Annotated in this window: 39 protein-coding genes and 1 tRNA gene (2 of these 40 running past the window's edge); 19 read left to right on the top strand and 21 right to left on the bottom strand. The window is 31.8% G+C overall.

Features of this window, described 5'->3' with window-relative positions:
- The 3 genes in view from D6T69_RS04775 to D6T69_RS04765 are tightly spaced (at most 15 nt apart) and all read left to right on the top strand, a layout consistent with a single transcriptional unit that may run on beyond the window.
- On the top strand, nucleotides 1-2,786 hold the end of the coding sequence (locus tag D6T69_RS04775; RefSeq protein ID WP_164506686.1) for a DUF7507 domain-containing protein. 3,781 nt of this gene lie to the left of the window's left edge; only the last 2,786 of its 6,567 coding nucleotides appear in the window; the start codon falls outside the window, past its left edge; it ends in the stop codon at nucleotides 2,784-2,786.
- A gap of 15 nt (nucleotides 2,787-2,801) precedes the next feature.
- Nucleotides 2,802-3,737 (top strand): PorP/SprF family type IX secretion system membrane protein, encoded by a 936-nt coding sequence (locus D6T69_RS04770; protein WP_125066688.1) that lies wholly within the window; start codon nucleotides 2,802-2,804, stop codon nucleotides 3,735-3,737.
- A 12-nt stretch (nucleotides 3,738-3,749) separates the two neighbouring features.
- On the top strand, nucleotides 3,750-5,699 hold the full coding sequence (locus D6T69_RS04765; protein WP_125066687.1) for an OmpA family protein: 1,950 nt from the start codon (nucleotides 3,750-3,752) through the stop codon (nucleotides 5,697-5,699).
- Nucleotides 5,700-5,782: 83 nt separating this feature from the next.
- Here D6T69_RS04765 and cls read toward each other — a convergent pair whose 3' ends face one another.
- Nucleotides 5,783-7,225 (bottom strand): cardiolipin synthase, encoded by a 1,443-nt coding sequence (gene cls, locus D6T69_RS04760; RefSeq protein ID WP_240628366.1) that lies wholly within the window; start codon nucleotides 7,223-7,225, stop codon nucleotides 5,783-5,785.
- 326 nt (nucleotides 7,226-7,551) lie between these two features.
- On the opposite strand from cls, the gene D6T69_RS04755 reads away from it, so the two are divergent.
- A complete protein-coding gene (locus D6T69_RS04755) occupies nucleotides 7,552-8,874 on the top strand; it encodes a hypothetical protein (RefSeq protein WP_125066686.1) in 1,323 nt (440 codons plus the stop codon).
- Nucleotides 8,867-9,457 carry a hypothetical protein gene (locus D6T69_RS04750; RefSeq protein ID WP_125066685.1) on the top strand — a complete coding sequence of 197 codons (591 nt, stop codon included), beginning with the start codon at nucleotides 8,867-8,869 and terminating at the stop codon, nucleotides 9,455-9,457. The genes D6T69_RS04755 and D6T69_RS04750 overlap by 8 nt, the downstream gene beginning before the upstream one ends.
- Before the next feature lie 439 nt (nucleotides 9,458-9,896).
- On the opposite strand, the gene D6T69_RS04745 is transcribed toward D6T69_RS04750, so the two are convergent.
- Nucleotides 9,897-9,978: transfer RNA gene (locus tag D6T69_RS04745), tRNA-Leu, on the bottom strand.
- A gap of 101 nt (nucleotides 9,979-10,079) precedes the next feature.
- On the opposite strand from D6T69_RS04745, the gene D6T69_RS04740 reads away from it, so the two are divergent.
- The 6 genes from D6T69_RS04740 to D6T69_RS04715 all read left to right on the top strand — a co-directional run bounded on the left by D6T69_RS04740 (nucleotide 10,080) and on the right by D6T69_RS04715 (nucleotide 18,583).
- Complete coding sequence (locus D6T69_RS04740; protein WP_125066684.1) at nucleotides 10,080-11,468, top strand: dipeptidase; 1,389 nt, start codon at nucleotides 10,080-10,082, stop codon at nucleotides 11,466-11,468.
- A gap of 137 nt (nucleotides 11,469-11,605) precedes the next feature.
- A complete protein-coding gene (locus tag D6T69_RS04735) occupies nucleotides 11,606-11,974 on the top strand; it encodes a BlaI/MecI/CopY family transcriptional regulator (protein WP_047790279.1) in 369 nt (122 codons plus the stop codon).
- Nucleotides 11,974-13,389: a M56 family metallopeptidase gene (locus D6T69_RS04730; protein WP_125066683.1), complete on the top strand. Its 1,416-nt coding sequence runs from the start codon at nucleotides 11,974-11,976 to the stop codon at nucleotides 13,387-13,389. The genes D6T69_RS04735 and D6T69_RS04730 overlap by 1 nt, the downstream gene beginning before the upstream one ends.
- Before the next feature lie 81 nt (nucleotides 13,390-13,470).
- The gene (locus D6T69_RS04725) at nucleotides 13,471-14,571 is read left to right on the top strand and encodes a DUF4407 domain-containing protein (protein ID WP_125066682.1); all 1,101 of its coding nucleotides are present in this window, start codon (nucleotides 13,471-13,473) and stop codon (nucleotides 14,569-14,571) included.
- 72 nt (nucleotides 14,572-14,643) lie between these two features.
- Nucleotides 14,644-16,560 (top strand): DUF3857 domain-containing protein, encoded by a 1,917-nt coding sequence (locus D6T69_RS04720; protein ID WP_240628362.1) that lies wholly within the window; start codon nucleotides 14,644-14,646, stop codon nucleotides 16,558-16,560.
- A gap of 7 nt (nucleotides 16,561-16,567) precedes the next feature.
- Entirely contained in the window at nucleotides 16,568-18,583 is a 2,016-nt protein-coding gene (locus D6T69_RS04715) for a DUF3857 and transglutaminase domain-containing protein (RefSeq protein WP_125066681.1), read from the top strand.
- Nucleotides 18,584-18,645: 62 nt separating this feature from the next.
- Here the strand turns inward: D6T69_RS04715 and D6T69_RS04710 are convergent, their stop codons facing one another.
- A complete protein-coding gene (locus tag D6T69_RS04710; RefSeq protein ID WP_125066680.1) occupies nucleotides 18,646-19,104 on the bottom strand; it encodes an Lrp/AsnC family transcriptional regulator in 459 nt (152 codons plus the stop codon).
- Nucleotides 19,105-19,268: 164 nt separating this feature from the next.
- Here D6T69_RS04710 and D6T69_RS04705 point away from each other — a divergent pair, with 164 nt between their 5' ends.
- The 3 genes from D6T69_RS04705 (at nucleotide 19,269) to D6T69_RS04695 (ending at nucleotide 22,647) form a co-directional block, all read left to right on the top strand.
- Complete coding sequence (locus tag D6T69_RS04705; RefSeq protein ID WP_125066679.1) at nucleotides 19,269-20,468, top strand: aminotransferase class I/II-fold pyridoxal phosphate-dependent enzyme; 1,200 nt, start codon at nucleotides 19,269-19,271, stop codon at nucleotides 20,466-20,468.
- Between the two features lie 195 nt (nucleotides 20,469-20,663).
- The gene (gene nhaC / locus D6T69_RS04700) at nucleotides 20,664-22,148 is read left to right on the top strand and encodes a Na+/H+ antiporter NhaC (protein ID WP_125066678.1); all 1,485 of its coding nucleotides are present in this window, start codon (nucleotides 20,664-20,666) and stop codon (nucleotides 22,146-22,148) included.
- A gap of 40 nt (nucleotides 22,149-22,188) precedes the next feature.
- Nucleotides 22,189-22,647: a GNAT family N-acetyltransferase gene (locus D6T69_RS04695; protein ID WP_125066677.1), complete on the top strand. Its 459-nt coding sequence runs from the start codon at nucleotides 22,189-22,191 to the stop codon at nucleotides 22,645-22,647.
- Here D6T69_RS04695 and D6T69_RS04690 read toward each other — a convergent pair.
- Nucleotides 22,624-22,860, bottom strand: a complete 237-nt coding sequence (locus D6T69_RS04690; protein WP_125066676.1) for a hypothetical protein — start codon at nucleotides 22,858-22,860, stop codon at nucleotides 22,624-22,626. The two genes, D6T69_RS04695 and D6T69_RS04690, sit on opposite strands and share 24 nt — an antisense overlap.
- Before the next feature lies 1 nt (nucleotide 22,861).
- Nucleotides 22,862-24,820 carry a putative porin gene (locus tag D6T69_RS04685; protein ID WP_125066675.1) on the bottom strand — a complete coding sequence of 653 codons (1,959 nt, stop codon included), beginning with the start codon at nucleotides 24,818-24,820 and terminating at the stop codon, nucleotides 22,862-22,864.
- A gap of 70 nt (nucleotides 24,821-24,890) precedes the next feature.
- On the opposite strand from D6T69_RS04685, the gene D6T69_RS04680 reads away from it, so the two are divergent.
- Together D6T69_RS04680 and D6T69_RS04675 are read left to right on the top strand one after the other, a co-directional pair.
- Nucleotides 24,891-25,490, top strand: a complete 600-nt coding sequence (locus tag D6T69_RS04680; protein ID WP_125066674.1) for a ribonuclease HII — start codon at nucleotides 24,891-24,893, stop codon at nucleotides 25,488-25,490.
- A gap of 33 nt (nucleotides 25,491-25,523) precedes the next feature.
- Nucleotides 25,524-26,579 (top strand): nucleoid-associated protein, encoded by a 1,056-nt coding sequence (locus D6T69_RS04675; protein ID WP_125066673.1) that lies wholly within the window; start codon nucleotides 25,524-25,526, stop codon nucleotides 26,577-26,579.
- Nucleotides 26,580-26,646: 67 nt separating this feature from the next.
- On the opposite strand, the gene D6T69_RS04670 is transcribed toward D6T69_RS04675, so the two are convergent.
- Nucleotides 26,647-27,237, bottom strand: coding sequence for a PhnA domain-containing protein (locus tag D6T69_RS04670; protein WP_125066672.1), 591 nt, complete (start codon nucleotides 27,235-27,237; stop codon nucleotides 26,647-26,649).
- A 51-nt stretch (nucleotides 27,238-27,288) separates the two neighbouring features.
- Here D6T69_RS04670 and D6T69_RS04665 point away from each other — a divergent pair, with 51 nt between their 5' ends.
- Nucleotides 27,289-27,792, top strand: a complete 504-nt coding sequence (locus D6T69_RS04665) for a GNAT family N-acetyltransferase (protein ID WP_125066671.1) — start codon at nucleotides 27,289-27,291, stop codon at nucleotides 27,790-27,792.
- 440 nt (nucleotides 27,793-28,232) lie between these two features.
- Here D6T69_RS04665 and rimM read toward each other — a convergent pair whose 3' ends face one another.
- From rimM to D6T69_RS04650, 3 genes are all read right to left on the bottom strand, one after another.
- A complete protein-coding gene (gene rimM, locus D6T69_RS04660; protein WP_125069178.1) occupies nucleotides 28,233-28,760 on the bottom strand; it encodes a ribosome maturation factor RimM in 528 nt (175 codons plus the stop codon).
- 16 nt (nucleotides 28,761-28,776) lie between these two features.
- The gene (locus tag D6T69_RS04655; protein ID WP_047790292.1) at nucleotides 28,777-29,280 is read right to left on the bottom strand and encodes a 30S ribosomal protein S16; all 504 of its coding nucleotides are present in this window, start codon (nucleotides 29,278-29,280) and stop codon (nucleotides 28,777-28,779) included.
- A gap of 171 nt (nucleotides 29,281-29,451) precedes the next feature.
- Nucleotides 29,452-29,643, bottom strand: a complete 192-nt coding sequence (locus D6T69_RS04650) for a cold-shock protein (RefSeq protein WP_028891302.1) — start codon at nucleotides 29,641-29,643, stop codon at nucleotides 29,452-29,454.
- 241 nt (nucleotides 29,644-29,884) lie between these two features.
- Between D6T69_RS04650 and dnaE the strand changes: the two genes are divergently transcribed.
- Complete coding sequence (dnaE, locus tag D6T69_RS04645; RefSeq protein WP_125066670.1) at nucleotides 29,885-34,258, top strand: DNA polymerase III subunit alpha; 4,374 nt, start codon at nucleotides 29,885-29,887, stop codon at nucleotides 34,256-34,258.
- A gap of 8 nt (nucleotides 34,259-34,266) precedes the next feature.
- Nucleotides 34,267-34,623 carry a hypothetical protein gene (locus D6T69_RS04640; RefSeq protein WP_125066669.1) on the top strand — a complete coding sequence of 119 codons (357 nt, stop codon included), beginning with the start codon at nucleotides 34,267-34,269 and terminating at the stop codon, nucleotides 34,621-34,623.
- A gap of 4 nt (nucleotides 34,624-34,627) precedes the next feature.
- On the opposite strand, the gene D6T69_RS04635 is transcribed toward D6T69_RS04640, so the two are convergent.
- The 12 genes in view from D6T69_RS04635 to D6T69_RS04580 are tightly spaced (at most 45 nt apart) and all read right to left on the bottom strand, a layout consistent with a single transcriptional unit that may run on beyond the window.
- Nucleotides 34,628-35,449: a hypothetical protein gene (locus D6T69_RS04635; protein WP_125066668.1), complete on the bottom strand. Its 822-nt coding sequence runs from the start codon at nucleotides 35,447-35,449 to the stop codon at nucleotides 34,628-34,630.
- 11 nt (nucleotides 35,450-35,460) lie between these two features.
- Entirely contained in the window at nucleotides 35,461-36,801 is a 1,341-nt protein-coding gene (locus D6T69_RS04630) for an ATP-binding protein (protein WP_125066667.1), read from the bottom strand.
- Nucleotides 36,802-36,813: 12 nt separating this feature from the next.
- Complete coding sequence (locus D6T69_RS04625) at nucleotides 36,814-41,100, bottom strand: DNA/RNA non-specific endonuclease (RefSeq protein WP_125066666.1); 4,287 nt, start codon at nucleotides 41,098-41,100, stop codon at nucleotides 36,814-36,816.
- Between the two features lie 12 nt (nucleotides 41,101-41,112).
- Nucleotides 41,113-42,204 carry an eCIS core domain-containing protein gene (locus D6T69_RS04620; RefSeq protein ID WP_125066665.1) on the bottom strand — a complete coding sequence of 364 codons (1,092 nt, stop codon included), beginning with the start codon at nucleotides 42,202-42,204 and terminating at the stop codon, nucleotides 41,113-41,115.
- 24 nt (nucleotides 42,205-42,228) lie between these two features.
- Nucleotides 42,229-44,004, bottom strand: coding sequence for a contractile injection system tape measure protein (locus tag D6T69_RS04615; RefSeq protein ID WP_125066664.1), 1,776 nt, complete (start codon nucleotides 44,002-44,004; stop codon nucleotides 42,229-42,231).
- Nucleotides 44,004-49,118: a hypothetical protein gene (locus D6T69_RS04610; RefSeq protein WP_125066663.1), complete on the bottom strand. Its 5,115-nt coding sequence runs from the start codon at nucleotides 49,116-49,118 to the stop codon at nucleotides 44,004-44,006. The genes D6T69_RS04615 and D6T69_RS04610 overlap by 1 nt, the downstream gene beginning before the upstream one ends.
- 45 nt (nucleotides 49,119-49,163) lie before the next feature.
- Entirely contained in the window at nucleotides 49,164-51,902 is a 2,739-nt protein-coding gene (locus tag D6T69_RS04605; protein ID WP_125066662.1) for a hypothetical protein, read from the bottom strand.
- Complete coding sequence (locus tag D6T69_RS04600) at nucleotides 51,890-55,066, bottom strand: baseplate J/gp47 family protein (RefSeq protein WP_125066661.1); 3,177 nt, start codon at nucleotides 55,064-55,066, stop codon at nucleotides 51,890-51,892. Before D6T69_RS04600 ends, D6T69_RS04605 begins: the two co-directional genes overlap by 13 nt.
- Before the next feature lie 8 nt (nucleotides 55,067-55,074).
- The gene (locus D6T69_RS04595) at nucleotides 55,075-55,488 is read right to left on the bottom strand and encodes a GPW/gp25 family protein (protein WP_125066660.1); all 414 of its coding nucleotides are present in this window, start codon (nucleotides 55,486-55,488) and stop codon (nucleotides 55,075-55,077) included.
- Between the two features lie 2 nt (nucleotides 55,489-55,490).
- The gene (locus tag D6T69_RS04590) at nucleotides 55,491-55,781 is read right to left on the bottom strand and encodes a PAAR domain-containing protein (protein ID WP_073182583.1); all 291 of its coding nucleotides are present in this window, start codon (nucleotides 55,779-55,781) and stop codon (nucleotides 55,491-55,493) included.
- Nucleotides 55,782-55,784: 3 nt separating this feature from the next.
- Nucleotides 55,785-57,530 carry a type VI secretion system tip protein VgrG gene (gene vgrG, locus D6T69_RS04585; RefSeq protein WP_125066659.1) on the bottom strand — a complete coding sequence of 582 codons (1,746 nt, stop codon included), beginning with the start codon at nucleotides 57,528-57,530 and terminating at the stop codon, nucleotides 55,785-55,787.
- A protein-coding gene (locus tag D6T69_RS04580; protein WP_125066658.1) for a CIS tube protein crosses the window boundary here: on the bottom strand, nucleotides 57,531-57,671 show its final stretch. The gene runs 546 nt beyond the window's last position; only the last 141 of its 687 coding nucleotides appear in the window; the start codon falls outside the window, past its right edge; its stop codon occupies nucleotides 57,531-57,533. It abuts the gene before it with no gap.

Raw genomic sequence — 57,671 nt, 5'->3', positions numbered from 1 at the left:
ATATTGACAATAGCTCTGTTACTGGTCAAGCCACTGTAACAGGAGTAAGTACAGGAGGAACTAACGTAAGCGACTTGTCTGATGACAACAGTACTCTAGAAGACGACCCTACAGTAACCAATTTATGTCAAACTGAAGGTATTGCACTCATTAAGCAAGGAACCATTAATGATGAAAATGGTGATGGTTGTAGCGATAACGGAGAAACAATAACTTTTACCCTTTCTGTTATAAATACAGGAAACACAACACTAAACTCAATAGTTGTAACCGATCCTTTACTTACAGTTTCTTACAGCTCAGGAGATACTGACTCAGACAATGAGTTAGATGTTGATGAAATTTGGATATATACAGGTTCTTATATTGTTACTCCGCTAGATATTACAAACACTTTTGTGCAAAATCAAGCTACAGTGCAAGCTAGTACTGTTTCTGGAGGTACAGTTAGTGATCAATCTGATGACAATAGTATTCTGGAAGATGATATCACCACAATTGATTTATGTCAAGCACCAGACATTGCTATTGTTAAAACAGCCACTTTTAATGATGAAAACTCAGATGGTTGTAGCAATACTGGAGAAACAATAACCTACACAATGACGGTTACAAATCAAGGTAATACTGGTTTAATTAATGTAACTGTAAATGATCCTTTATTAGGCGGACCTGTTACATTAGATTCAGGAGACCTGAACACAAATAACACACTTGATGTAGGTGAAATATGGATTTATACAGCTGATTATGCCATAACTCAAACCAATATTGATAACGGGTCAATTACTAATCAAGCTACCGCAAGCGGAGAGTCATCGCAAGCTGTCGTTGTTACAGACTTATCTGATAATGATAGTGTGCTTGAAGACGACCCAACACAAACTACAGTGTGTCAATCCGATAGTATTGCACTTGTAAAAACGGCTATTTTCAATGATGAAGACACTGATGGTTGTAGCGATGTAGGAGAAACGATAACCTACAACTTCACGCTTACAAACACAGGAAACACTACTATTATCAACGTAGTTCTTACTGATCCAATGCTTGGTGGTACAATTACTCTTGCCTCAGGCGATACCGATAGTGACAACCAACTTGACATTAATGAAACTTGGAGTTATACTGCCAATTACACAATTACTCAAGCAAATATTGATAATGGTTCAGTGACCAATCAAGCAACAGTTACAGGCACGAGTATCAGTGGTAATAATGTAAGTGATTTATCTGATGACAATAGTATTCTTGAAAATGATCAAACTCAAACCAACTTATGTCAGTCTGATGGAATTGCCCTAATTAAAACTGCCACTTTCAATGATGAAGATACCGATGGATGTAGTGATGTAGGAGAAACAATAACCTATAATTTCACTCTTACAAACACAGGAAATACTACCATTACCAACGTAGTTCTTACTGATCCAATGCTTGGTGGTACAATTACTCTTGCCTCAGGTGATACCGATAGTGACAACCAACTTGACATTAATGAAACTTGGAGTTATTCTGCTAATTACACCATTACTCAAACCAATATTGATAATGGTTCTGTAAGTAATCAAGCAACAGTTACAGGTACAAGTATTAGTGGTAATAATGTAAGTGATTTATCTGATGATAATAGTACTCTTGAAGATGATCAAACACAAACCAATCTATGTCAGTCTGATGGAATTGCCTTAATTAAAACTGCTACTCTCAACGATGAAGATAATGATAATTGTAGTGATGTAGGAGAAACAATAACTTATAATTTCACTCTTACAAACACAGGAAACACTACTATTACAAATGTGATCCTAACTGACCCAATGCTAAGTGGGACAATTACCCTTGCCTCAGGTGATATCAATAGTAACAACCAACTTGACATAAATGAAACATGGAGTTATTCTGCTAGTTACACTATTACACAATCTGATATTGATAATGGTTCAGTTAATAATCAAGCAACTGTTACAGGCACAAGTATTAGTGGTAACAATGTAAGTGATTTATCTGATGACAATAGTATTCTTGAAGACGATCAAACCCAAACTACATTGTGTCAACCTAATAACAGTATTTCTCTTGAAAAAGTAAGCACCTTTAATGATGCTAATGGAAATGGATATGCTAATGTTGGAGAAACTATTACATATAGTTTTATCATATACAATACTGGAGATTCAGCTTTATATAATATTACTTTACAAGATAACCTACCTGGAATTACAATTAACGGTAGCACCATTCCTCAACTATTACCTGGCGAAGTTGATAGTACAACCTTTACTGCTATTTATGTTATAACTGAACAAGACTTAACAAACGAGTCTGTTACCAATCAAGCGTTGGTTACAGCTGAAGACTCTTCAGGAGGTTCTGTAACTGATACTTCTGACGATCCAAACAACTTAGACGATATTGATATTGATAATGATGGTGATCCAGATGACCCTACAATAACAGACCTACCGATCGAAGAAATTCCTTTTGAAATTTTTAATGCTGTTTCTCCAGATGAAGATGGAGCTAATGATTTCTTCCGCATTAACGGTATTGAAAATTACCCTAATAATAATTTAAAGGTTTTTAATAGATGGGGTGTTTTAGTTTATCAAACTGATGCTTATGGAATTAACGGAAATTTATTTAGAGGAATATCTGAAGGACGTGCAACAGTTAGTAAAGATCAAAAACTACCTACAGGTACGTATTTCTACATACTCACTCGATGGAATTCTAACCAAGAAGCTATGACTAACAAAGGATATTTATATCTAAAAAGAAACTAAAAAGCGCTAAACCTAATGAAACATTATTCTATATTACTATTAATAATTATTAGTGTAAATGTGTGTTTTTCTCAACAAGACCCACAATACACTCAATACATGTATAATACTCAAGTTATAAACCCAGGTTATATTGGTTCAAAAAATGCTATTGGTTTAGGTTTACTATACAGAACACAATGGGCTGGATTTGATGGAGCTCCAAATACTGGAACTTTTACTTTTAATATGCCTTTGGGTACCTTAAAACGAAACGCAATAGGACTTTCTATTATTAATGATGAAATAGGTCCTTCTAACGAAACAGGTATTACAATAGATTATGCATACTCATTACTTTTATCAGGGCGTTCAAGAATATCCTTTGGTATTAAAGGGGGACTGAGTATACTAGATGTAGATTATTCTAAACTAAACATATATGATGAAAACGATTGGCAATTTGCAGAAAACATTGACAAAAAAGTACAACCCCAAATAGGTGCAGGTATTTACTATAATAATGATAGACTTTACCTTGGGTTATCAGTGCCTAATTTTTTCAATTCAAAACATTATAATTCAGACAGTGCTAATAACAGTAATGAAGATGCCATAGCTATAGAGCGTTTACACTACTTCTTAATAGCTGGTTATGTTTTTGATATTAGCGAAAATATAAAACTTAAACCTGCAACTATGTTTAAGTGGGTTAACGGATCTCCTTTACAAGCTGATTTATCTGCAAATTTTCTATTCAACAATAAATTTACCCTTGGGGCCTCTTATCGATGGGACGCTGCAATTAGTGCCATGGCAGGATTTCAAATAACTAATCAGTTATTCTTAGGAATGGGATATGATTTTCAAACTACAGATATCGAAGACCACAGTAATGGTTCTTACGAATTCTTCTTAACGTTTGATATCTTCAATAATCCTGAACGTATACTAACACCAAGATTCTTCTAAAATTTTAATATCATGAAAAAGCATTATTTAATTTTTTACTTTTTATTTGCCTTTATAAGTTCTGCTGCTTTTGCTCAAATAGCACTGGTTGAAAAGGCAAACACTAAGTATAACACCTACGACTTTATAGACGCTCGAAAAATCTATTTAAAAGTTGTTGAAAAGAACTACGGATCAGCCGAAATATATAGAAAGCTAGGAAACACATACTATTTTAACAGTGATTATTCGAAAGCTGCAAAATGGTATTACAATTTAATAGACAGGTTTCCAAATGAAGCCCTTACAATTGATTATTTTAGAGCAGCACAATGTTTAAAAAGTATCAACCAACCTGAAGAAGCTGAGAAACTCATGGAAATATATAGATTCAAAGGAGGTAAAATTACTTCTTTAGATTCTTATAAAAATGTCGCTGACACTTTATTTAAAAAAGGGGTACATGACAAACTTTTTGAAATAGAAAAAATTCCTGTTAATACAGAATATTCTGATTTTGGACCAGCTTTTTATGGTGATAATATTGTCTTTGCTTCAAGTAGAAAAAATCCAACTTTATCAAAAGAACAGACTGATGATCTTGCTGGGTGGGATGAACAACCTTTCTTAAACTTATATCAAGTTCCTATAGATAAAGACATGAATTTTGGAAAAGTAAAAGCTTTTAATGGAAACGTTAATTCTCCTTATCATGAATCTACCGCTGTTTTTACAAAAGACGGAAATACCATGTATTTTACCAGAAACAACTACTTAAATGGTAAAAAGAAAAGAGATAGAGACCATGTCGTTAGGCTCAAAATATATAAAGCCACCAGAAATGGAAACTCTTGGGAGAACATACAAGAACTTCCTTTTAATAATGATAACTACTCCGTTGGACACCCAACTCTAAGTCCTGAAGAAGATAAACTATACTTTTCTTCAGACATGCCTGGTAGCTTGGGAATGTCTGATATTTGGTATGTAAAAATCTTAGGTGAAGATATTTACACAAAACCTATAAATCTTGGTAATAAAATAAACACCTCTGAAAGAGAAACTTTTCCGTTTGTTAGTGATGAAAACAACCTCTATTTCTCAAGCGATGGACATGCAGGTATGGGGGGCTTAGATATTTTTGTAACAAAACTAGAAGAAAACTCTCATGGAGAAATTTCTACTTTTGGAAAACCCATAAACAGTCCAAAAGACGATTTTGGCTTCATTATAAAAGAAGATAGAATAGGTTACTTTACATCTAATCGTGATGGTAAAGAAGGTAGTAAAAGTGATGATATTTATCAAATTTGGGAACGTTGTGAAATTACAATTCAAGGACCTGTAATGGATAAAAATACTGGTGAATTAATTCCAAATGCAGAAGTTACTTTGATTGATAGTAACAATAAAGAAGTAAAAACAGTTACTGTTGGTAACGATGCTACTTTTACTTTTCTATTAAACTGTCAAGAACAGTATACTTTGAGGGCTAAGAAAGAAAAATACCACCCGAAAGAAAAAGTTATAGAAACCCCAAATAACCCGAAAACTATAAAAATGCCTATTAAGCTAAACATGCCTTTAGCTTTAGATCCCTCTGACCCATGCCCTCCAAATGATTTAGGATGTAGATTAACGTTACAACCTATTTACTTTGATTATGATAAATTTAATATTCGTCCAGATGCTGAAATTGAATTAGCTAAAATTTTAGTTGCTTTAAAAGAATATCCTACTTTAAAAATTCATATTGAATCACATACCGATTCGAGAGGAAATGATTCTTACAATTCAAGATTATCTGAAAATAGAGCACAAGCTACATTAGATTGGTTTCTTAAAAAAGGAATTGATATAACAAGGCTAAGTGCGAAAGGATATGGAGAATCAAAACTTATTAACAAATGTAATAACCAAACTACGTGTAGTGAAGACGAACATCAACTGAATCGTAGATCCATGTTTATAATTAAAGAATAACTCAAAAAGCTCTTTTTGAGGAATAAATAACGATAAGACTTCTTTTACTTAAGAAGTTTTATCGTTACTCTTTCGTAACTTAACTACAAAATAGGAGCTAACAATCTAGCCAATCTCTCTGTAAAACGTATTAAAACAGGTCTATTATTCCATTTATGTAAGTCTATTTTCTCACTGTTTTTTAAATCTTCCATAAAAGCATTTTTCAACTGACTTGCAAAATCTTTATCATAAACTAATGCGTTAATTTCAAAATTTAAATCAAAACTACGTTCATCTAAATTTGCTGTTCCTACAGAACAAACCAACTCGTCAAACACCATCGTCTTTGCATGTACAAACCCTTTCTTATATCTATATACCTCTACTCCTATTTCTAATACTTCTTTGTAAAAAGAATTTGACACCCCATTAACTAATTTCGAATCTGAAATACTTGGCACCAATAATTTTATCGTAACTCCACTCAAACTAGCTATTTTAAGAGCATCTAAAAAAGACGCTCTGGGCACAAAATAAGGAGTAGTTATTAGTATTTCTTTTTTTGATAACAGTATTGCTTGAATAAGTGCATACATAATATCTGGATGATCAGAATCTGGCCCGCTAGAAATTACCTGTACTAACTGCTTATGCTCACTTGAATTTTCTTGACTCTCTACAGGAAAAAGCTCTTCTTCAACAATAACATTTTGATCAGCACAAAAGTTCCAATCCGCTAAAAAAACACGTTGTAAATTTAAAACAGCAAGCCCTTCAATTTTAATATGTGTATCTCTCCAATAACAATTAAATTTATTAGGATTAATATACCTTTCAGAAACATTCACACCACCTACAAAACCTACTTTACCATCAATAACAATAATTTTTCTATGGTTTCGGTAGTTAATTCTATTGGCTAACAATAACCATTTAATTTTATAAAAAGGGTACGCCTCTACTCCACTATCAATTAAAGACTTCACAAACGACTTACGAATATCCTTACTTCCAAAATCATCATAAATAAAACGTACTTTAACTCCTTCTTTAGCCTTTTCTTTTAAAACATCACCTATTTGCTTACCAATAGTATCATTTTGAAAAATATAATACTCTATATGTATATGATTTTTAGCAGCTTTTAAAGCCTTAATAACCTCTGGAAATTTACATTCTCCATTTAAAAGTAAACTAACTTTATTATTATTGGTTAAAACATTTTCTTTATGTATAAACTTCGTAAGGTTGTAAAAATGTCCTAAATGACTTTTAGAAGTTGACAACGTTTTTTCAGTATAATTTTTAAGTTTTTCTTTAAGCTCAAAGAAAATACTCTTATCTACTTCTAGCTTTTTATTGTACAGTTTATATGTTCTATGATTTATTCCTACTGTTAAATAGATAATTATACCTCCTATAGGAAACAGAATCAACAAAAATAGATAAGCTATTGCTTTTGGTGGTGTTGAGGTATTAATAATAATAACAGCAACTGTAGCAATAATAGCTATGTATAAAATTATAAGTAGTGTAGTTATCAAAATAAAAGTATCTTTTTCTGCTAAAGATATTTAAAATATTAACACCTAATACTCAGCTATAAAAAACTCGACTAATACAACTGCATAACTAAAGGTTATTAATAAAACCGAAATAGTTAGTTTTTACAGTATTAAAAACAAAAAAATCAATACTTTATTTTTTTTAATTTTCTTTAATTATTACTTATTCCGGGTTCTTTTACGGGTTCCAAAATACAAAAAAAACATAGTCTAAACCAATTAAAATTTCTTAATTAACCTCATAAAATATACCTATCTTTGACTAACTGATTTTTTATAAATTTGCTAATATAAGATTCATTTAAATGCCAAAAACACTAACAATAAAAAACATTGGTCCTATAAAAAACATTTCATTTGAAATCAAAAAAATTAATGTTTTTATGGGGCAACAAAGTAGTGGTAAAAGTACTATTGCTAAAATATTAAGCTATTGTAGTTGGATTGAAAAAGATGTTTCATTACATCAAACTTATGATAATTATGTTCAAAGCAACAATTTTTTTATAGAGAAACTTGAAACTTTTCATAAAATAAAAGGGTATTTTAATTCAAAAAGTTTCCTTGAATATACTGGAGATGCAATTAAAATTACGTTTTCAAATTCTCAAATTGATATAAAATGGCTAGATGATCGATTTTACAACTATAAAAGAACAAAAATTTCATATATACCATCGGAAAGAAGTGTAGTTATTCTTCCTGAAATGGAAAAAGTTGAACTACCTAATAACTATTTAAAAAGTTACTTATACGACTGGTTTGATACTCGAAAAAACTTTACTTCAGAGCAAAAATTACCTATACTAGACACAGGTGTAGATTATTATTACTCTGAAGAAAATAAAGAAAGTCACATAGGTAATAAAAATTTCGACATTCTTTTATCTCAAGCCTCAAGTGGTATCCAATCTGTTACTCCTTTATTAACAATGGTTCACAACTTAATAATTAACCTATATGAACAAGAAGAAAAATCATCTTATGAATTTGACGAAATAAAAGCTAAGTCTAGTCAAAAAATTATCGATCAATTTTTACTAGAACCTTATTTCAATATTAATTTTACATACAAAAATAATGAGCTATCAAGCAAAAGCCTCTCTGAAAAACTAAAGTACAGACACAAAAAGGTAAATGACTTAATGAATGAAATTACGTCAAATGAACCTCAAGCTAACAAATTATTTTCTAATTATATTAATATTAGAAATAGTCTATTTAAAACACAAAGGACTAACTTAATAATTGAAGAACCTGAACAAAACTTGTTTCCAGCTACTCAAAAACAGTTATGCTATAAGTTATTTGAATATCTAAACCTAAGTGATTATGATCATTCTTTAACACTTACAACTCATAGTCCTTATGTACTTTATGCTATAAATAATTGTATTTTAACTTTTTTAACCAAGGAGAAAATACCTGAGTTACTTAAAGAGAGAATCTCTACCCTCAATTCTTATATAGATCCTAAAAACATTAATATTTATGAAATAAATGAAGGTTCTATAAAAAACATAAAACAAGACAATGGTTTAATAGGAGGTAATTACTTTGACCAACAAATGAAAGAGGTAATGGATGATTTTTATTTACTACTAAATTTTTTAAATCAGAATGATTAAAACAAAAATTACCTCAAATTTCCCTCATCATATTATCACAACCAAAGATGATGATATTCATATAGCTGACTATACCGAGTCAACAAAAAATCTTCCAGCTCATCTAAGGCGTTCAGTTGAAATATTTTCTCCTACTCCACCTACCGACAATAATTATTTTACTATAAAAAACTCTAGTAAACTAGATTTAGATAATATCATTTTTGATCATTCGAGTTTTGTAAGAAGCAATGGTAGTACTCTATCACAATGTGAATCTTGCTCTTTCCCATCAGTAAGCAATTCAGATAGTTGGATTCTTTTTTTAGAATTAAAATATAGTAACAACCCCAACCGAAATAAACAAAACTTAAAAAAAGCTATTAAACAATTAGTAAAAACTAGAGGATATTATTCTACAAATAGCACATTCTTAACTAGCAACAATTGCTATTTAATAGCTTCACTCCCATTACAAACTGAGCCGTTTGCCAATTTTGCTTTAACTCAAGATTTGATATCTAGAATTAAGATTAAGTACAATTTTATACTCAGACTTAAGAACTCAGTTGAAGTTTTAGATAAAAGTATTTTATTAGTCTAAAAAAGCACCTACTATTTAGTATAAAATCAATGCTTTAATAAGAAAACTTCCTTGCTTAATTTATTAATAATTTATAAAAATTCTACACGGGCGTGTGTAATGTAGGTGCTCACCTCAAAAATATAACTTTTTACTTAGATTCTTACTACTTGTTTTTGATATTACGGGTTCTTTTAGAGCTAAAATCAGCACTCTTAAAAAAAATCCTGCAACATATTGATTACCAGTAAATTAAATCTTAAAAATGCTAGATTTTGAATCTAGCGCGTGCTCAAAGCTAGCCAAAACAACATAAAGAACTAGTAAACAAGCAGTTAAACAACAATAAAAACTAAGAGAAACTTACCTTTTTATTTGTTTTCGGGTTCTTTTACGGATTCTTTGACGCTAGACCAAAAAAAAACACCTTAACTATAAGTTAAGATGTTGATTATCAATGTACGGGCGGAGAGACTCGAACTCTCACACCTCACGGCACTAGATCCTAAGTCTAGCGTGTCTACCAATTCCACCACGCCCGCGTACTTTTGAAATTGTGGATGCAAATATAAACAATACTTGTAAACTACAAAGAAGAAGTATACTATTTTTCTTATTTTTGATGCTAATTAATATACAACACATGCAAAACGTAAAAGATTATATAGCTCAACATAAAGATCGTTTTATTAATGAGCTTATCGATTTATTAAAAATTCCATCAGTAAGTGCTGATCCAGCCTTTAATCAAGACGTATTAAATACTGCTGATACTGTAAAAGAAAGTTTAGAAAAAGCAGGCTGTGATAAAGTAGAAATTTGTGAAACTCCTGGATATCCTATCGTTTATGGAGAAAAAATAATAGATCCTAATTTACCAACAGTATTGGTATATGGTCATTACGATGTACAGCCGGCAGACCCTATCGATTTATGGACTTCTCCTCCATTTGATCCTGTTATCAAAAAAACAGATATTCACCCTGAAGGAGCAATTTTTGCACGTGGTGCATGTGACGATAAAGGGCAAATGTATATGCATGTAAAGGCATTAGAATACATGACTCATACTGGCAACCTACCTTGTAACGTAAAATTTATGATTGAAGGTGAAGAAGAAGTAGGTTCAGAAAGTTTAGCTTGGTTTGTTCCTAGAAATAAAGAAAAGTTAGCTAATGACGTAATTTTAATTTCCGATACAGGAATGATTGCCAACGACATCCCTTCTATTACTACTGGTTTACGTGGTTTAAGTTATGTAGAAGTTGAAGTTACTGGACCTAATAGAGACTTACATTCTGGTTTATATGGAGGTGCGGTAGCAAACCCTATCAACATTTTAACACAAATGATTGCTTCATTACACGATGAAAACAATCATATTACCATCCCTGGATTTTATGATAAAGTAGAAGAATTGTCTCGTGAAGAGCGTGATGAAATGGCGAAAGCACCTTTCTCATTAGAAGAATACAAGGCTGCTTTAGATATTGATGATGTTCATGGAGAAGCTGGTTATACTACTAACGAGCGTAACTCTATCCGTCCTACTTTAGATGTAAACGGAATTTGGGGAGGATATACAGGTGAAGGAGCAAAAACTGTTATTGCTTCAAAAGCCTACGCTAAAATTTCAATGCGTTTAGTACCAGGGCAAGAATGGGAAGAAATTACTGAATTATTCAAAAAACATTTTGAAAGTATTGCTCCAAAATCAGTAAAAGTAGAGGTAAAACCTCATCATGGAGGTCAAGGATATGTAACTCCTATTGATAATATTGGCTACCAAGCTGCAAGTAAAGCATACCAAGAAACCTTTGGAGTAACTCCTATTCCGCAACGAAGCGGAGGAAGCATTCCAATTGTTGCTTTGTTTGAGCAAGAATTAAAGAGTAAGACTATTTTAATGGGATTCGGATTAAATTCTGATGCCATTCACTCACCAAACGAGCATTTTGGAGTGTGGAATTACTTGAAAGGAATTGAAACAATTCCATATTTTTATCAGTATTTTACGGAATTATCAAAATAATTCATCCTTAATAACATCAATAAGATAGCCTTGAAACTCATTCAAGGTTATTTTTTTGCTTTATTTTTCTAACTCTACACTTGTAGAATTAAAATTTATTTCTACATTTGTAGAATACAAATTCAAATTTTATCGAAATGCAATTATCGAAAACTGAAGAACAAGTGATGCAATATTTATGGAAACTAAAAAAAGCTTTTATGAAAGATATTTTAGCAGAGTTTCCTGAACCAAAACCTGCCACAACTACAGTTGCTACACTATTAAAAAGAATGAAAGATAAAGGATTTGTAGATTACACATTGGATGGAAAATCAAGAGAATATTTTCCTTTGGTAAAAAAGTCAGACTACTTTTCAAAGCATGTAAACGGATTGATTAAAAACTTTTTTAACAATTCCGCTAGTCAATTCGCTTCTTTCTTTACCGAAAAAACAGACTTATCGGTTTCTGAATTGGAAGATTTGAAAAAAATTATCGATCAGCAAATTAAAAAGCAACAATAATGATAACGTATTTTATCAAATCAGGAATTTGTTTAGCATTGCTGCTTCTCTTTTATCATTTGATATTAGAACGAGAAAAAATGCACCAATTCAATCGGTTTTATTTATTAGGTAGCGTATTGTTTTCGTTTATAGCTCCTTTTTATAAAATCTATATAGAAACTATTCCGAATACTTTAAAGGCTGTGCCTTCCTTGATTACAGATTCAAATTTGGATGTAAATCCTGTTAAGGAAATTAGCTATACCCAATATTTATTTCTTGGATATACAATTGTAGCAATCATTTTATTAATCCGCTTTACAAAAAACCTATTTAATATCTTCTTAAAGATAAAACAGTATAAAAAAATAAAAAAAGACAAAGCTACCCTTGTTTTAGTTGACGATTTAATTAGTCCACACACCTTTTGGAACTACATTTTTATCAACAAAGAGGAATACAATTCAAACAAGATTGAAACTGAACTCTATACACACGAGTTAACACATGCTCTACAAAAACACACGTTTGACATATTATTTATTGAATTTTTACAAATCGTTTTTTGGATCAATCCAACATTTATATTCCTTAAAAAAGCAATAAAGTTAAATCATGAGTTTTTAGCAGACAATGAAGTAATTATTACACATAAAAACACTACCGAGTATCAATATTTACTATTAAATAGAGCTGCTTGGAACAACGAATATTACTTGGCCAGTAATTTGAATTATTTATTAACTAAAAAAAGATTATTAATGATGACAAAACAAAGTTCTCGTACCAAAATTTTGCTTAAAAAACTGGCAGTAATACCAGTAATAGCAGGATTCACTTTTCTCTTTGCTGAAAGAGTTGAAGCGCAAAAAAAAGATACTGACAAAGCACCTGTATCTATACAAGTAAAAAATAGTGCCAAAAATTTAAAAGGAGAATCTTCTAAAGAAATATTAGTGGTGTACACTTATGAAGATGGAAGTACAATACAAAAAAAATACGATGATCTTACCTTAGAAGAAAAGCAACAACTTCCCCCACCTCCTCCGACTAAGAAAAGAGTTTATAGGATAACTCCACCAACTCCAAATTCTCCAGTAGTAAGGGTGAGAGAAGAATCAAACATACCACCGCCTCCTACTAGAGTAAAAAAAGGTGATGTTTCACGTATTCCCCCTCCACCTCCGACTGTTAGAGTAAAAAAAGGAATGAGAACAGATATTCCTGCTCCTCCAAAACCAATGGCTCCTTTGGAATATATCAAAAAACATAAAAGTAAAAACACGGAGTATTTTTATAATGATAAAAAAATAAGTTACAAAAAAGCTTTAAAACTTTTAGAAACTGACGATTCTATTAATTTACAAATCTGGAATAAAAATGGTAAAACCACATTTAAACTTTCAGAAAAACCTATAGTTATAAAAAACTAATTATGTTAAAAGCCTCTTAAATGAGGCTTTTTTTGTAACAATTACTTAAAACACTCGTTATTAACTCATAAGCTTATTTTTATGTTAAAACGATTTTTCCTTCTTTGTTCAGGAGCAGATTTAGTATTGCTTGAAAAATGTGCTAACGGAGAACAAAATAAATATGCGGGTATTGGAGCCACTGTTTTCTTTACCGCACTAATGGCAACCATTGCTGCTGCTTATGCTTTATACACTGTTTTTGACAACATATACACTGCTATTTTCTTCGGAATTATTTGGGGACTCCTAATTTTTAATTTGGATAGATTCATCGTTTCTACCATTAAAAAAAGTGAGTCTAAACGAAAAGAACTCGTTCAAGTGCTTCCTAGATTGTTACTTGCCATGATAATTGCTGTAGTAATTTCTAAACCTTTAGAATTAAAAATTTTTGAAAAGGAAATTAACCAAGTGTTGTTGACTGAGAAAAATCAGATGACTTTGGATAACAAAACTCAAATTGCACAACAATTCACTCCTGAAATAACAAAAATCAATTCAGAGATTACTTCTTTAAAAGATGAAATCACTACGAAAGAAAACGAGGTAAATACCTTATATGAAACCTATATAGCTGAAGCCGAAGGAAGAAAAGGCACCAAACTCATTGGTAAAGGCCCTGTTTATAAAGAAAAGAGAGACAAGCATGATACTGCTTTACAAGAATTAACTCAATTAAAAGCTGAGAATACCGAAAAAATAAAACAGAAAGAAGCTGCTATTACTAATTTGATTGAAAGTCAAAAATTAAAAGAAACACAAACAGAACCTATTATTTCTAATTTCGATGGTTTAATGGCTCGGGTGAATGCACTAAACAAATTACCTTGGCTACCTTCTTTTTTTATTTTTCTATTATTTTTAGCAATAGAAACTGCTCCTATTTTTGCCAAACTTATCAGTTCAAAAAGTGAGTATGATTATAAATTAGAAAACCATGAATCTTTAGTTAAAACTTGGATTCAACAACAAGTACATCAACGAAAAGCTATTTTACAGACTGACATAGACCTCAACAACAAAGTATATTCTGATTTAAAAACAGAAGAAGAACTCTACAACTACAAACAAAAAATGGCTCGTAACCTTATGAAGCTACAAACCGATTCTTTTTATAAGAATCAACAAGATATTTTATAAACAAATGTAATTTTTACAATTATATTTATTTTTATATTTTCGTTCCCTACGAAAACAAAATAAATTAATTGCATGAAAATCAATACACTCGCTATTTTTTTAATAGCGTTTATGCTATGCAGCAATATCTTTTCTCAAGAAAAACAAAATCTTTCCTCTATTTCTATTCCAAAAGAGCTAAAAGAAAGTGCAAATGCTATAATTAGACTAAACAAAACAATAATAGATGTAGAAACTATAGACCACCTTGTTGTTAAGCAACAAAGAATAGTCACTGTTCTTAATAAGCTAGGCAAAAAACACATTAACGCTTACAAACACTATAACAATGATACCAAGATAACTAAGTTATCAGCTATTATTTATGATGCGTTAGGAAATAAGATTAAAAAATATTCTAAAAGTGATTTTCAAGATGTGAGTGCTATTGACGGTGGGACTTTATATTCTGACTCTAGAGTTAAGTTTTTAGAACACACACCAACTTCATATCCTTACACTGTTGTTTTTGAATCTGAATATAAAAACTCGTCAACAGGGTTTATTCCTAAGTGGTTTCCAATTGAAAATTACAATTTAGCGATTGAAAAAAGTATTTATATATTAAATAATCCTAAAAATATTCCATTTAGAAAAAGAGAGAAAAACTTCGACGTTTTTTCTATTAAAAACTCTTCTACTGGTAATAATTTAAACTATTCTTTAACAAATCAATTAGCTATTAGACCAGAATACTATACCTTAAATTTTGAAGAGCTTGTTCCTAATATGTCTATCTCACTTGATTCATTTAGTCTAAAAGGAATTAAGGGTAATGCTAAAAACTGGAAAGAGTTTGGAAAATGGATGTATAACGAACTTATTAATGGCAGAAATCAATTATCTCCTTCTACTATCTCAAAGGTTAAACAATTGGTTAAAGGCATTAATAATTCTGCTGATAAGGCTAAAGTCATTTACGAATATGTGCAAAACAAAACAAGATATATTAGCGTACAAGTAGACATCGGTGGTTGGGAGCCTATTGCTGCAAACAAAGTAGATGAGGTAGGCTATGGAGATTGTAAAGGATTAACCAATTACACTAAAGCCCTTTTAGATGCTGTTGGTGTGAAATCGCACTACTCAATTGTTTGGGCCGGTAATGCTAAGAAAAATGTTTTTAAAGATTTTTCTTCTATGCAAGGTAACCATGTTATTCTAAATATTCCAAATAATGGAAATGATATTTGGTTAGAATGTACTAGCCAAACTATCCCTTTTGGTTTTTTAGGAGATTTTACAGATGATAGAGATGTACTGGTAATAACACCAGAAGGAGGCGTCATTAAAAGAACTCCTGCTTATATTAACAAAGACAATTTACAACTTACCAAAGCTGATGTTACGTTACTGCCAAATGGAAACATCTCAGCTCATTTTGAGAGGAAATCATACGGAACACAATATTATGACAAGTATTCTATAGAAGAATTTACTAAAAAAGAGCTCAATAAATATTACAAATCTACGGTTTGGGATTACAATAATAATTTAGAAGTTGATAACATTAAGCATTCTAACAATAAAGAACAAATTGAATTTACTGAGGATCTTGATGTTAAAATAGAAAAATTTGCAACTGTTAGAGATAGTAGTTATTTATTTAAACTTAATATTTTTAATCGAGTTACTGGAATCCCAAAAAAATATAGAAATAGACAGCAGCCATTAGAAATTGAAAGGGGATTTACCGATAAAGATGAATTTATTTTTACTCTCCCAGAGGGGTACACATTTACAAGTTTACCAGAAAAAAGAAACATCACTAATAAGTTTGGAGCTTATCGTATTTCATTTGAAAAAATAAACAACACTACATTTAACTATAAAAGAGAGTTTTCTCTTATTAAAGGAATACATTCAAAAGAGGATTATAAAGCCTACAGGAAATTTAGAAAAACAGTTGTCAAATACGATAACTTAAGAATAGAATTAATAAAACTATAAAATTACTATGAAAAAAATACTGTCTGTTTTCGTGTTAATTATAACAATACACATAAATGCACAAGAAATTAACTTCGGAAAAGTTTCTAAAGAAGAGCTTCAAGAAAAATTTCACCCCTTAGACTCAACAGCAGATGCCGCTTACCTCTTAAAAGAGAGAAGAACATATTTTGAATATGATTCAAATAAAGGTTTTCAAGTTGTTACTGACTACCATGAACGTATTAAAATTTATACAAAAGAAGGATTTAATTATGCCTCAAAAAAAATAAAATTCTACAATCCCGACTCTGGAGAGCAAGAAAGAATTAGCTCATTAAAAGCATATACTTATAACTTAGAAAACAACAAAATTGAAAAAGTTAAACTCTCTAAAAAAGATGTTTTTGATGAAAAACTAAATAAATATAGAAGTCAAAAAAAAATAACGTTACCCAATGTTAAAGAAGGCAGTGTTATTGATTTAAAATATACCTTAACTTCACCTTATTGGAACATCAAAACTCTGAATTTCCAGTATGGAATTCCAGTTAAAAATTTAAATTACAAAGTAGAAATCCCTGAATACTTTACTTTTAACAAAAGATTAAAAGGCTATTACAATATCCCTTTAAAAGAATATAAAAAAAGGGCCTCTATAAATATTTCTTCAAAAACTAGAAGTGGTTACCGTACTGTAAAAACATCTTTTAACAACACAAAAATAGATTACTCTAATTTTGTCTCTGAGTTTTCTGCCACTAACATTCCTGAGATTAAGGAAAATGAACCATATTCTGGAAATATTGACAATTATAGGGGCGGAATTCAGTTTGAACTTTCTGGAACAAACTTTTTAAAAACAGGAGGAGGAATAAAAAATTATACCACAACATGGGAAGACGTATGTAAAACGATATACAAGTCATCTAGTTTTGGAAATGAATTGGAAAAGAGCAGTTATTTTGAGGATGATTTGAAAAGTATTTTAACACAAGCTAAAAATGATTCTGAAAAAATTGCTTTAATATTTCAATTTGTAAAATCTAAAATTAAATGGGATGGTTATTATGCTAAATATACAGATGTGGGCGTAAAAAAAGCCTTTAAGGAAGGAGTAGGTAATTCTGCTGAAATTAATTTAATACTAACATCTATGTTACGCAGTGCAGGACTAGATGTGAACCCTTTGTTAGTAAGTACTAAAAACAACGGAGTTCCTTTATTCCCTACTTTAGAGGGATTCAATTATCTTATTTCTAAAATAAATTTATCAGACGGTAAATACATTTTACTAGACGCTACTGAAAAATATTCCACAATAAATATTCTTCCATACCGAACTTTAAATTGGTATGGTAGAGAAGTTCTTAAAGACGGTTCGTCAACTAAAATTAATTTAATTCCTTTAAATCACACTGAAGAAAATAACATATTACATGTAAAAATTGATGAATCTGGAGAAGTCATTGGAATGTACAGAAAATTATTAACAGGTCATTCTGCCATGTTTTATCGTCAAAAAAACAATCTTAAGAAAGAAGAAGAAATTATTAACACCATAGAAAGTGACCATGGTATAGAAATCGACGAGTTCAAAGTTTTAAACAAAGAAGACTTGTCTAAACCTATTATACAAAATTTAAAATTTTCTGGTGAGGATTTTATTGAGGGAATAAACAATAAACTATATTTTTCTCCTTCATTCTTCCTAGCTACAAAAGAGAATCCTTTTAAATCTAAAGAGCGAAACTTTCCCATAGATTTTAGTATGCCATGGCAAGATCAATATTCTGTTTCCATTACAGTTCCCAATAGTTACTCTGTAGAGTCGTACCCAGAAGAATTAGCAATAGGGTTACCTAATAATTTAGGAATATTTAAATACAAAGTACTGGTACAAGGAAACAAAATTAAACTCTCTTCAGTAGTTCAGTTTAACTCAAATATAATAGCTCCCCAATATTATACTATCGTAAAAGACTTTTACAATCAATTAGTAAAAAAACAAACTGAAAAAATTGTATTAGTTAAAAAACAATAAAACCTCAAGACGTATTTATTGAAGTTGAAAAAGCGGGTAGTTAAAAATTACTCGCTTTTTATTTATAGCGCTATCGCTATTGAATTCTTTACTTCACTAATTGTAAAAACACTTCGGGTATTACCAACATATTTTAATGCTGTAAGCTTGTTCACTATAAAATCTCGGTAAGCATCCATGTCCTTTACATAGACCTTTAAAATATAATCGTAATCTCCACTTACATGGAAACATTCAGTTACCTCCTCTAATCTATTAACTTCTTTTTCAAAAATCGCTATATGATCTTTATTATGCTTCTCTAACTGAACATGGCAAAAAACTAAAAACGACTTTTCTATTTTATCTTTATCAACCACCGCCACGTATTCTGTGATAACCTTTTCTTTTTCTAATTTCTTTATTCGCTCGTAAACTGCCGTAACAGACAACCCCAATTGTAATGACAATTGTTTTGTTGTTTGTTTACTATCTGTTTGAAGCAACCCTAATAACTTCTTATCTATCTTATCTAACTTCATCTGAAAAAAAATCTGTTTTTATTACAACTTACCTGAACACAGGCTAATAAAAAACTAAGTACAAATACAAAGTTAGTATAATTTTCTACAAAAAACGCTTTGTATTGATTTTTAAACAACTAAAACAGAACTTAGTACTCTACTAATAATTAACTTTAATCGATATGAAATTTAAACCAGCAAACAACATACAAGATTTACAATATTTCGGAGAATTTGGTGGAGTTAACCCTTCAATTTCAGATTCTTCTACCTATACTTTTTTATCAGCAAAGACCATGTTTGATACTTTTGAAGGGAATACAGATGGCTGTTATTTATACTCTCGCCATTCATCTCCCTCAAACTTATACCTATCTGAAGCCTTAGCTGCTATGGAAGGTACTGAAACTGCTAATGTTTCAGCTACAGGTATGGGGGCAATTACTCCTACTATTTTACAAATATGTGGAGCTGGGGATCATATTGTTTCAAGTAGAACTATTTATGGAGGAACCTATGCTTTTCTAAAGAATTTCACACCTAAAATAGGAATTGAAACTTCATTTGTAGACATTACAAAATTAGATACGGTAGAAGCTGCTATCAACAAAAACACTAAAATGATTTACTGCGAAACCGTAAGTAATCCATTATTAGAAGTTGCAGATATTAAAGCTCTTTCTGCATTAGCTAAAAAGCATAATCTACAGTTGGTAGTTGACAATACATTTTCTCCTCTATCAATTTCTCCAGCTCAATTGGGTGCCGACGTTGTTATTCACAGTTTAACAAAATTCATCAATGGTTCTTCTGACACTATGGGAGGAGTTATTTGTGGAACTGCTGATTTTATCAATTCTCAAAAAAGTGTAATTGATGGGGCAAGTATGTTATTAGGAGCTTCTATGGACTCTTTGCGCGCTTCTTCAATCCTGAAAAATATGAGAACCTTACACATCCGTGTGAAACAGCATAGTAAAAATGCTAGTTATTTAGCTGAAAAATTTGAAGCTGACGGGTTAAAAACTGTATACCCAGGATTACCATCACATCCTTCTCATAAGGTGTTTAAATCAATGATGAATGAAGAATATGGTTTTGGAGGAATGCTAACTATTGATGCTGGATCTCTAGACAAAGCCAATGCTTTAATGGAATTAATGCAGGATAAAAATCTAGGGTACTTAGCTGTAAGTTTAGGTTTTTATAAAACTTTATTTTCAGCTCCAGGTACTTCAACGTCATCAGAAATTCCTTTAGAAGAACAAAAAGAAATGGGACTTACCGATGGATTAATTCGTTTTTCTATTGGATTAGATAATGACATAGAGCGCACCTATCAAATGATGAAAACTTGCATGAAAGAAGTAGGCGTTTTGTAAAACACTTGTAACATCTTTTCAATCCTGTCATTTTAAGCAAAGTGAAAGACATTAAACCATTTCTCATTGTTTAAAATGACATTTTTGTTTATCTACTATTTCTATTCCATTTTTTCTAAAAAATATTGTAAACTAATTCGATTTGTGTAATTCTTCACAAAGTCGTAACATTACAAGCCGAAAAAATTACCACTTATGCAAGACGACAAAAACCTATCTGAAATTGAAATAGAGAATCAAAAAATAATTCAAAATAAAGAATTAAGCATATGGGAAGCTTTGATTCCTGTTTTAGCTCTAATAGGTATGCTTGCATATAATGTATACGTATTTGGAGACGATGCTTTAAGTGGAAGTAATCAGTTTATTTTATTATTAGGTGGAGCCGTTGCTGCTATTGTAGGTTTTAAAAACAAGGTTTCCTACGAAAGAATGATTGAAGAGGTTGCTGAAAATATAAAATCTACCGCAGGCGCTATCTTAATTTTGTTAATGGTGGGTGCGCTTGCTGGAACATGGCTTGTAAGCGGCATTATTCCTTCAATGATTTATTACGGACTTCAGATTTTAAATCCAACTATCTTTTTAGTAGCTTGTTTAATAATCTGTGCTGTTATATCTGTTGCTACTGGAAGCTCATGGACAACTTCTGCAACCGTAGGTATAGCTTTAATTGGTATTGGTGAAGCTCTAGGTATTTCTTTAGGAATGACTGCTGGTGCAGTTTTATCTGGTGCTTATTTCGGAGATAAAATGTCGCCAATGTCAGACACTACAAACTTAGCTCCAGCAATGGCCGGAACAGATTTGTTTACACATATAAGATATATGGCTTACACTACTGTACCTACTTTTATAGTAACTATTATCTTTTTTATCATTTTAGGTTTTACCCAAACAACCACTGGTGACGCGAATACTCAACAAATGCTTAGCGACATTAACAAAGCTTTTAATATAACCCCATGGTTATTTCTTGTCCCAGTATTAGTTGTAGTTTTAATTATTAAAAAGACACCTCCTTTAATAGCTCTTTTAGCAGGAACTATATTAGGTGGCGCTTTCGCTTTAATATTCCAACCACATGTAGTAGCTCAAATTTCGGGAGTTGAAGAACTAAGCTTTGAATCTGCTTACAAAGGGATAATGCAGTCAATAACTGTTGAAACTTCTGTAGCTACGGATAATGAAGTATTAAAAGATTTATTCACCGCTGGTGGAATGAAAAAAATGCTTGGAACGGTTTGGTTAATTTTATTAGCAATGGTTTTTGGTGGAGTTATGGATGCTATCGGAGCCTTGGCTAAAATTAGCAGTTTCATGTTAGGCTTATTTGATTCAGTATTTGGATTATTTGCCAGTACTGTTGGTACATGTATAGGTTTAAATTTTACCGCTTCTGATCAATATTTAGCAATTGTTGTACCTGGAAAAATGTATGCACAAGCTTATAAAGATAAAGGGTTAGCCCCTGAAAACTTAAGTAGAACTTTAGAAGATTCTGGTACTGTTACTTCTGTTTTAATCCCTTGGAATACTTGTGGAGCTTATCATTCTGGCGTTTTAGGTGTTCCTGTTATAGATTATGCTTTTTATGCCATGTTTAATTGGCTAAGTCCTTTTACAACATTACTATTTGCTGCATTTAGAATTAAAATAAAACAACTAGCTTCTAAATAATAACATTTATAAACCTCACCTTTCGTGAGGTTCTTTTTTTATGATTGTAAAAGCTCAAATACAAGACGCTAACTTATTAACTGAAATTGCCATAAGTTCAAAAGCATATTGGGGATATTCCAAAGAACAAATGGAAAAGTGGAAAAACGACTTAACAGTCTACCCTAAAATGTTTGCCGACTGTAATATTTATAAATTTCAAGTTAATGATACTACAGCTGGTTTTTACGTTTTATATCGAGCTAATATCAGAACAAGTTTTTTAGATTTTTTATTTGTCTCCCCTAAATTTATAAACCAAGGAATTGGTTCTAAACTACTAGAACATGTAAAAAAATCTTGTATAGGCGGTTCTTGTGCTGTATTAAATGTTTTATCTGACCCAAACTCGGATACTTTTTATTTAAAACATGGTTTTGAAATAATTGGAAAACGAGAGAGTAGTATTAAAGGACGTTTTTTATCTGAAATGGAGCTATATTTTCCTGAAAACATGTAACAAAGTTGATACTATCAAAAGTACCCATGGAGTTCCATGCAAAAAGACATCAAACCAATCCATAAACTGCATAGCGTGCTCTCCTGAAAAGGCATTCCCTCCTGCTATCCATTGTAACTTCCCAACAATATGTGGGGGTCTAAAAGGTGCTAAACCTAAGGTTAAACTTGCTATTAAAAACAACTTCCAATTTTTTCGCAGCTTTTCTTTCATTTTATATAAACCAGTTCCACACTACTCCAAAACGAATTACGAAATCTCTATACGGGTAATTCGGAGCCGAAAAATAATTCTTTTTTAACACAAAAGAACTTATGTTGTCTGCTTTAAAATATATTCTAGTTCTACGAACCCTAGCATTGAAAAACAAATCAACAGTTGGATATCCTATTTCTGTGTCATTTTGCAAGGTGAATTCAGCTAACAACGGATTATACACATTCGCTTTATATTTTGAAAAATACTTAAATGTAGCTCCTATTTGTACCAACAAAGGTTTTCCTTTAAACCATTCATCTGTATAGTAAAGTGTGTTACGAGTAACAAATTCTGGAACCCTAAAAACACTATTTCCACTTGCTACTTTTTGATACATTAAAGTATTATCTAAAGCAAATTTTCCAAAGGTAAATTCTTTAGATGCCTTTGCCTTTAAATAGTTTACATCTCCTGAAAACTGTTTCGGTTGACCATTTTCATCAAAATACGTGTAATTACTAATATTAGTGATATCCAACGAGGCATTTCCCCATTTAGACTCAATAACCCCTCCCAATGTACGTGTTCCTATTTGAGAAAAATTATTTTCCCAATTAAAATTATCGTAACTACTTTGATGTAATAAAAAATTAAAATTAGGTGATTTGTTACTTATTCCTAACCTTCCTTTCACAGTAAGTACACTATCTTTTTTATAGAAAGCTTCCCCTGAAAGATGATTCCCTGACAATCGACCACTTCCTGGTGTAAGACTTCCTGAAGCATTTACATGAAAGTTTCCTATTCTTCCATTCCAATCAGCTTCAAACGAAATTGCATCTCCCTTCAGCTTATTCTTTGTAATTCCAACTGTATTATTCTGTAAGTTTTCATATCCATATGCATAATTTGATAATTCTGTTTTTACACGAAATTTTCCTAGTACATATTTTGAATTAAAATCTAAAAAAAACTGATTATTATATAGTAAATAAATAGTTTTGTTATTAATGTTACTCGAAATATTTGCATCACCAAACATATCTGATGCTGTACCTTGAGTAAATCGATAAAACTTAGAATCTCTAGTAAATGAATGTCCCAGTTTTAAATTAGAAAAGTCTTTTTGACTCACACTATCTTTTGAAGAAAGCAATTTAAAAGTATGCTCAAAATACAACCTTTTAGCATCTAAAGTACTCTCAGCATCATTCAAATTCACATCCATTCTACCTCTATTTCCACTAAAATTAGGATCGTCTGCTAAAAATGCTTCTAAAGATGTCTCTGTCAATCCTCCACTTTCTTGATTAAAAAAATCTTGATTTACAGCATGTCCTCTAATCGCATATTGTCCCTTAGGAGTCTCGTAACTAAAACTCACCCTAAAATTACCTGTGCTAGCTAAAGAACGTCTATAAGCCCCTAAAGAACGAAGTCCTTTATAGGCAATTGCTAGATTAAACCGTTTGGAAAAATTTGTTGTGAAAAGCGCATCCAATACCTGACCTTGCTCCAGCCCTGTACGATACATTATTTCTGTTGTAGGGGTAGGCACATGGTAATAATTCACTTCTTCAATTTCAAAATAATTGAACATTTTTGCTCTAAAACCTATATTAGGAAACTTAGAAATATTAGTAAAATCGTATCCTAAATTGTTAAAAGTTTGCCCTTGATTATGAAAAGCCAATAATTCAAAATTATCCTTTCTTAAGAAATTGAACTTGTACTCTTTTTGAATTGTTAATGTGGTATCTACAATGGTAGTATCATTTTTATGTGATATAATTTTATAATCTGTGTACTTAGTTTTTCCACTCAACTTTACATTTATTTCATTATCTGGTAGTGAATCCATATTTTGATTAAGCCCTCCTCTACCTCTACCAAATCCTCCTTCAATTGTTCTTATTTGGGCAAAAATTACCTGAACACTTATCAAACAAAAAAATACTAAGAAATTTTTCTTCATAACAACAAAAGTAAAATAATTTAACGACAAAAATCACGATTAATTTCTTTGAAATCTGTTAATTTGTAGCATGTTGCAATTAAATTATAGCGGTTGTAAATTAGAAGCAGGAACAGATGAGGCCGGTAGAGGCTGTTTATCAGGACCTGTAGTTGCAGCAGCCGTAATTTTGCCTGATGATTTTCAGCATGAATTGCTAAACGACTCCAAGCAACTTTCAGAAAAAAAACGACAAAAACTTCGACCTTATATTGAAGAACATGCACTTGCTTTTGGAGTTTCTTTTATACATCAAGAAGAGGTTGATGAGCTAAACGTTTTACAAGCATCTATTACTGGAATGCATCGTTCAATAGAACAATTAAATGTACAACCTGAGTTTATTATTGTTGACGGGAACAAATTCAAACCCTATCAAGAAACGCCACATCAAACCATTGTAAAAGGCGACGCTAAATTTATGAGTATCGCAGCTGCTTCTGTACTTGCCAAAACCTATCGTGATGAGTATATGGAGAAAATTCATCAAGAATTTCCGCAGTACAACTGGCAGAAAAACAAAGGATATCCTACAAAAGAACATCGCGAAGCTATTCGTCAATTTGGAGCAACTCCCTATCACCGAAAATCATTTAAATTGTTGCCAGAACAATTAAAATTGAAACTTTAATTTTTCTATTTTTGTCTTCCAATTTTTTAGAAGATGATTAAAAGAACTCGTACCGAAATTAACAAATGTATCATTCACAAAGTAGCTAACAAATACAATAGTGGCCAGAATGCCTTTTCTGAAAGTCTAGTGCGTTTTGATGAAGAAAGTTACGAATTGTTACTCCCTTTTTTACTAAAGCCTTTCGGTTCAGTTACTCAGAGTTATCGTTTTAGTCATCATGCTGATGTTCGTCTAAACGAAATAAATAAATATACTTCTGATATTTTTGAAGATGATAGCAACGAAGTTTTTATTGAACATTCTAAAAACATTGTTAATCATCTATACGAACAATCAAACTCTGCCAATATTAAAACGGGGGATGTAATTGTAGCTTATTTTGAAGGCATTGAATATAAAGATGTTTTAACTGAGGCTGTTGGTGTTTTTAAAATTGAAAGTAAGGTAGACTTCTTTCAAACCTATTTAGATGATGATAGTTTTGATGTAGTGGTTCAAAAAGGAATTTCAACAAAAAGATTAGATAAAGGTTGTTTAATTTTAAACTCTACTGATGCAGAAGGAACTGTAGTTTTATCGGTAGATAACAACCAATACGATGCGCAATACTGGATTAAAAACTTCTTAAGTGTTAAATATGCTGATGATCGTAACTTACATACTCAAAATTACTTAGAAATGTGCAAAGAGTTTTCTGAAGAGGTTATAAAACCTGAATTTGGAAAACAAGAACAAAGTAACTTCTTAGCCAACACTGTTGATTATTTTAAAGAACATGAAAGTGTAGATTATCATGGCTTCAAAGATGAAATTTTTGAAGAAGACAAGCATAAAGATCTTTTTGAAGATTATAAGCAGCACTTTGAAAAATTAAACGATGTACTAATTCGTAATAATTTTGAAGTATCTGATGTTGTTTTAAAGAAGGAAAAAAGTAAGTTTAAAACTGAAATTAAATTAGACACCAATATTCAAATTAAAATTGATGTTGATGCTCCTGATGCTTCTGCTGAATATTTAGAACAAGGATACGATGAAGACAAGAAAATGAAGTTCTATAAAGTATATTATAATACTGAGAAATAATTAGTAACAAAGTTTCAAAGTAAGATGAACTTTGAAACTTTGTTACTCTACTTCTTTAAACTGAAAACTACTCCTTTTCAGCCATTTTCTTTACATAATCGGTAATAATTACAATAGTTTGTGCCCCCACTTTACCTTCAATATATTTAGCATTTTCAGGATCTAACGAAATTCTACGTACAGCCGTTCCTTGTTTTGCAACCATACTAGAACCTTTTACTTTCAAATCTTTAATCAACACAACATTATCTCCTGCTTGTAAAATAGCTCCGTTTACATCTCTATGAATTATTTTTTCACTTTCATCTAAATGTTCACCTGTAGCTTCAGCGAAACGCAATTCCTCATCCTCTAAATACATCATATCCAATAAATCTTGAGACCACCCATCCTTTTTAACACGGTGTAACATTCTCCAAGCCATAACTTTCACTGCTCTAAACTCACTCCACATACTGTCATTTAAACAACGCCAGTGATTTGCGTCTGTAGCTTCTGAGTTTTCAATTTGTTCAATACAAGTACTACAAGCCAACAAACTCCCATCAACTCCTCCTGTTGAAATTGGTGGTACTTCATAAATTGACAAATCGCTTTTTGATCCGCATAACTCACATTGATTTCCGCTTCTATCTTGTAATTCTTGTAATAAACTCATTTTATTCTTTTTTTGCTTCGCAAAAGTACATTTTTAATTTATATTTAAGCTATGTTATTAGAAAGCGAACGACTAATTATTAAGGAAGCTCTAGTGAGCGATGCTCCTTTTTATTTTCAATTATTTAATGATCCTGATTGGATTCAATTTATAGGAGATAAAAATTTAAAATCTATTGAAGAAACCCGTATCTACCTAAAGGATACTTTGTTTAAAAACTCTAAATTAAATGGACTTGGTTTTTTCACGGTTATTTTAAAAGAAACCAACAAACCTATTGGAGCCTCTACAGCACTGCAAAGAGACAAGTTAGATTTTATTGATATTGGATACGCATTTCTGCCAGAAGGAAGAGGTAAAGGATATGCAACAGAGGCTACAAAACTAATTATTGAATACGTCCGTACTAAATTTAAACAAGAAAAAGTATTGGCTTTAACTATGCCCAAAAATGAAAAATCTCAAAAACTATTAAAAAACCTAGGTTTTGAGTTTATTAGGATGCAACAAGTTTTTGAAAACGGAGAAGATTGTGTATTTGAATACACCTTTTAAGGAATTTAAATTCTCCTTTATTACTTTAAACTTTTTTTACTTTTTAAGAAAGTAAAAAAAACATACTTTTGTCACCATATCTCCCCTTTTATTTTTTAAGAAACTAACTACTTAAGCCTATACAATTAGGTTTATAGTTATGATTTATTAAACTAAACCTAACTAAAATATGAAAATTCAACTAACACTAAAACCTTCTCAAAGAAGAAGAAGGGGATCAAAAACTAAAACTAATAAATTTCTATTTTTCCCTCTTATATTTAGGGGAGAATTTTATTGGTTGGAAAGAGTCACTATAAAAAAGAACTTTAATGGAAGAAGCTTTATGATTACTGATATTATAAGACATAAAAAACAACTAATAATAAAGTAACTAGTAGGTAAAATTAAAGTATTTTAAAGAGTCAGAAAGATTTTTATTTCTGGCTTTTTTACTTCTTTTATTCTAAATACAAATCAATTAACCCTTCTGGTGTTTTAACTTCAATAGTTTTAGCATCTCTATCTACTTTCTTAATAAAGTCATCAATCATAGGAATGAAAATCTCTTTTCCGTCTCTATCAATTTCAAATAAAGGTTGAGCTGAAGAGTCATTAATACTTACTATATTTCCTACCTCTCCAAAAGAAGTATCAACAACCTTAAAACCTATCACTTCATGATAATAAAATTTATCTCCAGAAAGTTTAGGAAGCATATCTAATGGCAGGTAAACTTCAGAACGTAAAATAGCTTCGGCATCTGCCTCCGTATCAACATCCTCAAACTTCACTCTAAACATAGTTCCTTTACTCAGGGAAGATTTTTCAATAAAAAAAGGAATCAGATTATTGCCTAAATCGACAAAAACTGATTCCAAATTTTCGTAAAGATCGGGTTCATCAGTATCTAACTTAATAACTACCTCACCCTTAAAACTATGTTTTTTAACGATTTTGCCAAGATAAAAGCAATCTTCTTTTTGCATCATCGTAGTACAGTTTTTATTCTTCGCTATCAGCACCTGATTCAGCAGCAGCATCCTCGCTATCTTCTACAGCAGGAGTTGCAGCAGCTATACGTGCTTCGTTTACAGCTTTTTCAGCTTCTAAAGCTTTTGCTTTAGCGTCAGCTTCAGCTTTTGCTAAACCTTCTGTTTTACCAGCAACTTTAGCCGCTTTTTCTTCTAACCAAGCAGTAAATTTAGCTTCTGCTTGCTCTTCAGTTAAAGCACCTTTCTTTACTCCACCAGCTAAGTGATTCTTTAATAAAGCTCCTTTATAAGATAAGATTGCTCTAGCAGTATCAGTTGGTTGAGCACCATTTTGTAACCACTTTACAGCTCCGTCAACATCTAAATCGATAGTTGCAGGATTAGTATTAGGATTGTAAGTTCCGATTTTTTCTAAGAAACGACCGTCTCTTTTAGCTCTTGAATCAGCAGCTACTACCCAATAAAATGGTTTTCCTTTTTTACCGTGTCTTTGTAATCTAATTTTTACAGGCATAATTTTAATTTTTAAGGTTCGCGACCTTGGTTATTAATAAATCTTATTATCTCGTAATAAGTGGGCGCAAAATTATAAAATATTTTTCAAATAACACCTAAAAAGATTTTTTATTAAAATAAAAAAGAGCCTGTTAAACAGGCTCTTAAGAAAAATAAATTGTGAGGTATATTATAATACTCTAACGCTAACTGCGTTTAATCCTTTTTTTCCTTCTTTAAGTTCAAACTCAACAGTATCACCTTCTCTAATCTCATCGATTAAACCTGATACGTGTACAAAATGTTCTGTGTTTGATCCTGACTCTGTAATAAATCCAAAACCTTTAGATTCATTGAAGAACTTTACTGTTCCTTCTTTCATTGTAAAAAATATTATATTAAAGTACAAATGTAATCTTATTAATTGATTATCAATCACTTTTTTTCATTTTTATTTTAAAATTAACCTACACTTAACATCTATTTACTGATTACAATCAGCTATTCAAGCCTTTACATTAAGCAAAAACACTCGTTAATAACTTCTCTTAATAACAATGTAAATTCTTCGTATTTTTACACTTTGTTTTTACCCAAAACACTTCAATAAGTAATTTTTGCCCATGTATTTAATTTTCGATACCGAAACTACTGGATTACCTAAAAGCTGGAATGCTCCAATAACCGATACCGACAACTGGCCTAGAGCCATACAAATTGCGTGGCAATTACATGATGAATTAGGAAATTTAATTGAACACAATGACTTCTTAATACAACCTGACGGGTTCAATATTCCGTACGATGCAGAACGTATTCACGGTATTTCTACTGATTTAGCTATTGAGCAAGGTATTCAGTTGAGTGAAGGGTTAAAACTATTTAACAACGCATTACAAAAAACGAAGTTTATTGTTGGTCAAAATGTTGGTTTTGATGTCAATATTATGGGGTGTGAGTTTCATCGTTTAGGTGTTGAAAACAATTTAACAGAATTACCTGTTTTGGATACTTGTACCGAGCATACGGCACAACTATGTCAAATTCCTGGTGGTCGTGGAGGAAAGTTTAAACTTCCAACTCTTACCGAATTACACAATCATTTATTCGGAACAGGTTTTGGAGAAGCACATAACGCTACTGCCGATGTAGAAGCAACTACAAGATGTTTCTTAGAATTAATTCGTTTACGTCAGTATACAGAAGAACAGCTAGATGTTGCTCCTGATTATTTTCAACGTTATACAGAAGCAAACCCGAATCCAATACAGGTAATCGGACTTAAGCACTTAAACCTTAAAAAGGAAAGTGAAAAAATTCGCAAAAGAAAGTCTTCTGAAACTGAAGAAGCTAATACAATTTCTACCGCAGAAGGGTTAGCAGAGCTTGAAGGTGTTAAGTTTGCTCACTTACACAACCATACACAGTATTCTGTTTTACAGTCTACCATTCAAATTGGTAATATTGTAAATGCTGCTGCTAAGGACAATATGTCTGCAGTTGCCATGACAGATACTGGTAACATGATGGCTGCTTTTCATTTTGTACAGGCTGTATTAGGACATAACAAAGCAGCTGAAGCAGCCAATAAAGAAGCTTTAGAAAAAGGAGAAGAACCTACACAAAGTGTTTTAAAGCCTATCGTAGGTTGTGAGTTTAATGTTTGTGAAGACCATACCAATAAAAGTCAAAAAGACAACGGATATCAAGTCGTTTTACTAGCTAAAAATAAAAAGGGATACCACAATTTAGCAAAAATGTCTTCCATTGCTTTCGTGGATGGTTTTTACTATGTTCCAAGAATCGACAAAAAAGTTATTGAGCAATACAAAGAAGATGTAATTGTATTAACAGGGAATTTATATGGTGAAGTTCCTAGTAAAATATTAAATGTAGGTGAAGCTCAAGCAGAAGAAGCTTTACTTTGGTGGAAAGAACAATTCGGAGAAGATTTATATATCGAATTGATGCGTCACGGACAAGAAGATGAAAGAGTTGTAAATGAGACCCTTCTTTCGTTCTCAAAAAAACATGATATTAAAATTGTTGCTACGAACAATACCTTTTACTTAGATAAAGAAGATGCTAATGCACATGATATTTTATTGTGTGTAAAAGATGGTGAAAAACAAGCTACTCCTAAAGGTCGAGGAAGAGGGTATCGTTATGGTTTACCTAACGACGAATACTACTTTAAATCTACTGAAGAGATGAAAAAACTCTTTGCTGATTTACCTGAGGCTATTATTAACATTCAAGAAATTGTAGATAAAATAGAACCTTTTGGTTTAGCACGTGATGTATTATTACCTGCTTTTGACATTCCTGAGGAATTTAGAGATAATAAAGACCTTGAAGATGGAGGAAAAAGAGGTGAAAATAATTTTTTACGTCATTTGACCTATGAAGGAGCCAAAAAACGTTATGGAGAAATCACCGATAAAATCCGAGAACGTTTAGATTTTGAGCTTGATGTAATTGCTAAAACAGGATACCCTGGATATTTCTTGATTGTAGAAGATTTTATTCGAGAAGCACGAAACATGGATGTATCAGTAGGTCCAGGACGTGGTTCTGCAGCTGGTTCGGTAGTTGCTTATTGTTTGTGGATTACTAATATAGATCCTATCCAGTACGACTTACTTTTTGAGCGTTTCTTAAACCCTGAACGTGTATCGATGCCCGATATTGATATCGACTTTGATGATGAAGGTCGTAGTCGCGTAATGGATTATGTAATTGATAAATATGGTGCTAACCAAGTAGCACAAATTATTACCTATGGTACCATGGCAGCTAAATCATCTGTCCGTGATACCGCTCGTGTACTTGATTTACCACTGTTTGAAGCCGATAGAATTGCCAAATTAATTCCAGGAATGAAATTGAAAAAAATCTTTTCTTTAGATGAGAAAGGATTAAAAGAAAAACTTCGTTCTGAAGAAATAGAAATGGTAAATGAGCTAAAAGCTATTGCCAATGGTAATGGTCTGGAAGCAGAAACCATTAACAAAGCTAGAATTTTAGAAGGTTCAGTTCGTAATACTGGAATTCACGCTTGTGGGGTAATTATTACTCCTGATGATATTACCAAATTCGTACCGGTATCTGTTGCCAAAGATTCCGACATGTATGTTACTCAGTTTGACAACTCGGTAGTAGAAAGTGCAGGATTATTAAAAATGGATTTTTTGGGGTTAAAAACATTAACCCTAATTAAAGATACAGTAAAAATTGTTAAAGCACGTCATGGTGTAGAGCTCGACCCTGAGAATTTCCCTATTGATGATGAAGAAACTTATGCACTTTTCCAACGTGGTGAAACCGTAGGGATATTCCAATACGAATCTCCCGGAATGCAAAAATACATGCGTGAGTTAAAACCTACGGTTTTTGCCGATTTAATTGCAATGAACGCCTTGTATCGTCCAGGTCCTTTAGAATATATTCCTTCTTTTATTAGAAGAAAACATGGGGATGAGGAAATTCAGTACGACCTTCCTGCCATGGAAGAATACTTAGCAGAAACCTACGGAATTACAGTATATCAGGAGCAAGTAATGCTACTCTCGCAAAAGTTAGCTGATTTTACCAAAGGTGAGGCTGATGTACTTCGTAAAGCAATGGGTAAAAAGCAAGCTGCGGTACTAGCGAAAATGAAACCTAAGTTTGTGAATCAAGCAAAGGCCAATGGTCATGATGAAAAAGCCCTAGAGAAAATTTGGAAGGACTGGGAAGCTTTCGCATCTTATGCCTTTAACAAATCGCACTCTACTTGTTATGCTTGGATTGCCTATCAAACAGCTTATTTAAAGGCCCACTACCCTGCTGAATACATGGCGGCAGTACTTTCCAACAACATGAACGATATTAAAACGGTTTCGTTTTTTATGGAAGAGTGTAAACGCATGGGTTTAGAGGTACTAGGTCCTGATGTAAATGAATCGTATGCTAAATTCTCTGTAAATAAAGATGGCGCTGTTCGTTTTGGTATGGCGGCAATTAAAGGTGTTGGTGGTTCAGCTGTAAAGGCAATTATTGATGAACGCAAAGAAAATGGACATTACACTTCTATTTTTGATGTAGCAAAACGTGTTGATTTACGTGTTGCTAACAAAAAAGCTTTTGAAGGTTTAGTATTAGCTGGTGGTTTTGATTCCTTCACAGATACTCACAGAGCGCAGTATTATGTGAAAGATGAAAAAGGACAAACTTTTTTAGAAAAGGCTATTCGCTTTGGAAATAAGTTTCAAGAAAATCAGAATTCATCTCAGGTATCTTTATTTGGAGAAGCTTCGGATGTTGATTTACCTGAACCTTTAATTCCTGAGTGTGAAACTTGGGGAACTATGGAATTGTTAGCTCGTGAAAAAGAAGTCGTAGGAATGTATATTTCTGCACACCCACTTGATGATTTTAAAAACGAACTAAAGTTCTGCAACGCTTCTCTAGCACATTTTAAAAACATCGCTCAACATGAAGGTTTAGGGCTTTCTTTTGCTGGAATTGTTACCGATGTACAGCATCGTGTATCAAAAGCAGGTAAAGGATGGGCTGCTTTTACAATGGAAGATTATAACGATAGTTTTGAATTCCGAATTTTTGGTGAAGATTACTTAAAGTTTAAACACTTTTTGGTTCCAAATTCATTCCTATTTATCAAAACTACGATTAAACCTGGTTGGACTAATAAAGAAGGTGTGAAAGGTGAACCTAGAGTTGGATTTAATGAGTTTTTACTATTACACGATATTATGGATAAAATGTGTAAAAAACTCACCATAAAAATTCCTCTACAAGAAGTAAAAGATAACACCATAAAAGAACTACAACACTTGTTTGCTACTAACAAAGGCTCACAAAGTTTGTATTTTACCATTTGGGATGCCGAAGAAAAAATAGAGTTAAACTTACCTAGTAGAACAACTAAAATTAAAGTGTCTAGTGAGTTTTTAAAAGCATTAGACGAACAGTTTATAAATTATAAGTTGAATTAATAACCAAAATGCTACCTAGTTATCAAAACAGCATCGATTTATTAACCAATGTAGCTAGCCAAAAGTTATATAAACAACTTATAGTTCAACTTAACAAAGATTTTAGTTTAACTGGAATTGATTTAGATTTTTCTGCAAATAACACCCCTTCAGAGTTAAAAGAGAAACTTCAAAAATCAGTAAAGGAATTAATTTTACATGATTTTAATTCTTATACTAATCTTTTATATCGTATAGATGTTTCTGAAAAAGACTCACAAATTACTGAATCTAACGATATTGATAGGTATACCGAAAATGTTACGTTCTTAATTCTAAAAAGAACCTGGAAAAAGGTTTGGTTTAAAAATCAGTTTTCCAAATAAAGCTTTAGGCTGTAATTTCTTCTACAATAGCATCCAAATTATGATTTTCTTCAAAATCGCCCAACCATGTTGCTGTTTCTTCGTGATTTATAAAACTATTGAGTGCTTCTCTAACTGCTATTTTGTTTTGTTGTGGTAAATTTTCAATTACTTCTGTTAAGTTACTTAATAAGTGTTTAGGAGAAATATTTTCTTCATATAACTTAAATGCAATTTTTCCTGTTATATCTAAAAACTTTATATAGTTTGCTTTTGTAGTTATAGGTGTATTGATTCCTAATCTTTCAAAAACTTCTTTTACTACTCCTGAAGTTTGTCTTCCCCAAATACCGTCTACCAAAATTTCTTCTTTATATATATGCTTTAAAACTAATTGCAAATACAGTGTTTCTGATTTTGATGTTTCATTATAATCAACAGGTACACTCGTATCAACATGCCAATGATCTTTATGGTTTGGATAATAATAGTTTAATACAATACCGAAGTACTTTCTTAAAAAGGACTCTATTCCAAGATATAACTCTTTTTGATGAATAAAATTAGTTGTAACTAAGGTTTCATCACTCCAAAAAACAGCATCTAAATCAAATGCTTTTCCATGTCCGTGTTGCCCTGGCTTATCAACAAAAATTCCTGCAGTTGTAATTACTTCAGGTATCCCTAAAGGACAATGCTCAAAAACTTCTTGAAGTGCATTTTCTAAAATACTTAAAAAACTTTCATCAATTGAAAAATTACGTTGCTCTCCTCTTGTTCCATAAGGGTGATTCGTTAATCTGGCATAATGTAGAGGAATACCATTTATATTATTGATTGTTTTCATTATTTCTCTTTTTAAAGTTTGATATTAATTGTTTTTCCTTCTTTTGTGTATTCTCTCTTAATACCTTCTATTAAATATTGTTTTTGTATCCTTTCTTTCTTATTAGCAATAGTTTGTAAACATGCATATTGAATAATGTTCACTATATTAGAACCTGTTAAACTAAATTTCTTAGCTAACTCTTCTACGCTTACAGTATCTTCTAATTCAACGTTATCTGGTAAGTTATTTTCCCATAACATTAATCTTTCTGTATAACCAGGAGCTTCAAACTCTATAATATTATTAAAACGTCTGGTAAAAGCTGTATCAATATTGTTTTTAAAATTTGAAGCCAAAATAATTAGTCCTGGATGCGACTCTATTCGCTGTAATAAATAAGAGACTTCTTGGTTAGCATATTTATCATGAGCATCTCTTACATTTGTTCTTTTACCAAAAATTGAATCGGCTTCATCAAAAAATAAAATCCAATCTTGGTTAATGGATTTATCAAATAATTTGGACAAGTTTTTTTCTGTTTCTCCTATGAATTTTGAAACAACCATTGACAAGTCTACTCTGTAAACATCTTTACCTGTGTATTTTCCAAGTAAACTAGCTGTTAGTGTTTTTCCTGTTCCTGGAATTCCACAAAACAAAACTCTATATCCGGGTTTTATTTTTGTTTTCATTCCCCAATCATTTAACAGTATCTCTTTATATGCTAACCAGTTTTCTATTTCTTTAACATCGTTCAATGTTTTTTCTTGTAATACTAAATCTTCCCACTCTAAATCTGTAGTAATTAAACTTGCAGGAAAATTTTGACTCATTTGTGGTTTTAATTCTTTCCCTGTTAAAAACAAGTGTACATATTCCTCTGCCAAAATTAGTTTACCACTCATTAAAGGCTCATCTTCAAGTTGCTTTTCAATTCTCAACACCTTATCTCTAAACAATTTACTTTCACTTAAAATAAATTGTAAACCTCTTTCTCTTGAAGCAAAATCATTACCTCCTAAAATATATAGGGCAGTTTCACCTGTAGGTATAATTCCTCTATGATTTTTCCCTTTTACTCCTCCAAACTCTGGAAACTCACCTCCTTGTGGCAAAAACTCACTTATGATATTGTTTAAAAAATTTGGAAACATGTGAGGTACAAAAGCCAGTAGTAATAGAATAACATCTTCAGTTACTAAATTTTTATCATTCATAAAAGCAATCACAGGAGAAGGTACTCCATTGTAGTTTAATTCAAAATTTGGTTGCTTATACCCATTAAATTCACTATCAATTCTATTGGTAATAAAATCTTGTAGTACTTTAAATACTCCTATTTTATTTATTTGATCTACCTGTATGTACATAATTACCTTATTTTATAATTTCTTTTTTTTCGTTCCGTCATTAGCAAATTTTGCTTTATAATTTTCTATAGATGCATCATAACCCTGATCGGTCCCAATAGATAGCTCTGTACCTGCTACATTTTTAGAGAAATCACTTCCTAGTTTTTTGTATTTGTCTTTATCATATCGTTTGTCTTTTTCCATTTCTACACCAGTTGTTTGTAGATTATCTCCTTCTACCTCTGTATCGTCTTTAGAAGCAATCCCCTTTGATTTGTATGTAGTATTTAAAAACTGACCTGGTAAGTTATCAATATCCATAGTCATAGCTTGTTGTAAAGCCTTTGTCAAAGTGCTTTTCGCCTTTGTTTTAATTTTCTCGTCTACCTTTTTCTTCCCTTTATTGTCTTTACCGAATTCCGTATCTAAAACTCCTTTTAGTTGATTGTTAACATTTGCATCATCCTTTATTTTTGCAGTAACTTCCATATTAAAGTTTGTTCCTCTAGATTTGAAGAAAGAGGCCAATTTATTCTCAACATGTGCCATTTCTTTTTGATTATACATTGGTGATGATGGATAAATATTCATTGCCGAATTAACTCCTGAACCTCCAAATTGATCTCCAATTATATGAGCATTATCAAATCCTGGAGTACCATCTTTTCCTGCTGATCCTCCATCCCATTTTCCTCTTCCAATTCCATCTGGCTTACTTGACAAATTGAATCCTTTTACTTTTCTAGTTTGTACTTTGTCTGAAATACCTTTTATAGCCTCGTCAAAAGTGATATTTATCTCAAATGTTGGACTATCTTCTCCTGCTTTTGCTTCCTTTGCATCTCCAGCTCTTTTTGTCTTATATTTGGCTGTATATACTCCATTCTTTTCCGTTAATTCCATTTCATCTGGAATAAAGTTTCCATGTGCTGGTTTGTAAGACTTGGATTTTCCTTTTTTTAAGACTCCTTCTTCAGCTCCATCACTTTCAATGTATATATTAGGATATGAACCAAATCCTTTTCCTGTTCTAAACTTATAGCTAGAATTTCTCTTATCAAGAATATAAACTTGTTTCTTGTCTATTTTATTAATATCTGTTTTTAATGCTTTGGTAAAAGACTCTAATGGAATACCTTCTTTATCTACCACCTTTTTATTTAAGTATTGATCTAACAACGGTAAATTATCCTTTTCATCTCCTTTTGCTTGTACCTTACCAGTAGTATCATTAGGTGCTATTTTAATTTTAATATCTACATCGTTATCTTCTTTATCTTTAGCTAATGCATTAAACTTTATATCTAAATTTATTCCTTTTTTTAATTGTGGTTGGTATTTATTTTCTAGGGTTTTAGCTTCTTTCTTTTTTCTTGTATAAAACTTATCAAACGGTTCTCCTTTTTTTGCTTTTTCTCCTAATTTCTTTTCTATCTTACCTACAATCTTTTTATGTTTCGCTTTATCTTTTGCTGTTAATTTTGCTGGTTTTTGCTTTTTATTATCATCTTTTATCTTTTTTGCATGCCCCTTTTTGGGTTTCTTTTTCCCTAAAATCTTATTAAATATTTTTTTAGCCTTTTTAATAACTTTATTAATGGCTTTGTCAATTTTCTTTCTAACTTTTTTAATTATTTTTTGGATTTTCCCAGTGAGCCCCGTTACTCCAACCAAAGCAGCTAAAAACCCTATTAATACTGGTATTGCTTTGGCTAAAGCAGTTTCGATACCTTTTGCTACAGCTTTAACATTTCCTTCTGCTAATGCTTTAATACTATTTATAAATGCAGTAACTAATTCAAATATTTGTGCTGCCCTTTCAACAAAAAACTTTACAATATCTATAATCATCATCGCTGCTTTTACAAAAGCTCCTGCTGGACTTAACAAGCCCATAACCCATTTTATACCCGCTTCAATAACTTTGGTGATTATCATATCTCGAATGGCATCCATAACCATTTCTTTGAGATTACTAAACTGTTCTTTTATATACTCCCAAAGCCCCATTACGCCATCTTTTCTAACTATCTGAAAAATTTCAACAGCTTTTTCCATACCAGCAACTACGGGTTCTCCTAATAATTTTACTGCTTTACTCCTAAAATAATCCCATGTCAATCCTAACATTTGAGTTACTAAGCTGAATATTCCTGAAAGACTAAATAAATTATCTGGTAAAGTAATACCTACATTACCTAGTGAACCTGTAAGCCATTCTATTACTCCCTTAATCATGTGTTTTTTGATATTGTTCCCAAAATCAACAAAACCTTGTTTGACCCCTTGTATTAGATTACTTAAAAACCCTATTGGGTCAGAAATTATAGCTCCTATTGCACTTACAGCTGCCGCTAGTAGATTAAGCAGCATATCCTTTATTTTTAAAATAGTTTTTATAACACCAGCTAATGCATTTAACGCAGCACCAATCCAACCGGCACTTACGCTTTCTTTTATTTCATTAAACTTTTCTTGTAAACTATCAACATTTTCTTTGTATGACTGTGCTAAATCAGCCGCTAATTCTTCCTGTTTTTCATAAACAGTATCTTCTAAATCTGCATACTGGTCATTAAAGTCGCTATATGCATCTTCCGCCAATTTCTTTTGCGACTCGTCTAAACTGTCAAATTTTTCTTTTGATTTTTTCTTTCCTTCTGCAATAGCATCTAAAGCCCCGTTCAACCCATCAGCTATGATGATTGAAATATCATCTAGAACCGAGTTCATTTTACTAATAAACTTTGCTTTTTCAACTCTAAATAATTTATCTATAGCTTCCGTATCTTCACCAAAAATCCAATCATCTATTACTGTCCATCCATAAATTTCGCCTAAGCCATCTTCAACATTTTCTTCAAAGGTTTTTTGAGCGCTCTCTGCTTCTTCACTAAACTTTTTATCTACATCTTCTGAGAGTTTTTCTAAACTTTCTGTAACTGTCTTTTTTGTCTCTTCATAAATTGCTTCAAACTCGGCATATATTTTTTCTTGCTCTGTTTTATCGCTTGTTTTATTCTCCGTTTGATTAGCTAAAACATTATTCTCTGACAATACTTTAGCTGTTTGTATTTGATCTAATCCCTCTTTACTATTTACAGTCGCTGTTTTTTGGGCTACCCCCAACTGAACTTGTTCTTTTTTTCTATACTTTACTGGCGCTAACTTTGCTTCGGTTTGGGCATTGTTCTTTTCTTCTAGAGCTCCTGTAAATTTAGGTTCATTAGATTTTGCTAATTGTTCATCCGTTACCTTATTTTCAGCCATATAATCATCTAATGACTGACTTTCTTTTTCCATTGAGATCTCTTGAGATGTCTTAGGTTTTGGAATTGCTGCTTTAGCATTTAATGGTTTTGGGGTACTCCCTGAGTTTGTAGGAGGTAATGGAACAGCTTCTACTGTTGGTTGCCCTGAAGCAGGAGCTGGTTTATCTGCCTCAGATTTCATTGGTCCTGCTAACTTATCGCTTTCAGCTGTAACTTGACCTGATATATTTTCTTTTATCCCTTGAATAGGCTTCTCATCTCTAAACTCTTGTGCTTCTTCTGAGTTTTTAGGAAGTTGCTTTTCTAAATCATCTAAATTCTTTTCTAAAAGTTTTTTAAACGATTCTGGTGTAAATGGCTCTCTCTTTTTTTCTTCTTCAGAGGTTGCTGATAATGAATCTGCATGTGCTTGCTGATCGTTTTTAGCTGATTGTACAGCTGCTGATGGGTGACCTGCTTGCTGCTGTTCACCTACCTTAGCTTCTGGATCTGGATGTTGTGATTTTTCTTCTTTTACCTTTTCTGTTTTTTTTATTTGTTGTTGAAAAGCGGGATCATCTTCTGGCTTTGTTGGTGCTTTTGGTATTTTCTTTTCTTTAACTACTCCTTCTTCTTTTTTTTCTTTTTCTGAGATTTCTTCTTTATCTTTTTTTCCTTCTTTAGCTTCTGTTTTTACTTGAGTAGTGTTATTACTTTTCGGTTGTGTCACAGAAGCGCTTGCTTCTTTAGTACTATTCTTTAAACCATTAAAAGAGTGTTTATCTATTCCTTTTTTGAGAACCTCAACTTTATCTCCTCCTTCTTTTTTTTCAACTTTTTCTTTTTCAGAAATTTCTAAAACCGATGCTTTTTGAGTTACTGACTCTTCTTTTTTGGTTGAAAGGCTATCTCCTTTTTTTATTTTTTTAGGTTCTTTTAGCGCAACTTCCTCTTGTTTTTTTTCAGGTTTAATCACCTTCATTTCTGGCTTAATAAAAGGTGATGCTTCCTTACTTTTTAAAGAAGGATTAGAAGGTTTTGCTATATTTTGTTTTGCTCTAAACATTACTTATTGTCTTTACTGCCAAATACGGTAGTTTGCATCAAGCTTTAAATGAGATCTTGAATAGATTTTTATGTAATAGCTATCTCCTGGTGTAACACTAGCTATAGAAAAATTTAATGTACCTGGTATGTTAGGTCCTAATCTTTTACTTCCTATGCGAGTATCCCATATCATACCACACTTATATACTTGCACACTAAAATCTTCTGGTCCTGTACTTCCTGATCTATTATAACTTACTGAAACCTCCCCTTTAAGAGCTGAACTACTGGATGGCTTAAACGTTTCTGAATAACACGTATGAATAAAGCCACTTCTACAATTTCCTCTATGAGGTAGTGAATGGGTTGGTGAACATTCAGGATCAGAAAGTTTTTGAATTTTCTTCTGCACCATTCCTTTTTGTTGAATTGTATGTGTTAACTCATGTGCTAACAGATGCTTTCCTTCTTTGGAGTTTGGATTGTATTTACCTTTATTAAAATAGATATCGTTTCCATGCGTAAATGCTTGTGCTCCTATTTCTCGACTCAATTGTGCTGCTTCTGAATCGTTGTGAATGTTTACATGGTTAAAATCAGCTCCAAAACCTGATTCCATTTCACTTCGTGTTTGTGCATCCATTTTTTGACCTCCATTTCCTCTTTTTAACTTACTTTCAAAAGAAGATTTATTTTTTGTTGAAGCAGATTTTTCCGTTTTTGACTGCACAGCTTCCTCTTCTTCTTGCTTTTGTACTTTCTCTTCTTTTTCACAATCATCGCACTTCGATTGTACTGCTTCTTCCTCTTCTTTACTCTGTACCGCTTCTTCTTCCTCCATCTTTTGAACGGGGTGCTCGTCTTCAGTAGTTTCCATTTTTTGTACTAAAGGTGTTACTTCAGAAGCCAGTGGTTTTTGCTGTATTTCTTCTTCATTTTCTTTTTTTTGTATTGAATTAACTTCCTTATTATTTCCTACAACTTTATCAGCCATATTATCTGCTTCAACTTCATATTGATCTCCTTTTCTTCCAAATGCTAACTTCGGCTGAATAAACAAATCCTTTTTTTTATCTTTTGTTTGAACGTTATTAGCTTCTGGTTTTTTATCTCTTTTAAACATGACTTTTAAAGTTTTAGTTATATTTTACCAATTCGTAAAAATTAATTCCTTCATCCAAGGAAGTTTACATAAGCTTAAATTCCATGGTAATTTGGTATCTAATAAGATATCTTGTGTTTTTCTTTCAACTGTTAGATTGGGGTTGTCTTTAGTTAAATCTAGTTTTCCTTCTCTTTGTAAATACTCATTACGCAATAGGTCGTTTGAAGAGTTTTTTAAAACTGACCAATTTTGAAGTACTGCTCTTAACAATTCCTCTGACTTTTCTTTAAGTTCATCACTCAGTACTACATTTCTTTCAATAGAACTTTGTATGGGTAGATTGCACAAAAATTTTTCGAAAATTAAATTGTTTTCAAACTGTTGTTCTTTTTTAGTAGCTACATAATGTAGTAAGTGAACTGCTTCATTGGGTTTGATAATTTTGTTCTCATTGTCTAGAAAACCACATGTATTAAAAAACTGTTTTAAAAAAGGGTGTAATAAAATTAATCCCGCATTTTTTATAAGATGTGATTTAGGTTCGCTTACAACTTCTTTTTTGCTTGAAAAAGTGTTTTTTAACGCTTCTTGATGTCTCCTTTTATATTCAGCTCTCTTTTGTTCTTCAGTAATTTTCTCCGTTTTTAAGTTTGCTCCTTTATTTTCATAAAGATTCTTACTTTTCGCTTGCATTTTTATTCTTAATTCTTCTTTTACTTCTTTACTTTTTTCTTTTGATGATATTTTCTTCTTTAAGACTTCTTTTTTGTTTTGATTATCTACTTTTTCAGGAGTTTTTTGTGAATTAGAGTTACCTGATTCATTTTTTAGAAGAATTAATTCTTCTGCTTTGTTTTGATTTTTTTCGACCCCTACTTTATCTAGTTCATCAATACTTACATCTGATTTTTTCTCTTCTTTTTTACTTATAAACTCTGTATTGACAACCTCAATACTACTTCTTTCTTTCTTCTCTTTAAACTCCTTCTGTTCTTTACTATCAGGATGAGTTTTAAATATTTTTTTTTGAGAAGTTAGCTCTTGTAAAAATTGAGTTAGACTTTCTGAAGAGTTAAAAGCCTTTGTTCTTTTGCATATCTCTATTTCTTTTTGAACTTCATTTACTATTCTTGAAAAATCATTATTAACTGTTGCTTTGATAAAAAACTTCCATACGCTGTTTTTTATCTCATGATTCTTAAAATCAAACTTTTTGATTGTTGATAGGAAAGCCTCATATCCTTCTGGTTTACTGAAAACTCCTAGGAATAATATTTGTAATTCTTCAGTCTTAAACTGTTGAATCAATCGATTCTGTTGAACTTGATCTCTTAATGATTTTAAAAAACGTTCTTCAAAAAATTGACTTTCTGTTATTTCAAACAACATCTTTTTTGTAAAATTTTTCTCTTCTTTTTGATTCCACCAAGCTGTTGTACCGTGTTGCAAAAAGTGAAAAAAAGCATCTAATTTAGATTCTGATGTAGTAACCTTTTTTATAGCTATCTCATGTAGTTCTGGGGCTTTGAAAATTGCTTTTAGCTTTGTTATAAGTTGTTCTTTTATTTCTCTCTTTGTACTGTTATCATTTATAGACTTATTGTTAGTTGATACATCTACTTCAATACTCAAGTTTTCTATTTGCTGAATGTATGCTTCATACTCGATTTCTTGAGAATTAAAATATTTTTCTATTTCTGGAAATACCTCATCCTGTAAAAAGCTCTCTATAGAGTTTTTATACTCATCTGCTATCTTTTTACTTTTCGTATTTACCTCAACAAATACTTTTTGAATGGTATGTTCTTTAGCAACCATTATAAGTTTTGTATTAAGTTTTCATTCATAAACTTAGAAATATATTCAGCTTGAATATCTGTTGTAAATGCCTCTAAAAACTGTAGAAAAGCTTCATTAGCTACTTTTATTTGATTTTCTTTAAAAGAGATAAAAGCACTATCTATTACTTCTAACAGTTCTAAGATAATTCCTCGATTTTCATCCAACTCTAAAACCGCTTGTTCTTGACAATGAAGAATATTAAAAAACAATCTTACTTCTGCTCTAAAATATCTTGTAAGTAATGTTCTGTTTTCAACATCTTCTATAAGTAATTTTGATGTATTGATAAGTAACTTAGAAAACATTCCTCTTAATTGATTGTTGTTCTCTCCTTTTAAATAAGAGTTACTTTCATCGGTTATAATTGCTGTATAAGCATCATTTGTAGGAACTACTACAACCATATTAACATTAGTTCCACTACCTCCGTCGTTTATACTAAACTTGTTTAACTTATAGTAGGTTTCAACTTCTGTTTTTGTTATTTCCTCACAAGTTTTGTCTTGTGTTTTTCCTATTTCTATAATTTCTGTTGATGTATTCTCTCCACACTTACTTACCACCGTTAAAGAAACTTTTACCAGCTCTCCATCAAAATTACTTAGGTCTTCTGTTATTGTTGTTCTATTTATTTGAGGTTCTCTTTCAACTCCATTAATTACCCAAACATATTTGTCTCCTTTTTCAGAAGTATTTGTTAACGATAATATTCTAGTTTCCAGATCAAAACTATGAGTAAAGCTTGCTTGTGGTGTTGCTGTTAAATTAATAGTCTGTGTAACAAAAGTTCCTACAAGACTTATACTTACAGTACCTGAATTTGTTAATCCTGAATTAGCTGGCACAAATTTCCATAATGTTGTTTCTTCATTAAACTTTACATTTCCGCCTACAAGTTTCACCCCTTCAAATTGTGGTCTTACTACAACAGGATAAGACTCTTTATCACTTAAACAAAAAGTGGTATTTGGTAAGCTTATTGTAAATTCTGGAAAGGTTATATTCTTTGTAAAATCTGCTTTAGAAAAACATCCGTTACCATCAGTAATCATTAGCTTTATTGTATATAAATTTCCTACACCTTCTTTTACTAATAACTGAGGATTGAACAACTCAGTCTCCGATTCAATGCCATTTACACTCCAATTAAATCTTAATCCTTCCGATTTTACACCTTCTGGAAGTATTGCCTCAAAAGCTGCTTCGTAAAATAATTGTCCATCTTTCCATATAAATCTAGATTCGCTTCGTTCAGAAATGCTTATTTGTTTAACTTCATGAATCGTTATTCTTGCATTTGTTGTTTGTCCATCTTCTAAAAACTCAATAATTTGATTATAACTTTCAAAAGTGGCTACATCAATAACTAATTCATTATTCTCAACCGTTACTCCTTTTATAGCACCACCTGCAATAGTTATTGTTCCATTAACATTGGTAAATGGTATTCTTGCTATTTTTTCTTTGGTAAAATCGATACAGTATGATGGTTCGATAGCTAACTCTGATGGTGTTAAGGTGTCAAACTTTATTGGACTTATAGGAATTTCTTTTGAGCATGGTCCTAATGAAATTTTCAACCCTGGTTGTATCTCATTGTTTATATCATCAATTGGCAATCCATAATTTTGAAAAACTTTATTATTTATTGGTGTACGTTCCACTCTGGCACCATCCCCCATAAAGTCCCAAGAATACTTAATGTTTGTAAAGAAATCAGCATTGACAAAATCAGTATCTTTCCAATGCAATACGTACGTTACTCTTGCTTTAGATTTATCTTCATTATATTCTATAGGTTGTTCTACATCTACCACTAATTCTAATGCTGGGTATACAATAAGTTCACAATCGGTAGGTTCATCGTTTACTGTAAACTTCATTAGCTTACCTAATAAACTTTTATCCGTTTTAGTAACATCAATTTTCCATTTTTCATCTTCTGGATCTTTGAACACCCCAGATATTACTCCTTCAGGAGCAATTGCTTTTATCTCTCCGTCTACTGGTCTCACAGTAAAAATTAAGGGTTCAATTACAGTATCTTTTTGCAAGCAAATAGTGCTTACTGGTAAGCTTAAAAACGGTGGCTCTTTAGGGATTATGAAATTTACTGGTGCACAGTCTGAACAACACATATATGGCAGAGAAAAATCTGCTACCACGGTGTTTTTTAATGTTTCATTTTCACTGATCACTTCATTTTCGTCGAAATATAATCGTTTGGTAGTTTCTAAAACAACAGGGTTGTATACCTGAAAGAAGTATTCTCCTTTCGGTACTAAGTGATCTTTAATCGTAATACGCATTCCAACGAATCCATCTTTGTACATTTTGGTTTCTTCAGCCTTAAGAACTTTTGATACTCCCGCTCTAAACCAAGTTCTGTTTAAGAATGCTGTGAAATTATTTACTGTTTCTGCTAATGTTTTTCCAACCAATACAACATCTTGTTCAAAAAACAGCCTGTCTTTTAGGTTAAAATAACTTCCATCTACAAATGAAAAATTAATACTTGAGCTTGTATCCCATAATTTGATTACTCCTCCATTTTTGTACAACATTTCTTTTTCCAAAAATGTTTCTTTAGAAGCTAAGAACCCGTCTTTTATAAATCCGTTATCCGATAGTATCGGTTGATTTTTAAATACTACATCTAATACTACATCATCAAATGTATTTTTATCAGCTGCATTTTCGGTAACATACACCATTACAAAAGTTCCACCTGGAACAACCCCTGCTTTATGTTCAAGTCCTGGGTGTTGTTTTACAAATTCTGAAAGTTGTATTTTTTCTAATATTTTTTTCTTTCTCTTTTCTATTTCAGCTAGTAGTGTTTCTAGCTTTTTTCCTGAACAACAAACAATGGATAATTGGTTAATTAACAATCCTAAAATTTGCTTAGTAGACAATTCTAGTGTAGTACTGTTATATTTAGCCTGCAAACTTTTTACTTTTTTACACAACTCAGCAATGGTTAACTTATAGTTGGTTAACACTAAATTATCTATGTCTCTTATGTATAATGGTACTTTGGTATCTAATATATATGCATGAACCAAGGTTTCGGTTAAATCTGTTAAAATGAAGTCACTAAGCGTAGGTTCTTCTTTCCATACTGCCGTTTCTTTTATTACCTCGGTTTCTTTATTGAGTTGAACAATAATGTCACTAGCTGATCCATCTTTATTTTTATCAAATACTTTTTCTATTAAAATCCCCAGCGAATCATCTTCTTTTGTTAAACTCTCTTTAACTATATTTTCTTCTTCTAAAAACCTACTGTATTCTTTAGCTCCAATATCGTATTTATATGTAAAACCTTCCTTTATACTTGCTTCTTTAGAGAGCAAATCCATTCTACTCACATACTCTTTTACTTGTGGGATCTCTTCCTTAATTGGTTCCTTCTCTAGAACAATTGTTTTATCTCTAAATTTTTCAACTTTATCAACTACTGTATTAGCTTTTGGATTGGTTAATTTAAAAGCTGAAAATGTTTTACTTACTTCTGATAAAATACAATTCTGCTCTGCTCTCCATGCATTCAATAACATTTTTAAGTCTTCAAACTCACACTCGTAATTGTTTATATTAATGGTTTGTTCTGTAGCATTGATAGAAAGTGTTTTAACATCGAAACTCAATCCGTTATCTTTTTTAAGTTTTAAGATTTTTGCCAATGCTTCTCTATACATTTTTCCTTGATGTCCTTCAATTCTGTAAAAGTCATTTTTATCAATATTGTATGATAATGGCTTTTGAATTGCTAAGGAGCTGGAAAGGTTTTCTTTATGATAACTTAAATTCTGATTTGCTCTGTAATTTTTTGTTTTGTTAAAATCCCAATTCTTTAGAAACTCTGAAGAAACATTGTAATAAAAAGGAACTGCTTTATCGCTCAAAGGAGTATGTGCTTGTGATGGCGTAATAATAACGTCTTCAGACTTTGTTTTTCCTATATAATTACTCACAATAGCAATTGCTCTATCAATTAACAATTGTACTTTTTGAAGGTTCTCATTTTCTTGACCTACAATTGTTGATTTATAGAATCGGTGACGTAATTCTGGGTAATCTTCCGTTTGCTTCAATTTTCCTAACATAATATGTTTTGGAAAAGCACCTATGTTTGGACAACAGTTTACATTGATGTGAAGTAATAGTTCTTTAATTTCATTGTAGGTATCTACCAAGTCTTTTATAACATCATATCTGTACTGAAAATCTAGTGGAACGGCTAAAGAACTAAAACTAAATAATGATTTTATTTTAGCTGTTATTGATGATTTTTGAAATTTTGAGAATATTGTATCAAAACCATTAATTAAATCGACACTAATACTTTCATCTTTAACAACACTATCAAACTGTGCTTTTAATTCTGAAAATGTTTTGGTGTTTTTTTCGTTTAATACAACTCTTTTTACTTCTACAACAGGTAACTCATCATTAATTTTATACCAATTGTGTTTTAAAAATATAGCATCTTTTGCAGCAATAGCTTCTAAATCTTCAATACTCACAAGTAATACTCGCAGTTTATTAATCTGTTCTATACCTTGATTATCACATGTCAACTTACTACACAATTCATCTTCATTTGAGTACTGCTCTAAATACAACAAAACAGCCATTTTTTGTATCTCAGGAAACTCAACTAAATTGGTGTGTGACTCATCTTCTTCTGTATGCAATTCCCATAAATTGTACTGCTTATCTTGAGAATCTTTAAAACGCTCGTAATTACCATCAGTGTCTTCAAACTTTTTATAGAATGAAAATGTTTTTGACGGTAGGTTTTCTTCTATTAAATCAAAAAACTGAACTAAATCTCCATCTGTAGTTACCGAAGTTCCTTGCGTTATTTCAATACTTGTAATAGCAGCTTTATCTATAGTCAACTGAGGAGTTACTTTAAAACCACAAGCCAAACCAACACCACTCAAACCTAACCTCGATAAACGGTTTTGATCATCGAAATAATCAATAAATGTGTTTAATTGTGTTTCTGTTAATACTTGATTGGCATTAAACTTACTATATTCAGTTGTAATTTCTTTTAGTTTTAGGTTAGTCGTTTCCATACGTATTATGTTTTGGCTGTGTTAATAAATAAACACGTACTATTTTTATGAGTTTTCTTCGTTATTATTTTCTTTTTCTGCTCCAATGCTTCCTATGCTGGATTGATTTAAAATAATTCTTCCATCTAAGGCTTCATCCTCTGCACTACAGTCTGTTAATCTTCCTACTGGATAAATTGTATTTAGCTGATGCATTGCATGTATCAAATTTTGTAATTCATTATTTTCTGTTGGTTGTTCTTGCTCCAGATCTGTTTTGGCAAATAGGTACTCTTTATAAGAGTTTTCGAACTGTAATAAATCATTTTCATTATCAGGTACAATTCCTTTACGCTCTCCTACCCAACATATTCTTGGTAGTATATGTGCCGGAAGTTCTTGTCTGATAACATCTTCCATATAGTGCCTAAAATTTGGATTTGAAAAGCGATACGTATATCCTGGTAAAACAATACTAACTCTGTAAGAATAAGGATCGATAGTTCCGCAATCTTCACAGTCTTTTGCGCAAATAGGTAAGAAGTTTTCCGCTTCATTATCGGTGACATCAGGACGTAATAGCATATGCTCTACTAAAAACATTCCTTCTTCAGTGAAATCTTTTTTTAGAAAGGAAATTATCTCTAATAATGCTTCTTTCAAATCATTGATATCAGCATAATATTTGTACTGTTTGGCTATGATATAATCAGTACTACTAACTGGTTGCTCTGGATCAATTACATCAAAAGAGTATTTAACAGGAATCGATGGTTTAGAAGGAGTAGATTTATGAATTCTTATAAATCCTACTTGCACCTCATCTACAATTCCATTTTGAAAAGCTTTTTCTATGTCTTTTTCTTTTGTTTGTACAACCTGTAATACCGCAAAATATAGTTCTTCAATAGCAAAAGCTACTCTTGTATAATTTTCGGTAGCTGATAGTAGTATATTTCCATCATTATCTCTTAACCTCCATCTATACACTGTTTGATCATCACTATCTGTTAATTCGTATACCTCTACATTGGTTTCTGTTAAATGTCTTCGCTTTTCATTAGCAATTCCCATTAAACGTGCTACTCTCTTTTGAAATCCAGATACATTACTAGTATCCCATAAATTATCTTGAGTTTGTTTGTAATAATTAAAAGCTAGTCCTCTTTCGCTACTTATTACTTTATAATCTTTTAAAAAGGCTTCTTTGTTTGATAATACAATTTCATCAGTAGCTGTTCCATATAGCGCTTTCATAATAAATGTGTACTCTCCAAATCTTTCTGCAAAACGTGCTAGCAAATGATCTAAAATAGAGTTTCGTCGCTCTATATTATTATCAAACTGATTGAACAATAGCTTTGTTAATTCATCATCATTTGACTGTGGATATTCACTAACGAGTTCCTCAAAATCTTTAATGTCTTTAACAGCTTGTGTAAAAAAGGTACGGGTTTCTTGTCCACTAACTGAAAGTAACGTTCTTACTTCTGATAAATGCTTGAAATAGCTTGCTAAGATTTGATCGAAAAATGTTAGATAGGCTTTTAATTGTTTTGCTTTTGCTTTCCTTTCATTCGTAACATGTACGGCTAATCCTTCTTGACCGATTCCGTAAGTATCCGGGAAATCATTTTGAATAGTAGTGTACTCGTTAGCTCCTATTGAACTCCCTTTTGGTAACGATAAAACCTTGTCTTCATCTGCTATTTGTTGCGATTCTATTTCATCTTCTTTTAATTGTTTTAAGTACTCATCTACTCTATCATAGTTTAAGTTGAGAGGAAGGAATCCTTTACTAAAATTAAACGTACTCTTTTCACATAACACAGGTTTTTTATCAGGATCAATACAAACTACCCATTTATTTTCTTGGACTATATTTTCATCACAAAAACCTACAGAGATGTCTTTAATTAATTTTACCCCTTCAATGTTCATGATGATTTTCATTACATCTGAAAGGCGCACTTCTTTTCTCAATTCTGCTTTTTTCAGTTCTTTTACATCTATAAATCCATTCTTTAAAATAGGTCCATCAAAAACCTCATCAGTTGTATACCCTTTATCCAGCATTTGCTGAATTGAATAGAACTTTAAAGATGGAGATAGGTAGTTTTCTATTTGGAATAAAATATTAGCATATACCCATTCTTCATCTGCTTCAGGAATTACATCAACATTAGCACAAATAGCAATCGATTGAGTATCTACTTCTTTTATTTCTATTAAATCTTCACATAAATTTCTATTCTTATGGTAAGCTGTTTTGATATTCGGAAAAACCTGTTCTTTTGTATAGCCTTCTTCTAAATCAACTAATAGCGAATACAATCCTTTTAGCTTAAAATCTTTTTGAAATTCTGGTAGAATGTCTTCAAACTTTTTATAGCTTAATTTGTTATTCTTGCAATCAACAAACACTTGTTTGTCATAAATTCGTAGCCAACAATTTTTTACTCCTTCTAAATCAATAAACAGTTTTCTATAATCTAATTCATTAACTGGTTTGGTTGGAAAAATTTCTGAAGCCTTGTAAAATTGGGCTTGTAGTGATAAATTGGGATCTTTGGATGCTAATAAGTTCTCCAGTGGTGTATCAATACGCATCCCTAAATCGGTAATAGCATAACACAACATTTCTAAAATAGTAACCCCTGGATCGTGTGAATTGAAGTCAGTCCATAACTTACCTCCTAATGTTTCCAAATAAGAGATTCCTTCTTTTCTTAAAAAAGAAAAATCTAAGTCATCTTTGGTAGATATATTCTTTGGAATATTGATATGTTCGTTTATAGCTGACATGTTTGTTCTATGATTTTTTTAGTTCCTTTACAGGTAGTTAATACAGTACTTACATTATGTGTTTTAGCAGATACTAATATTGATTTTGGATTACTTGGTTCTATTTTGTACACCTTGGCATCACCATTCATGGTTACATTCTGTAAATAATCTACATAAGCCAGTTTTTCTAAGTAGTCAATCAATATGCTTTTGTGCAGCATAATCCCGAAGGTTACTTCTTTGGTTTCGTCAAACGCCCAAGGTGATAGGAATTTCGTGATGTCAGTTTTTAGCTGCTCGGTGTAATAGTTTTCATCATATCCTTCATAAAAACTAACTTCTAAACCAATCATTATTTCTTCATAATTAGGATTGATAACTTCAGCATTTACATGCAAGGTGTTTAATGAATTGATATAATTCGTAACACTGTTTAAAGTAGCTTTGCTAACTCTTGGTTGGTAAATATCAAATACATTTTTATTTACGGTATCTGGCACCACAATTAAAGTAACATGCCCTGCTGCTGTAAAACTTGTTTCTGAAGTATGATTTAAACACTTCACTTTATAGATTTCAGGAAACTCCTGAAGAATTAAGTGTTCATAATCCCATAAAGTTATGGCTCTGTTTTTGTGACGTAATCGCTCGCTTATTCTCCTATAAAAATTAGCATCAGATTCTTCTGTACTTCCACCAAATGCATTATAAGGCTGCGAAACTGATTTTATTTGCGGAATGCGTGTCACCATTTTTTTAATGGTCTCACTAGGCAACCCATTTTTTAAATGACTTACTTCATTATCGTTATTCTTGAACGTTGCTAATACTGCTTGAGCATGAATTCCAATTGCTTTACAAACTGCTTCAAATGATTTACTCATTTGTGCTTTTATCCAAGTATATCCTGATGGTAATAATGTATTATTTGAAGTAGCTTCTTTAGGTATTGAAAACTTAACAATTCCTGATTTTAAGAAGTTATCTGTATTATTAGAAATGATATTATTCTCTAACGTTTTCCATTTATTATTACATAATATCGACCAATTTATCTTTTCATTTTCTCCGAAACTTTCTACTAGTGGGTTTTCACTTCCTTCTAATACTTGAATTAACAGTGAAAGATTTTGCTGGGGCTCTACATTTTCTATTCCTAAAAATAGATACCCTCCTAAACAATACTTAGGAACTAAAAAAGTTTGGACTGTATCTTTATCAAAAACATCGATGATATTTTTTTCCTCCTGTAAATACTTCTTTTCTGCATAATTTTCTTCATGCTGCCCAAACGGATGTTCGTGAAAAAGCTGAATACGATTTCCTTCCAAATCCATATTTTCCATCACAATAGTTTCTTCTGCTATATAATCAACAGAAATTGATTCTACTAATGGTGTATATGGCTCGTTAGGAAGGTTAATACCTTTGTCTTCTGCACTTACTGCTAATGCGTACAACTTAGGGTACAACTGATGTAAAAATGATTGTTCTAATGTTAGTTGTAAAGGACCAGCTTTATCTATTTCGTAACTACTTCCTGTATTTTTTGCCTTAAACTCTGAAGTATAGATTATTTCTTCGCTTTCTTCATCTACTTCTTTTTTAAACAAATTCTGGACTTCACCTATGGTTTCTTTTGCTTCTCCCGCTGCATGTAATAATCTTTTTTTCGTTTTAAAGCAAGCATGGTCTTCTATTATTAATTCTCTTGAATCTATATCTTCACCTAATTCATCTCCATATGTTTCGATTGAAGAGTAACTTGATGGTTTTAAATATGCCTGATACCACTCTTTAAAATCATTTGGAGTGTTTTTCCAGCGTAAGTTTACAGTAAAGTTATTCCACTTTTTTGAAAAGGCTTCGTTATAGTTTACACTAAAATTTGAACCCTCAATAGGACGAGTTGTAAAAGGATGAAATGGTTTTTTGGTTCTTACAACTCCATTATCATTTTCAACGGTTGCTAATTTTACTCCTTTAACATCTGTTTTTATAGTTACTTTTTCAAGTGTATTTCCTGCCAACAACCTATAAAAATCGTATCCTTTCGTGTTAGAAACATCAAAAACAAAACGAACTAATGGATATGATGTATCGTATTTTTCAAGTAAAAACTCTTCATTATATGCTACCAACGCTTCTGAATCAAGTCCTAATGTAAATGTAAAACTTACTTCATTAGTAATTTCCAAATTACCTTCGTTCACATGGTTAATTGCGGTTAATGTTGGTGTTATCCATTTTTCTTTTCCGCTACCAAAAATTTGAATGGTTGGGATTAATTCACTTACCTCAAAAGATGATTCTTCAAAATTGTTTTTAAACTTAATAGTAACCGTTACTGTTCTATCTCCTTCTTGTAACCACAACATCGGTGAAGCAATAGAAAACCCAAGTTCAGCATCTGGCAACTCAGTAGCATTCTTTTCACTTGCTGGATACCCAAAAGGGTACCAATATGGTTCGTCTTCTGGTAATTCCTCTTCAATTCCATCTTTCGTATTTGCTACCTCACTTGCTTTTATCTTTTTAAATTCTGCTGTGTTGTTGTTATAAATTGTTTTTATAGCTCCTACTGATGCTTTATTGACAATTAACTCTTCTTCTGTTTCGTATACTAACGGATTACCAAGACTGTCTTTTTTCGCATCTAATAAAGTGCCTTCTTCTATTCGTTCATCCGTTATTTTTTTAGCTAGTTCAAAAATTACATGTGCTTGATCTGGAATTGGCTCTCTTTTTTGAACTTGAAGTATTTCTTTGTAATAAAAATCTAAGTGACGTTTGGTCAGATTATTAAATCGTTCTTTTGAATGTTCTAATAACTTTAAAAAACATACGAATAAAGTTAAGTGCGGACTTAATTTTCCTTCTTGGGTATACCCCTCAAGAGTTGTCTGAATATTCTCTTTTAATTTATTGTACTCTCTTGTTCCTCTAAAAGGGATATTTTCAGTGGTTAGTTTTTTGAAAAAATGTTGCCAATCTCCTGAAGCTACTTCGTGATTTTCTGTAGGAAAATAATTTAGCTTTTTGGCAAAATTATAGGCAAACAATATCCAATCTTCTATAGTAAAATCGTGAAGTTCGAAATTTTCAGGATTCAATGCTTCAATGTATCGTAGCTCTTGACCTGTTCCACTTCGTTGCAATATGTTAGAAATGATTTTACTCATGATGTATCTTAGTTTATATCGGTTCCTTCTCCTTTATAAAAAGGGAAAACCACATTGGTTCTACTATTCGTAGCTCTAATTCTATATTCAATTTTTATGACCAACATTCCTTCTAAAGGATCAGTTTCTGAAACATCAATATGAATAACATCTATTCGAGGTTCGTGATATAAAATTGCTGTTTCTATTAAATCTTTGGCATAGGTTATTAGCGTTCTATCTAACTTCTCAAAAAGAAGCTCTTGCAAATTGCAACCATAGTTAGGTAGCATAACACGTTCTCCTAATCTGGTAGTTAACAGTATTTCTAAACTACTTTTAATATCTTCTTCTTCAGAAATCATGACAACTTCGCTTAGATCTTTTGAAAACTCTGGTGGAAAATCCCAACCTATTCCTAAAAATGCTTTTTTATTTTCCATTATTATCCTATTAAAACTGTTGGTTCTCCTAGTACGATGGTACCTCCATGTGCTGTACTATCTCCCATTCTTGCAGCTGGCATTCCACCTATTAATACGGTTCCTGAACCCATTACTATACTATCAGGTGGTCCAGTACATGTTGCCATATCACCCACTCTTGCTGCGGGTAAACCTCCAATTAATACCGTAGGCTCTCCTGCGGGTAAAATTGGTCCTCCAACGTGAGGTACAACTCCTGTAACCATTGGACACACGTGCATGTCTGTTATTCTTGCTGCTGGGTTTCCCATTTTTTAATTTATTTGAACTAATGAACCTTTTACAACTGCTATAGCACTTGTTGAAACCTCTGCTCCAGCACTGCCTTCTGCTTTAAATTCTGCATTTGCTGCTATGCTGACATTGGTTCCTTCAATATTTACATCTCCTGACGCTTTTAATGAAATATCTCCAGCACTTTCCATTGATATCCCATCACTGTTTATAGTAATTACATTAGAATTATCATCTTCAATCGTTATGGCTCCTTCATCTTCATCCAGCGTAATCATTTTTCCTGCGGGTGTTTCAATGGTGATTATTTTTTTGTCGTCATCAAACAATACCTTCATTTCACTTCTTGTAATGATTCCTTTTCCGTGATTATCATCGGTTGCTGTGATTGGAGATGGTTTTGCGCTACTATGCAACATTCCTAAAACAATAGCATCATTAGGATCATCATTGATAAACCCTACAATAACCTCATCACCTATTTCTGGTCGGAAATAAATACCTCTATTTTCTCCTGCATCGGGTGAAGCTACTCTACACCAAATACCTTCTTCTTCGTTATTTACTATAGGTATTTGTACCAGAATTCTATCTTCTCCATCAGGATCTTCTTCTAATTGAGAAACAATTCCTACTTGTAAGCCTTGAATAGCTGGTAATAACCCTGAAGCTGGTTTTGCTGAAATTTCAAAGGTTTCAGAAAACCATTCTGTTGATAAACCAAATTGTGCATTGGCCACCCAATTTCCTTCTGAAATTACGTGCTGAACTCCTGTTACATATACATTTCCGTTAAATCGGTCTCCTACACCTTCTAGTTTTAAAATGGTGTTTGGTTTCACCGACGGGATTCCTTGGAACTTTACACGCCCTCTTACTTTTGCCAATTGTTGAAATAACCATTTAGCATCAGCCCAATCTTGTAATTCGGTACCGGTTACCACACCACCGTGTCGTAACTCCATACTTTCTAAACCTATTGTTTTGTTTAAGTCTGAAACCGATAAGTTTCCGTTTAAACTTACATTTGGATCTTTTCCTTCAATTTCTATTACTTCTTGGTCGGCATGATTCCAACTATAAGCAGCTACTTTTTTTACTTGATGACGAGCATCAATTTCTGCATCAAAGTCTAATAACGAACCTCCAAAGGTTACGGTTTCAATTTCTGACTGACTGACGTTGGGTTTGGCTACGATTATAGTTCCATCATCCACAAAACACAGTTTCCCATTTACTTGTGCTCTTGAAACCACAAAATCCCAATCTGACGCATTGTATTGTACTAATTCTGCATGGTTATAATTGGTAGCCTCTACATCTTTAGATAATCCGTAATTACCTATAATTTCTTCAAAAATGTCGCTATCGGTGCTTTCATAGAAGTATTTACTTTTTCTACCTACGGTCATTTTCACCGCTTCATCTTTACATTCAACAATTAACTGTGCTGAACTGGCTCTAATTCTTAGATTATGTTTGATAACAATTCCCTTGAAAATGGTTTCTTCATCAGAATGGTATCCTGCTGTAATTTCAATTTCTTTTCCAGGAATTAACAACTCTTCATTACTTAATTTAAAATCTCTCTGTGAAGCTTCTCCATCAATTAAAATAATTTGAGCGGTTGGTATTTTATTTACTTCTTTTGAAACAGTAATATTTTTCACCTCATATTGTTTCGAGAGTTCTTCTCCTTCAATCAAGATTTTAAAAGTGACTAAATCTGCACTTTTTGAAGTTTGTATAGTTCCTGTATTATTCATTTATGCGAATTTTTGTAAGGGTGGAAAAAAAATTTCTTGACCAGGTTGTAATTTTCTGAACTGCATTATTTTATTAACGCGAGCTACTTCTAAATAATACTTGGAGTCTCCATAAATACGATGACACATAAGTGGCAAAGT

Origin of the sequence: Tenacibaculum singaporense, from assembly GCF_003867015.1 — a bacterium.
Lineage (GTDB): Bacteria > Bacteroidota > Bacteroidia > Flavobacteriales > Flavobacteriaceae > Polaribacter > Polaribacter singaporensis.
Note: the sequence above shows the minus strand (reverse complement) of the source record. Positions and strands in the feature narration are given on the sequence as shown.

What these genes read in the sequence shown, in the direction of transcription:
- D6T69_RS04685 (WP_125066675.1), bottom strand. Translation starts at nt 24,820, where the DNA reads ATGAAGAAAAATTTCTTAGTATTTTTTTGTTTGATAAGTGTTCAGGTA.
- D6T69_RS04710 (WP_125066680.1), bottom strand. Translation starts at nt 19,104, where the DNA reads ATGAAGTTAGATAAGATAGATAAGAAGTTATTAGGGTTGCTTCAAACA.
- D6T69_RS04650 (WP_028891302.1), bottom strand. Translation starts at nt 29,643, where the DNA reads ATGAAAGAAGGAACAGTAAAGTTCTTCAATGAATCTAAAGGTTTTGGA.
- D6T69_RS04665 (WP_125066671.1), top strand. Translation starts at nt 27,289, where the DNA reads ATGTTATTAGAAAGCGAACGACTAATTATTAAGGAAGCTCTAGTGAGC.
- rimM (WP_125069178.1), bottom strand. Translation starts at nt 28,760, where the DNA reads ATGCAAAAAGAAGATTGCTTTTATCTTGGCAAAATCGTTAAAAAACAT.
- D6T69_RS04750 (WP_125066685.1), top strand. Translation starts at nt 8,867, where the DNA reads ATGATTAAAACAAAAATTACCTCAAATTTCCCTCATCATATTATCACA.
- D6T69_RS04695 (WP_125066677.1), top strand. Translation starts at nt 22,189, where the DNA reads ATGATTGTAAAAGCTCAAATACAAGACGCTAACTTATTAACTGAAATT.
- D6T69_RS04610 (WP_125066663.1), bottom strand. Translation starts at nt 49,118, where the DNA reads ATGGAAACGACTAACCTAAAACTAAAAGAAATTACAACTGAATATAGT.
- D6T69_RS04590 (WP_073182583.1), bottom strand. Translation starts at nt 55,781, where the DNA reads ATGGGAAACCCAGCAGCAAGAATAACAGACATGCACGTGTGTCCAATG.
- D6T69_RS04630 (WP_125066667.1), bottom strand. Translation starts at nt 36,801, where the DNA reads ATGTACATACAGGTAGATCAAATAAATAAAATAGGAGTATTTAAAGTA.
- D6T69_RS04675 (WP_125066673.1), top strand. Translation starts at nt 25,524, where the DNA reads ATGATTAAAAGAACTCGTACCGAAATTAACAAATGTATCATTCACAAA.
- D6T69_RS04595 (WP_125066660.1), bottom strand. Translation starts at nt 55,488, where the DNA reads ATGGAAAATAAAAAAGCATTTTTAGGAATAGGTTGGGATTTTCCACCA.
- D6T69_RS04655 (WP_047790292.1), bottom strand. Translation starts at nt 29,280, where the DNA reads ATGCCTGTAAAAATTAGATTACAAAGACACGGTAAAAAAGGAAAACCA.
- D6T69_RS04755 (WP_125066686.1), top strand. Translation starts at nt 7,552, where the DNA reads ATGCCAAAAACACTAACAATAAAAAACATTGGTCCTATAAAAAACATT.
- D6T69_RS04600 (WP_125066661.1), bottom strand. Translation starts at nt 55,066, where the DNA reads ATGAGTAAAATCATTTCTAACATATTGCAACGAAGTGGAACAGGTCAA.
- D6T69_RS04705 (WP_125066679.1), top strand. Translation starts at nt 19,269, where the DNA reads ATGAAATTTAAACCAGCAAACAACATACAAGATTTACAATATTTCGGA.
- D6T69_RS04615 (WP_125066664.1), bottom strand. Translation starts at nt 44,004, where the DNA reads ATGGTTGCTAAAGAACATACCATTCAAAAAGTATTTGTTGAGGTAAAT.
- D6T69_RS04690 (WP_125066676.1), bottom strand. Translation starts at nt 22,860, where the DNA reads ATGAAAGAAAAGCTGCGAAAAAATTGGAAGTTGTTTTTAATAGCAAGT.
- D6T69_RS04605 (WP_125066662.1), bottom strand. Translation starts at nt 51,902, where the DNA reads ATGTCAGCTATAAACGAACATATCAATATTCCAAAGAATATATCTACC.
- D6T69_RS04640 (WP_125066669.1), top strand. Translation starts at nt 34,267, where the DNA reads ATGCTACCTAGTTATCAAAACAGCATCGATTTATTAACCAATGTAGCT.
- D6T69_RS04765 (WP_125066687.1), top strand. Translation starts at nt 3,750, where the DNA reads ATGAAAAAGCATTATTTAATTTTTTACTTTTTATTTGCCTTTATAAGT.
- D6T69_RS04670 (WP_125066672.1), bottom strand. Translation starts at nt 27,237, where the DNA reads ATGAGTTTATTACAAGAATTACAAGATAGAAGCGGAAATCAATGTGAG.
- D6T69_RS04740 (WP_125066684.1), top strand. Translation starts at nt 10,080, where the DNA reads ATGCAAAACGTAAAAGATTATATAGCTCAACATAAAGATCGTTTTATT.
- nhaC (WP_125066678.1), top strand. Translation starts at nt 20,664, where the DNA reads ATGCAAGACGACAAAAACCTATCTGAAATTGAAATAGAGAATCAAAAA.
- D6T69_RS04680 (WP_125066674.1), top strand. Translation starts at nt 24,891, where the DNA reads ATGTTGCAATTAAATTATAGCGGTTGTAAATTAGAAGCAGGAACAGAT.
- D6T69_RS04620 (WP_125066665.1), bottom strand. Translation starts at nt 42,204, where the DNA reads ATGTTTAAAAGAGATAAAAAACCAGAAGCTAATAACGTTCAAACAAAA.
- vgrG (WP_125066659.1), bottom strand. Translation starts at nt 57,530, where the DNA reads ATGAATAATACAGGAACTATACAAACTTCAAAAAGTGCAGATTTAGTC.
- D6T69_RS04730 (WP_125066683.1), top strand. Translation starts at nt 11,974, where the DNA reads ATGATAACGTATTTTATCAAATCAGGAATTTGTTTAGCATTGCTGCTT.
- D6T69_RS04770 (WP_125066688.1), top strand. Translation starts at nt 2,802, where the DNA reads ATGAAACATTATTCTATATTACTATTAATAATTATTAGTGTAAATGTG.
- D6T69_RS04735 (WP_047790279.1), top strand. Translation starts at nt 11,606, where the DNA reads ATGCAATTATCGAAAACTGAAGAACAAGTGATGCAATATTTATGGAAA.
- dnaE (WP_125066670.1), top strand. Translation starts at nt 29,885, where the DNA reads ATGTATTTAATTTTCGATACCGAAACTACTGGATTACCTAAAAGCTGG.
- D6T69_RS04725 (WP_125066682.1), top strand. Translation starts at nt 13,471, where the DNA reads ATGTTAAAACGATTTTTCCTTCTTTGTTCAGGAGCAGATTTAGTATTG.
- D6T69_RS04715 (WP_125066681.1), top strand. Translation starts at nt 16,568, where the DNA reads ATGAAAAAAATACTGTCTGTTTTCGTGTTAATTATAACAATACACATA.
- D6T69_RS04720 (WP_240628362.1), top strand. Translation starts at nt 14,644, where the DNA reads ATGAAAATCAATACACTCGCTATTTTTTTAATAGCGTTTATGCTATGC.
- D6T69_RS04625 (WP_125066666.1), bottom strand. Translation starts at nt 41,100, where the DNA reads ATGTTTAGAGCAAAACAAAATATAGCAAAACCTTCTAATCCTTCTTTA.
- D6T69_RS04635 (WP_125066668.1), bottom strand. Translation starts at nt 35,449, where the DNA reads ATGAAAACAATCAATAATATAAATGGTATTCCTCTACATTATGCCAGA.